Origin of the sequence: Hymenobacter psoromatis, from assembly GCA_001596155.1 — a bacterium.
In the GTDB taxonomy this organism is placed as follows: Bacteria; Bacteroidota; Bacteroidia; order Cytophagales; family Hymenobacteraceae; genus Hymenobacter.
Window position 1 is genome coordinate 807,398 of the sequence record CP014771.1, and the last position, 57,671, is coordinate 865,068.

Sequence of the window (57,671 nt, forward strand, 5' to 3'; positions counted from 1 at the left end):
CAGCGGTGGAAGGAGCTTTTTAGCGTGGGCAGGTAGTCGAATAATACCACCTGACTGGCGGTAAGGTAGAGGTGGAGTCGCACGGCGGGTGAGCTAAGAATACGGGGTAGTAGCCAAGTCTTTTTAGTAAAGCAGTTGGTGCTGCAAGTAAAGGGCTAGAAAGACAAATTCCAGCATTATCTTAAAAAAATACTTTCACACAGCCGCTTTTGCGGGTTTGCGCGGCCACGACGGCCGCCCTTCAGCTACTCTCCAGCTACTCAGGAATCCGAGGAAAAGCAGTTGGTACGTCAGGCAGAGGATGCCCCAACGGGTCCGTTGCGCATCCGGCCTGGCGCTAGGCAAGCCGCGTGCCCCACCGCAACGAGGGCCGGCAAGTAGTTGCCTGAGTAGTGAGCCGTCCCCCTTTAGCCGTTAAGCAAGTAACAAGTAGCAAGCCCGTAGTAGGTTGATAATCAAGTGGAAAATGGCATCTGTACTACCCACTACTTTTGTCTTGCTACTGAGAAGCCGGTTAAGTTAACGGTGTGGTTAATTTAATCGTAACGATTGTAAATTATAATAAATAAATAATAAAATATTATAATAAAATATTAATATTCATGCCGTGAACGTTGCCCGAAGACTACCGCTTCGCCAAGTCAATAAACTTACTATAAAATTTGTCTTGTACGCTGTCGTCCACGACCAAAAAAGCTTCGTGCGAATTGCGAAGTAGCGGCAGTATCAGTTCCCTCAACTGAGTAGAAAAGCAGGTATTATCGCGTAAAACCCGGTTCACCTGGTCATGGCTTACGTCGGGTGGATGAGCCGCTAAATGCGTGCCCGTATAGTTTTTTGGCGTACTACTAAGTAAATAAGCTATGCAGTTGCCTTAGGTTAGCAAGGCAGGTATTTTTCCCTGATTTATTCCTTTTTGCGTAAGTTCTTCTTTAGGTTTTTAGCCGCCCGCACAGGCTGTCACGCCCCTGCCTGAGCGCCGCCAAGAGCGCGGGGCCGCGCGGTCCCGCGCTCTTGGCGGCGCTCAGGCAGGGGTCGCAACTACTTGATTTCCAATACTACCACCGACTTGGGGGGTAGGGCCACCGTCAGCCGGTCGCCGCGCTTGCGGGCACCCGTGAAGGCGGCCAGCGCCACGGTGTTGGGCTTGTCGAAGGTGTTGTAGTCGCTCACCTTAGCCGAGGTCAGGATGCGGCCGGTCACGGTCCGGAAGCTCACGCCGGGCAGCGCCGTTTCCAGGGTCAGCGTCTTGTTAGGGTCGAGGTTGACAAGCGAGATGTGCACCGCCCCGTTCTTATCGCGCGAGGCCGAGGCGTTGAGGGCCGGGATTTTCTCGCCCCCGAAGGTGTAGTCGGGGCTGTTGAACTGCAGGGGCAGGTACTCCGCATCCTGGTGCACCTGGTAGAGGTCAAACACGTGGTAGGTGGGCGTGAGCAGCATCTTTTCCTTGTCGGTGAGCACCAGGGCCTGCAGCACGTTCACGGCCTGGGCCAGGTTGGCGCCGCGCACCCGGTCACAGTGGTTGTTGAAGATGTTGAGGGTAGTGCCGGCTACCAGGGCATCGCGCAGCGAGTTTTGCTGGTACAGAAAGCCGGGGTTGGTGCCGGGCTCCACGTCGGTCCACACGCCCCACTCGTCCACCAGCAGCGCCACCTTTTTCTCCTTGTCATACTTGTCCATAATGGCGCTGTGCTTGGTCACTATCGCGTCCATTTTCAGGCAGTTGCGCAGGGTGCTGAAGTACTGGTCCTCGCCAAAGCCGGTGGCCTTGCCCTTGCTGCCGCTCCAGTTGCCGGTGGGCAGGGTGTAATAATGCAGCGTGAGGCCCCACATGCGGCCCGGCCCGATGTTCTTCATGCACACCTCGGTCCAGTTGGCGTCGTCGCCGTTGGCCCCGCTCACGATGCGCTTGAGCCGGGTGCCGGGGTAGTCGTGGGCGAAGGTGGCGTAGCGCTTATACACGTCCGAGTAGTATTCGGGCGTCATGTTGCCGCCGCAGCCCCAGCTCTCGTTGCCGATGCCCCACCAGCTCACTTTATACGGCGCGGGGTGGCCGTTTTTCTTGCGTTCCAGCACCAGCGGCGTGTCCTCATCCGAGTTGAGGTATTCCATCCAGCCGGCCATTTCCTGCACCGTGCCGCTGCCCACGTTGGCGGCCAGGTAGGGCTCGGTGCCGAGCAGGCCGCACAGCTCCATAAACTCGTGGGTGCCGAAGCTGTTGTCTTCCAACGTATTGCCCCACCACAGGTTCAGCATCTTGGGGCGCTGGGCGGCGGGCCCTACCCCGTCGTGCCAGTGGTAGGTGTCGGCAAAGCAGCCGCCGGGCCAGCGCAGGTTGGGCACGTGAATCTTCCGCAGCGCCTCCACAATATCCATCCGAATTCGCCCCTGCTTGGGCACGTTCAGGCCGGGGTCCACCCAAAAGCCGCCGTAGATGCAGCGCCCCAGGTGCTCGGCAAACTGCCCCTGAATGTCTTTGCTGATAAGCAGCTTAGCGTCGCCGGGCTGCACCGTGAGCTGCACGGTCTGGGCCGGGGCCAGCAGCGGCACCAGGCCGAGCGCGGCGGCAAAGGCGAGTCGGCGCAGGGGGGTAGAGAGTTTTTTTACCAAAGCGAACATGGAAAAATGCTGAGGGAGAGTGAGTGAAAAGGCAGGGGGTAGGGCCAGATAACAGCCAGCGTGTCAGCACTGTAAGAGGGGGATTATGAATTAAAAATTAAAAATGATAAATTAAAAATTCAGGCATTGTCTTTTTAATTTATCATTTTTAATTTTTAATTAAAAAAGCTACTGGGCTACTGTCTGCCAGCGAAAGCAGGTGCCGTTGTCGCGGTTGGGAGTGGTGCCGGGCGCGTCGGCGGCGCACAGGCCGCGGGTGCGGGGCGGGGCCAGCAGGTAGCGGTGGTTGGTGAGGGCCATCAGCATGAGGTCGCCGCGCTGCATATCCTGCCACTGAAAGGTCGTGGCCTCGGCGCTACCCCCCGGCCCGATGCGGACCTCGCCCATGCCGGCCAGCCGCTCCACCGTGACCAGCCCGCCCGCCGACTCGACGCCGCCCGCCGACTCCAGCGCCACGCGCCCGCGCCCCCGGTCCAGCACCCGAAACTGCGCCGCCGGGCCAATCGCCAGCGGGCTGCCCACCGGCACCGGCCGCAGGTAGCCCCGCCAGTTAATGAGCACCGTGCTGTCGGCCGGGCTACTGAGCGTAATCAGCTGGCCCAGCGGAATGGCCGCGCCCTGGCCATTGGCGCGAGGCTCAGCCACCGCAAAGCGGTCAAAATCGGCGTAGCCGCCCGCCCCGCCCCGCGTATTATAGGCAAACAGCGCGTAGCGCACGCCCTGAAACGTGCGCAGCTGAAACACCATCGTCACCGCGTCGCCCACCGGCCGGTAGGTCCGGCCGTCGGTGCTCAGCTCAAACTGCGCCTGCTCGGTATCGAAATTGCAGCGCGCCCGCAGCCATATCTTATTGGCACTCAGGAGCTGGCGCAGGGTGCGGCCGGTGCGCTGGTCCGTCTGCTGCACCTCCAGGCCCTGGGTGGTGCGGGCCACGCCCAGCCAGGCGTAGGGGTAGTTGAGCAGGGCCAGGCCGGCCACGTCGCCGGGCTTCAGCCCGCGCAGGTCCAGCGCGGTGGTGGGGGTCGATTCGGGGCCGATGGCGCGCTGCGTCAGCGAGTTGCGCGCCTGCCAGAAGTCCGTAGCCGGCAGCGTGTGCAGGCGCAGGTAGCCCCGGCGCTCGCGCAACGACCAGCGGGCGTCGTCGGGCAGGTGGTTCCACTGCCAGAGCGGGTTCAGGGCTGGCCCACTAAACTCGTCGCCGCGCCGGAACGGCGCGCCCGGCACCACCGCCGCGCCGGCCGGGCCCACGTCGGGCTTCAGCCAGGTTTGGGGCGAGCGCTTGAGGTTGCCGGGCAGGCCAAAGTAGGGCCAGCCGCCCGTCCAGGTCACGGGCGAGAGGCACAGCAGGCGCCCCACCGAGTTGTGGTCCATCATCGAAAAGCCCCACCACTCGCCGGTAGGCGTTTGCACCAGCCCGCCCTGGTGCAGCGGGTTGGCCCCCGCAAAAGTCCTTGCGGGCGGCACCAGCGGAAACGGTGTTTCCCTGGTGCCGCGCCCCAGCCGGTAGCCCATGCCAATGCCCAGCGTTTCCTCGGCGCTGATGACGGCCACCTCGTAGGGACCGCCCACCTGGTCGGCGCGGGCGCACACCAGGTAGCCCACCGGGTCGTAGTTGGTGTTGGTAATGACGTACTTACCGTTGATTTTATAGAAGTGCGAGCCCTCGCCCACGCCGCTGCCCTTCGCAATCAGCACCCGCTCCGTGCCCGGCCGCATATCGGTCAGGTCGGTGGTCAGCTCCGCGATATGAATCTCATCATAGCCCCAGATAACGTACACCTTGCCATCGTCATCAAAGAGCACCGACAAGTCGTGAAACGACTGCTTGAGCTCGGTGTGCGTCCAGGGTCCGGCCGGGTTGGTGGCGGTATAAAGCTGGGTTTTGCGCCCGTTCACATTGGTGAAAATGTGAAATTTCCCGGTGGCATACCGAAACGACGGCGCCCAAATCCCTTGCCCATACACGCTCTGGCCCTCCTGTAGCCGGTACGCCGGCCCGAAGTCGAGCCGGTCGGCGGCGTAGCCCAGCAACTCCCAGTTCACCAGGTCCTTGGAGTGCAGCACCGGCAGGCCTGGCATGGCGTGCATAGTGGTGCCGGTGAGGTAAAAGTCGTCCCCGACCCGAATCATATCGGGGTCCGAAAACTCGTCGTAAAACAGCGGGTTGGTGAAGGTGCCGTTGCCATTGTCGGCCGTCCAGGTGCGTTCGGCCGCGGCGGGGGGGGTAGGGGCCGCGGCCCGGCGCTGGCTCCGGGCCGGGCCAGGCAACAGGCTGGCCACCAAAAGCGTACCTGCCAGCAACCGGCGGCCCGCGCCCAAAAGAGTAGCTACGTAGGTCATTAAACAAGCTTGAGCCGCGCCGCCTGGCCCGGCCTGGGCCGGAGTGGTGGGGTAGGGTGGGAAAAGACGGGGCTGGCTCCAGCCCGCAGGCATAGTAATGGCGGCGGCACCGCCAAGCGCAAAGCTACTCCGTGTCAGGGAATTTACACAATCGTTTGTGTAAACCAAGTGAAAATTTATTTGACAGAGCAAACAGCGCTCTTTTTGACAGTATCCGTTGCCAACGAACGGTTGCGCTAGTTCAGCCAGGTGCTGAGAGGTCAGGAAACAACCGGCTCTAAACCTGATTTTGAGAAGAGCTTTCCCCCAAACGCAAAAAACCCGGAAAACTGCTTTCCTAGCGGGGGAAGCGGTTTTCCGGGTGCTCCGGTAGATAATACGTGAGCCTCCTGTCGGACTCGAACCAACGACCCTCTGATTACAAGTCAGAAGCTCTACCAACTGAGCTAAGGAGGCTTAATCGTGGGGCAAAAGTAAGCCGCAAAGCGCAATGGGTCAACCCTGGCGGGCAATAAAAAAGGGAAGTGCCGGCCGGCGCGTCCCTTTTTTATTCGGTGCTAAGGGGTTAGCTCCGCAGCTGCTTGAGTTGTTTTTTCAATTTATCGATGCGGGTGCGGGCTTCGCTCATGCGGCCCTGGTATTCCTGGCGCAGCTGGTCGGCATTCTTGGAGCGGGCGAAGAAGTCGAGGTTGGTTTGCAGGGTAGCCACATCGTTTTCCAGCTCCTGAATTTCGCGGCGCAGGCCGGTTTCCTTGCGGGTAAAAGCCTGCTGGGCCTGGGGCCGGGCTTTGAGGCGGGCTATCTCCAATTGGAAAACCAGGTCCTCTTTGTCCGCCGGGGTAATGCCGGCCGTCTGGTCCAGGTACTTACCCATAAGGGTAGTGAACTGCTCCTCGCCCCGGTCCGACGTGCCACCGGCAGTGGTGTCAAGCTCCTGCCAGTCAGCGATAATGGCGCGGAAGTCTTCCAGCGTGCCGGGAGCATCGGGCGAAAGGGCGGCCACCTGCTGGCCAACTTTATCCAAACGGGTAACCTGCTCGGCGCTGGCAGTCGACTGGCGCTCCTCGCGGTCCCCACGGCTAGTGCGGTTTTCCTGCTTGGGGCGCTCAAACACGCTGTCGCAGGCGGCGCGGAAGCGCTTCCAGATTTTGTCAGCCTGCTTTTCGGGCACGCGGCCCACGTCCTTCCACTCCTTCTGCACCCGGATGATGACGCCGCGGGCCTCGTCAAAATCGGCGCTTTGCTGGGCCGCCTCGGCCTGTTCGATGAGCGCGTACTTGGCCTGCAGGTTGGTGTTCTTCTCCGAGTCGAGGCTCTTGAAAAACTCATTCTTGCGGTTGAAGAAAGCCTTGTAGGCGTTCCAGTACTGCTTGTTGAGCTGGTCGGCCTGGGCGCGGGGCACGGGGCCGGCAGCTTCCCACTCCTTCTTTATTTCCTGCAGCTCGTCGGTGCGCGAGCGCCATTCGTTCACGCGCTCGGTGGTAAAGTCGGCGAAGGGTAGCACGCGTTCCAACAGGGCCTGCTTCACGGTCAGGTTTTGCCCCTCCTGGGCCGAGCGCACGTCCACAAACTCCTTGCGGCGCAGGTGCACGGCCTCCGAAGCGGCCAGGAAGCGCTGCCACAGCGGCTCGCGCTGCTCGCCGGGCACGGGCCCGATGTGCTTCCAGTCATCATGCAGCTTTTTCAGTTCATCCAGGGCCTTGTTGATGCCGGGCGCATCCTTGAGGGCTTCGGCGCGGGCCACGAGGGCTTCCTTGGCCTCCTGGTTGCGGCGGCGGTCCAGCTCCTTGAGCTCATAAAAGCGGCCCTGGTTGGCGTAGTAGCGGTCGAGCAGGCCGTGGTAAGAATTCCAGGTTTCCTGGCTGTCGGCCTGGGGCACGGGGCCGGTGGACTTCCAGTCGGCCTGCAATTGCTTGAGCTTCTGTGAGCTGTCCTTGGTTTCGGCGCTTTCCACGAGCTGGCGCAGCTGGCCGAGCAACTCCTGCTTGCGGGCCAGGTTCTGGCCGCGGTTCTGGTCTTCGGTTTTGGCATCGCGGGCGCGGCCTTCGCGAAATTCCTGCAAGGCCTTGTTCAGCTCGGCCTGGCTGGCCGGGGGCTGGAAGCTGAACTCCTGGGGCGCGTTGGCGTCTTCGGCCAGCTTCTGGCGCGAGGCGGCGCGGGCGGCGGCCACGTTGGCCTCGTACTGGCGGCTGAGCTCAAAAATCTGCTGGCGGTTGCGGCGCGCATCGGGCCGGCGCAGCAGCTCAATGAGGTGGGCGGCCTGGCTTTCGAGGTCGAGCTCGGCAAAGTCAGGGGCTGGGGTCTCGGACACGTAGTGGTCGCTTTCCTCCCCGGCACCTTCGTGCTGGTGGTCGAGCTCGGCCTGGTGGGCCGTGGCGGCGGTGTCGGTGGCCGACGTGGGCAGCGTGGCCACCCCGCCGGGCGCCTGCTCCAGGTCGGCGGCCGAAGCCAGCCGGGCCACCGGGGCGGTGTCATCGGGCGTGGCCGAGGGGGTAAGCTCAGCTTCCGCATCGAGAGCGGCGGGCGTCATGGCCTCGCCATAATGCGCCACGGCCCGCGCCTGCGGAGCCGAAAGGTGCTCGGCGGCCACCTCGGCCGGCACGTGCTGGGCCGTTTCGGTGGCAGCGGCGGCCTCGGGCGTTGCCGGGCCGGGGCTGCCGGCGGGGGTAAGCGGTTCCGGAGCAGCAGCGGCTGGTGCCAAGCTGGGCGCATTTTCCAGCGCTTCGGCCAGGCCGGGCTCCGAGAGCAGCGGGTCGGCCTCGGTCTGGGTAGCGCCCCCGCCGGGGGGCACGGCGGCGGTGGGCGGGGTGTCGCTCAGAGCCGGGGCGGCGGCGGTGGGCTCAGTATCGGCCGACTGCTTGGCGCGAATTTCGGCCAGGCGGGCTTCCACGATGTTGAGGCGGTCGTCGGCCGGGGCCGGGGTAGCACCCTGCTGACTGGCGGGCGAGGTGAAGGCGGGGGTAGGGGTTTCTTCGGGCAACATAAAGCGAAGCAAATAACCGGCGGCCAGAGCCAGGTGGGGTTGGGAAAAAGAAGGGGGGTAGGCGGCCGGAACGGAGGTCAGAAAAAATATTAGTTCAGGCGCGGGTCCAGCGGATAATTGGCAAGCGCGCGGTAGCGACCCCCTTTTTCGCGCAGAATCGTGCGCCAGAACGCATCAGACTCCAAAGTAAACACTTTCCCGGCAGAGGCGGACTGCCGAATCCAGGAGCCGCGCTCAATTTCTTCTTCCAGCTGCCCCGCCGACCAGCCCGAATAGCCCACGAACAGCCGCACCGTGGGCCCGGCGTCGGCATCGAGGCCGGCCAGAAACTGGTCAAAATCTCCTCCCCAAAATACGCTCTGGCCCAGGGCGCTGGCGCCGGGCAGCCCGGCCTGCTGGTGCACGAAATGCAGCGTATCGGGCTGCACCGGCCCGCCCGTGAACAGCGGCAGCCGGGCCACGGGGCGGCCCGCGGTGGGGGGCAGGGCCAGCACATCGCCCAGCAGCAGGGGGGTAGGGCGGGTGAGCACCAGCCCAAACGCACCCTCGGCGGGGCTGTGCCGGCACAGCAGCACCACGCTGCGCTCGAAGTTGGGGTCGCCCAAAAAGGGCTGCGAAATAAGGAGCGTACCAGGTTTCATGCCCTAAGCTACGTAGCCCGGCCCGGATGGGTAGGCTACCTTTGGGGAGAAAAATTTTCCTACCCCCCCAGACATGACCGACGCCGAACTCGCCGACCTGCGCCAGAGCTACTCCCAGCGCACGCTGCTCGAAGCCGATGTGCAGCCCCAGGCCGTGGCCCAGTTTCGGCAGTGGCTCGACGAGGCCGTGGCCGCCCGCCTGCCCGAGCCCGCCGCCCTCACCCTGGCCACCGTGGATGCGGCCACCGGCCAGCCCAGCCAGCGCGTGCTGCTGCTCAAGGGCCTGCCCGACGACGCGGGCTTTCTCTTCTTCACCAACTACGACTCGCGCAAGGGCCACGAGCTGGCGGGCCAGCCGCGGGCGGCGCTCAATTTTTTCTGGCCCGGCCTCGAGCGCCAGGTGCGGGTAGAAGGGGTAGTGGAACGAGCCTCGCCCGAGGTTTCCACCGCGTATTTCCAGAGCCGGCCGCGCGGCAGCCAGGTGGGCGCCTGGGCCTCACCCCAGAGCGAAGTCATTGGCAGCCGCGAGCAGCTCGAAGCCCGCGAGCACGAGGTCGAAGCCCGCTTCGAGGGCCAAAACCCGCTGCCCCGGCCCCCGCACTGGGGCGGCTACGTGCTGCGCCCCACGCGCCTCGAGTTTTGGCAGGGCCGCCCCAGCCGCCTGCACGACCGCCTGGTGTACGAGCTCATGGAGGGGGGTAGCGATTGGAAAATCAGCCGCTTAGCGCCGTGAGAAAGTGGTGGAGTGATTTAGTGAGCAAGTAGGATAACTCAATACTAAACGCTGCCACTGCCACTGCTTCTCGCGCTGTGCCCCGGCACCGCTCCCTAATTCACCGATTCACTAACTTATTAAATCACTTATTCACCGAGTGGCTGAGATTCAACCCGTGCGGGGCTGGCGCTACAACCCGGCCCTGAGCGCCGAGATTGACGACGTGGTGTCGCCGCTTTTCGATGTGGTGAGCCCGCGCCAGCGCGAGGCGCTCTACCAGCATCCGCTCAACTCGATTCACCTTTCGGTGCCCCGCGCCGAGGGTGCCCTACCCCCCGCCGCGGCCGCCGCCGCCCGCCTGGCCCGGTGGCAGGCCGCCGGCGTGCTGCGGCAGGATGGTCTGCCGGGTATTTACGTCTATTACCAGTACTTCCGGCTGCCGGGCGAGGCGCTTGAGCGTTGCCGCAAGGGTTTCATGTGCCACATCCGGGCCTATGACTGGGCCGAGGGGGTAGTGCTGCGCCACGAAAACACGCTGCCCGCCGCCGTCAGCGACCGGGCCGAGCTGCTGGCCGCCCTGCAGCTGCAGACTAGCGCTACTCACGGCCTGTACCGCGACGAGGCATTGGAGCTGGAGCGGCTGATGGACGAGGCCATTCAGGACCCGCTTTGCCAGACGGAGGAAGACTACCAGGGCGCGCGCGACGTGCTGGCCGTCATTCAAGATGCCGGGGCCATCCGGCAATTTCAGCGGGTGCTGGCCGCCCGGCAGGTTATTCTGGCCGATGGCCACCACCGCTACGAAGCCTCCGTGGCCTATCGGCAGGCTCGCGCGCGGGCCGCCGGGCCGGGTGGCAGCACCGGCCGCGAGCCCTGGAACTATCACCTGATGTACCTCACCAACGCGGCCAGCGACGACGTGCGCATTCTGCCCACCCACCGGGTGCTGCGCGAGTTGCCCGGCGGCCTCACTGATGCCGAGCTGCTGGCCCGGCTGGCCGTTTATTTCACGGTGCGGCCCCAGGTCGAGGCCCAGGATTTACCCGAGCTGATGGCCGGCAAGCGCTGGGCCTTCGGGCTGTACCTGCCCGGCGGGGCGGCCTACAAGCTGCGCCTGCGCCCCGAGGTGCACGCCCAGCTTGACTGGCCTACGACGCCCGAGGTAAAAGACCTCGACCTGACGGTGCTGCACTATTTCGTGCTCGAAAAGATGCTGGGCATCGTGGGCCCCGAGGCCCAGCGCCGCTGGGCCGGGGTGGCCTACGTGCGCGGCCTGGCCGAGTGCCTGCAGCAGGTGGACCGCGGCGAGGCCCGCGCTGCTTTTCTGACCAACGAAGTCACGATGGCGCAGGTCGAGGCCGTGTGCCACTCGGGGGCCGTGATGCCGGCCAAGTCCACCTTTTTCTACCCCAAGGTGCTGGCCGGCCTGCTCTTCAGCAGCGTGCGCGACGAGCCGCCCACGGTGTTCGACGCCGTTTTCAACCCGTGAGCAAGCAGCCAGCATCAGCGTTCGCCCCGGCGGCTGCGGGAGCCGCCGGGCTGCCGGGTGGCTTGTTTTTCGGCTTGCTGGGGCTGGGCGCTCTGGCCCTGTGCGCGGGCTACGCGGCCCTGGTGCTGCACACCGCCACCTGGGCCGAGGCGCGAGCGCTGGACGCTATTTTTCCCGCCACCGGGTGGCACCTGTCCCCCTTCAGCGCCGCCGGTTTTCAGCATTTGCGGCTAGTCTTAACGTTGCTGGGCCTGGCCCTGGGCACCAGCTGGCTGGGCCTGGCCCTGGGCACGCGGGTGGGCCGGGCCGAGTTGCTGCGCGCCGGGCAGGAAGTACGCGGGGCGCTGGGTGAGCTCGGCCGCGCCCTGGGGGAGTTGCGGGAGCTGCCGCGCCGTGCGCGCTGGCTGGCCGTGGGTGCGTTGCTGGCCCTGCTGGCGGTGCGCACTTACATGAGCACGAGCGGGGCCGCCGGTGACGACATGCTTTCCTACGAGCTGTTCGTGCGGCAGCGGCTGCTGGCGGTCAGTGCTTACTACCCCCTGCCCAACAACCACGTGTTATCCAACACGATAAGCTGGGCGTTTTATCAGCTGCATCCGCGCTTCTGGTGGAGTATGCGGCTGCCGGTGCTGTTGACCAGCTTGGCGGGCACGCTCGTATTGTTTGCGGGGTTGCGTCGCTGGGTGGGGGTAGGCGCGGCGGCCCTGGCGGCCGGGGCCTTTAGCTGGCTCCAGCTCAGCCTGTACTACGCGGCTGCCGGCCGTGGCTACTGGCTAGTCAATCTGCTGGCGGGCCTCGTGTTTTTTTGCGTGCTGAAACTTTGTGAGCCGCCGGGCGGCCAGCGGGCGGCGTGGGTGGGGCTGCTGGGGGCGGCTATTCTGGGCGGCTACACCGTGCCCACGTTTGCCTACGTGTTGGCGGCGGCCCTTTCCTGGCTCGGGGGGCAGGCGCTGTGGCAGCGGGCACCCCGCCGGCTGCTGGCTACGGGGGCCGTGGGCTTGCTGGCCGGGGCCGGGGTAGGGCTGCTCTACGCCCCCCTGCTGCTGGTGTCGGGGCCGGCGCAGCTGCTGGCCAATCCCTACGTGCAGTCCTGGCCGTGGGTCAAATTCTGGCGGGCGCTGCCCGCCTACGTCTGGCTGACCGAAGGCTTTCTGGCGGGCCAACGCAGCGTGGGTGCGGTGCTGACGCTGGTGGTCCTGGGCCTGTTTGGCCGGCTCTGCTACCGGGCGGCCACGGGGCAGCTGCCCCGCGCGCAGGCCCTGCGGGTTTGGCAGGTGGGCTTGCCCGCGCTGTGGTTCGTGCTCGTGCCCTACGCCCTGCTGCTGGTGCAGCGCGTGCAGCCCCCCGAGCGCACGCTGCTCTACAAAGCCTGGTTTTTCTTCATTCTGGTGGCCCTCGTGGCGGAAGACTGGCCGTGGCACCGGCCGGCCCGGCGGTGGCTGGCGGTCGTGGGGGGCGGCTTGTTTCTGCTCTACCAGGCCGGCACCGCCTTGCGGCTGAACTACAAGGCGCGTCACCCGCCTGTCGATAGCCGGGCCGTACCTGCGCCCCACGGCGCGCCCGGCGTCGGCGCGTTGCCCATTCAGCCCCGCCTTATCCCCGGCGGCTCCTCTAACTACCTAGGCGCGCGGGCAGTCAGCCCGGTTTTTCGCTACTTTTCGTCATGTCCTCTCTCCATTTAATTCTGGCTTCCGGCTCGCCCCGCCGCCGCCAATTGCTCACCGAACTAGGCTTAGCCTACGAAATCCGCCTGCGGGAGGTGGACGAAAGCTTTCCGCCCCACTTGCGGCGCGCCGAAGTGGCCGAGTACCTGGCCCGCCACAAGGCCGAAGCCTACCGCCCCGACCTGGCCCCCGACGAGCTGCTGCTCACGGCCGATACCATCGTGTGCCTCGACGAAGACGTGCTCAACAAGCCCGCCGATGCGGCCGAGGCCCGCGCCATGCTGGGCCGCCTGCAGGGTCGCGCTCACCAGGTATATACCGGCGTGTGCCTGCTGCCCGGCGATGGTTGCCCGCCGGTCGTTTTCTCCGACGAAACGACCGTGCATTTCGGCCCGCTCTCGGCCGCCGAAATCAGCTTTTATGTAGCCCAGTACCAGCCCTTCGACAAAGCCGGGGCCTACGGGGCGCAGGACTGGCTGGGACTGGCTGCCATTACCCGGCTGGAGGGCTCGTACTTCAACGTGATGGGCCTGCCCACCCACCGGGTGTGGCCGGCCGTGCGGGCCTTTCTAGAGCCGGAGCCCGCCGCTTAGGGTCATTTTTCGCCTGCTAATTCAGTATGCCCAACCCAACTGACCGGCCGCCGGCTGGCCACGCCGCCGCCTCCCGCCCTGAGTTGTTTCGACCAAACCCTACCCCCCGGTTTTTCCTGCTCCTGGTGCTGGGCCTGGTAGCGGCGTGCGCCGGGTACGCGGCTTTGGTGTTGGGCTCGGCCAGCTGGCCCGACCTGATGGCGTTGCGCGGCTTTGAAAGCATCAACCTGCACCCGCGCGGGCCGGCCACCAACGGCTGGATAGCGAATAATTTTACGGAAGCCGGGTTTCGGCAGCTGCGGCTGGGGCTGGCGGGGCTGGCGCTGGCCACCGGGCTGCCGGCCGCGCTGCTGGCCGCCGCGCCCGCCGGGCACCGCGAGCTGCGCCAGCTCGCGGCCGAGGCGCGCGGCGCGGCACGGGGCCTGGGCAACGGCTGGGGCGGCCTGCGCCGCGGGCAAAAGTGGCTCGCCGGTGCCGGCCTGCTGGCCCTGACGGCCGTGCGCGTGTACTACAGCCATGCCTTGCAGCCGCATGACGACGCGACTTCCTACGAGCTGTTCGTGCGGCATTCCTGGCTGGTGGTCAATGCCGTCTATCCCTACCCCAACAACCACGTGCTAAGCAGCGCGCTGGACTGGTTTTTTTACCAGGTTCACCCCAATTTCTGGTGGAGCATGCGCCTGCCCGTGCTGCTGGTGAGCACGGCCACCACGGTGGGCTGGTTTCTGGCCCTGGTGCGGCGGAGCAGCTTCGTGGTGGCGCTGGTGGCGGTGAGCTGGTTCGGGCTGCATTTTATTGGGATTTATAACGCGGCCCTGGGCCGGGGCTACTGGTTGCAGTCGGGGCTGGGGGGCGTGGGCTTTTTTGCCCTGCTCACGCTCCAGCCCCCGCTCGCCCTGCCGGCCCCCGGCCCGGTGGCGCGCTACCGCCTGGCCTGGCTGGGCCTGGTGGCCAGTGGCATCCTGGGGCTATACACGATTCCGACGCACCTGTTTTTTCTGGCGTCGGCCTACGGGTGGCTGGGCTTGCGCGCGGTGGGGCAGCGCGCCGGGCGGCGCTTGCTGCTGCTGCTGGGAGCCGGCCTGCTGACGGTGGTAGGGGCGGGGCTGCTGTACGCGCCGCTGCTGCTGGTATCGGGTCCGGCGCAGCTGCTGCACAACCAATACGTGCGCACGCTAACCTTTCGGGAGTTTTGGCAAACGCTGCCCGAGGCCGTTCTGCTGCCGCACGTGCTGGTGAGCCTGCCCCCGGTGTTCGCCATTCTGGCCGGCTTTGGCTGGCTCTGGCGGCGGGCCAACGTCGGCCGCCTGCCCGCCCGCCCGGCGCGCGCGGTGCTGGAGCTGGGGCTGCCGGCGCTCTGGTTTATGCTGCTGCCCTACGTAGTGGCGGTGGTGGCGCTGGTGCAGCCCCCCGAGCGCACTTTCTTCTACAAGGTCCAATACTTGTTTATTCTGCTGGGCTTGCTGGTAGAGTGGGCGGTCCGGCAGGTGGCCACTTCGCGGGCGCGGCGGGGGGTAGGGCTGGCGTTTGGCGGGCTCACGGCCCTGTACGTGGGCGGCCAGTGCTGGCAGGTTGAGCGGCAGGAGCATATATTGCGGCAAGGCTTTCACTGGCAGGACGGGGCACCGGTCGTGGCCTGGCTGGCTGGCCAGCCGGCGGGTCCCATCCTGGCCCCCGATTTGGAAAAGCAGTTTCTGGTGCGGTTTTACGCGCACGCCAGCTACCACGACCGGCCCTGGCAAGTTGATAGCCAGCCGCGGCCGGGCGTGCGGTACCGCTACCTGGTGCTGCCGGCCGGGTCGCCCCCCGCACTGGGGGGTAGGGTCGTTTTTCGGACGGTGCTCCTGGAGGTGCTGGCCCTGCCCTAGCCAAACGAAAGGCTACAGTAACCGCTCAACTCTCCTCTCAAAAGGCCGCCTACCCCCGCGCCAGCAGCCCAATGCCCGCCACCACCAGCGCCAGCCCGCCCAGCTGCGCCAGCGAGAGGCTTTCGCGCAGCACCCCCAGGCCCAGCAGCGCCGTCAGCAGCACCGAGCCACCCACAATCACGGGCGTGCCCACCGAGGCCGGCACCCCGCGCCGAAACACCACGAAGGTCAGAATCTCGGCCAAGCCCACGCTCAGGCCGGCCAGCGCCGCCAGCGCCAGCCCCCGGCCCGACGCGGCCAGCGGCTGCCCCAGCAGCTTGAGGCGCAGCAGCCACGCCGCGCCCAACCCGGCCGCCACGAGTTGCAGCACCACCGCGCCCACGGCGGGGGGTAGGGAATCAGCGGCGAGCTTGATAAAGAAGTTGTAGCCCGCCAGGCACAGGGCCGTAAGCAGGGCCAGGGGCAGCCAGTTTAGCATGGGGACAGCAGCGGGGGGTAGGGACCGCGCCGCAAAGATGCCGCCGCTACCTTTGCCCGCAAGCGCGTTGGTAAGTCCCCCAGCCTACGGTAGCCCTTTCAACAGGGAAACCCCGGCTGCGCTAACAGTCGGGGTTTCTGAAGTGGGGGTTTGTCCGAACCCTTTCTTCATCACCAAATGAAACGGGACAACGCGACAAAACTACTTGATGCCATCGGAACGGCGGCATTGGTGGGGTTTGCGGGTGACGTAGCCAAGGCCTTGGCCGCGCTACTTGTCACCTACTTACTCCGGTAGTTGGGTAAGGGGCTGGGCCGTGCGCCCGGCCCCTTATTTTCTTCGTAACTAGTGCAAATATAACGGGGTAGGCCCACTATTGGTTTTGGCCTGCGGTTGCTTTGGTAAATGGAACTACTATTTTTTCTTTTCCTGCTGCTAGTGCCAGGTTTATGGTTGGTCAGACTGGCTCTTGATATTCGGTTTGCCGCAAACCTATGGCAGCATGGAGTGTCGGGGCGGGGTATTGTTATCAGTCAGCGAACAATTGCTACTGGCCAGCCATTAACTGCCATTTACCAGCGAAGAACGGTTGTTGAACTACTGTTTACCACGGCAACTGGGACGCCTGTTAAAGTAGAAAAAGAGCTATCCGGCAACAGGCTAGAGTTTTTTGATGGCGATGAAGTCTACTTATATTATGATGCCAATGAGCCAACCAGTTTCTTACTCATTCAGGAGTTGAATCAAGCTAGAAACTGTAACATCTTCTGGGCCGGACTGGCTGGCTACCTGTTCATCTTGGTAGTGGTAGTGGCTCAACTATTTTAAAGCTACCGTAATTTCTCCTTCAATATCTCCAGCTCCACGGCCGGCGCAATGCGCTCATACAAAATATTATACGCCGCCGTGGTAATGGGCATATTCACCTTGAGCTTGCGGTTCAGCTCGTGGATGCTCTTGACGGCGTAGTAGCCCTCGGCCACCATGTTCATTTCGAGCTGGGCTGATTTCACCGAGTAGCCGCGGCCCACCATGTTGCCGAAAGTGCGGTTGCGGGAGAACTGCGAGTAGGCCGTCACCAGCAAATCGCCGAGGTAGGCCGAGGCCGAGAGGTCGCGCGGCTGGGGCGAGATGGCCTGCAAAAAGCGCCGGATTTCCTGCACCGCGTTGCTCACCAGCACGGCCAGGAAGTTGTCGCCGTAGCCCAGGCCGTGGGCAATGCCGCCGGTGAGGGCAATGATATTTTTCATCACGGCGCAGTACTCGATGCCGTCGAGGTCGGCCGCGGGGTGGGCGCTCACGTAGCGGTTGCGCAGCAGCTGGCAAAAGGCCACGCCCAGGCCGCTCACGTCGGGCGCGCCGATGGTGAGGTAGCTCTGCTTTTCGAGGGCCACTTCCTCGGCGTGGCAGGGGCCGGCAATCACGCCGAGCTGGGCGGCGGGCAGCCGGAAGCGCTCCTGCACGTAGTCCGTAACCAGGATATTCTTGCCCGGAATCATGCCCTTAATGGCCGACACTACCCCCATTTTGTGGCGCAGCGCGTCGCGGCCCAGTTTATCGAGCACCGGCTGCACGAAGGCCGCCGGCACGGCCAGCACCAGCCAGTCGGCCTCCAGCACGGCATCGGTGAGGTCGGTGGTGGGGAAGACCAGGTTGCGGTCGAAGAGCACCGAGGAGAGGTAGCGCGGGTTGTGGCCGGTGCGCAGCAGGTGCTGCACGTCGTCTTTCGAGCGCAGCCACCAGTCCACGCGGGCGCCGTTTTCGGAGAGGATTTTGGTGAGGGCCGTGGCCCAGGAGCCGCCGCCAAGCATGGCAATTTTTTCCATAGGGGAGGGCCGGTTGCAGCGGCCCCATCGGGTGGGGGGAGAGAATTCAGCCCGCAAGCTAGTGGTGCAACGCCGCAGTAGCGCGAACTTTGTCCTTCGCGTTAGCCGGGGAATACTCGCCGGCTGACGCGAGCTACAACGTTCGCGCTACCACCCCATGACCCCAGCTATTGCCGCCACGGCCGCTTTTATCGAAGAAAAATTTCAGGCCGAAGGCTCGGGGCACGACTGGCCGCACATCCGGCGGGTGTGGCAGGTGGCGCGGGCGCTGGCCGCCAGCACGCCCGGCACCGACCTGGAAATAGCCGAGCTGGCCGCCCTGCTGCATGACATCGCCGACTGGAAGTTTCACGGCGGCGACTACGAGGCCGGTCCCCGCGCCGCCCGCGCCTGGCTGCTGAGCCAGCAGGTGCCCGAGGCCACGGTGGCGCGCGTCGAGCAGGTTATCCGCGAGGTAAGCTTCAAGGGTCTGGGTGTGGAAACGCCCGTGAGCAGCCCCGAGGCGGCCGTGGTGCAGGATGCCGACCGGCTCGACGCCATCGGGGCCATCGGGGTGGGCCGGGCCTTTGCTTACGGGGGCCACAAGGGCCGGCCGATGCACGACCCGGCCACGCCGCCCGTGTCGCACGCCGATTTTGAGCAGTACAAACAGAGCACCGCGCCCACCCTCAACCACTTCTACGAGAAGCTCTTGCACCTTAAGGACCGCTTGCACACGCCCGCCGCCCGCGCCCTGGCCGCGGAGCGCCACCGCTTTATGGAGCAATTCGTGGCCCAATTTCTGCGCGAGTGGGAGGGCACTGACTTGCAGCCGCAACCATAGGCCGTTGGGCGTAACCTTTGGTAACTAAAAGCTGTTATATTTGCCAAAGCGAAAGCAGGGGCCAACCCTTCCGGCCTGACCCCTGCCCACTTTACGCCGCTAAGGTGGCCACGGCCGAAAGGGCCGTACCACTGAGCAGCAGCCACACGAGCCACTTTACCAGCTCGGGTGGCATCCGAAGTCTGAGCTTAAGCTCAAATCCCGGCTTCGCGCAGTCCTTTTTCATATCTCCATGAAGTAAAGGGTTACGTCATAACCCCCACACTTCTCGAAGCCCGGTCTGTTCCTAGCAGCCGGGCTTCTCTTTTTAGGGAGGAGCCGAATGGCTGGGGGACTTACCACACGCGAGGCAGCGGCAAAGGTAGCCGCCTTGTGGGGAGGATACCTTGGGAACAGGCTGCTTAGTACCGGGGTAGCGGCTGGGGCTTGCGCTGCCTGCCGCTGGGGAGGGCGTCCGTATCTTTACCCGCTATGAAGCTGCGCCTACCCCTTGCTGCCAGCCGGCCGCTGTTCTTTCTGCTGTTGAGCCTGCTGGCCCTGGCCGGCTGCCGCACCTGCCCCATCGACGCGTGCCACGCGCGCAAAGCCCACTACCACAACGGGGTAAAGTACCGCGCCCGGCCCATCTGGAAGATGCAGTACCCAGCCATCGGGGAGAAGTACCGCAATCAGCACGACGGCGACAACAAACGCAAAGACAGCGACCGCAGCAAGTCGCTGAAATAAGGCGGCGGGCTACTCAGGTCGGAATTTCGCTTTTTAACGGGGGTAGGCCGGCGGCAGGGCTGCTTGTCGGGGGTAGGACGAGTGAGGGCGCTAAGTGCCGCAGAAGCTAGGAAAACCGGCTTTTTCGGCGTAACTTGCGCACGCATTAAAGGGGGTTAAGAGCTGAGAGTTAAGAGTTAAAAATTAACTTCTTCGCCAAGATAACTCTTAACTCTCAACCCTTAACTCTTAATTCCCTACCCGGAATGGCCGAAGGCGAAAAAATAATCCCGATTAACATCGAAGACGAGATGCGCGGGGCTTACATCGACTACTCGATGTCGGTTATCATCTCGCGGGCGCTGCCCGACGTGCGCGACGGCCTCAAGCCCGTGCACCGGCGCGTGCTCTACGGCATGAGCGAGCTGGGCGTCTCGTACACCAAAGGCCACAAGAAATCGGCTCGTATTGTGGGTGAGGTGCTGGGTAAGTACCACCCGCACGGCGACAGCTCGGTGTATGACACGATGGTGCGCATGGCCCAGGACTGGAGTCTGCGCTACCCCCTCGTGGATGGCCAGGGCAACTTTGGCTCGGTCGATGGCGACTCGCCGGCCGCCATGCGCTACACTGAGGCCCGCCTCAAGCGCATCGCCGACGAGCTGCTCGGCGACCTCGATAAGGACACGGTGGACTTTCAGCCCAACTTCGACGACTCGCTAGAGGAGCCGAGCGTGCTGCCGGCCAAGTTTCCGAACCTGCTCGTCAACGGCACCAGCGGCATTGCCGTGGGCATGGCCACCAATATGGCCCCCCACAACATGACGGAGGTCGTGAACGGCATCGTGGCCTACCTGGCCAAGCCGGACATCACCATCCCGGAATTGATGGAGCACATTACGGCTCCCGACTTCCCCACGGGCGGCATTATTTATGGCTACGAGGGCGTGAAGCAGGCCTTCGAAACCGGCCGCGGCCGCATCGTGATGCGGGCCAAGACGCACTTCGAAATCCTGCCCAACGGCAAGGAGCAGATTATCGTGACCGAGATTCCCTACCAGGTGAACAAGGCCTCGATGATTGAGAAGACTGCCGCGCTCATCAACGATAAGAAGATTGAGGGCATCGCCGCCCTGCGCGACGAAAGCGACCGCGACGGCATGCGCGTGGTTTATGAGCTCAAGCGCGACGCCCTGAACACGGTGGTGCTCAACAACCTGTTCAAGTACACCCAGCTGCAAAGCTCGTTCGGCGTCAACAACGTAGCCCTGGTGAAAGGCCGCCCGATGACGCTGAACCTGCGCGACCTTATCCTGCACTTCGTGGAGCACCGCGAGGAAGTTATCGTGCGCCGCACGCGCTACGAGCTGGCCGAAGCCCAGAAGCGGGCCCACATCCTGGAAGGCCTGCTTATCGCCCTCGACCACCTGGACGAGGTGATAAAGCTCATCCGCGAGTCGCGCGACCCCGAGGTAGCCCGCATGAGCCTCATCGAGCGCTTTGCCTTGAGCGAGGTGCAGGCCCGCGCCATTCTCGACATGCGTTTGCAGCGCCTCACCGGTTTGGAGCGCGACAAGCTCGTGGCCGAGTTTGAGGAGCTGATGCGCCTCGTGGACCGGCTCAACGCTATTCTGGCCTCACCCGAAGAGCAGCGCGCGCTTATTAAAACGGAGCTACTGGAGATGCGCGAGCGCTACGGCGATGCCCGCCGCACGAGCATTAACCAGGCGGGCGGCGATTTCTCGATGGAGGACATGATTGCCGACGAGGCGATGGTTATCACCGTGAGCCGCGAGGGCTACATCAAGCGCACCAGCCTCGACGAGTACCGTACCCAGGGCAGGGGGGGGTAGGGGCCCGCGGCGCCGGCTCCAAGCAGGACGACTTCACGGAGCACCTGTTCGTGGCCACCACCCACGAGTACCTGCTCATCTTCACCGAGCAGGGCCGCATGTTCTGGTTGCGGGTCTATGAAGTGCCCGAAACCGCCAAAACCAGCAAGGGTACGCCGCTGCAAAACCTCATCGACAAGCCCAAGGAAGACGCGGTGCGCTCGGTGCTCAACGTGCGTAATCTACGCTCGCCTGATTATCTGGAGAATACTTTTCTCATGTTCTGCACCGAGCAGGGCACGGTGAAAAAAACGCCGCTGGAGGCCTATTCGCGCCCCCGCGCCGCCGGCATCAACGCCATTACCATCAACGAGGGCGACCGCCTGCTCGACGTGCAATTGCTCTCGGGCAATTCCCAAGTCCTGCTGGCCTCGCGTTCGGGCCGGGCCGTTCGCTTCCCCGAAGACAATGCGCGCCCGATGGGCCGCATGGCGGCCGGGGTACGCGGTATTCGTCTGAACGAGGAAGATGCCAGCGATAAGGTCGTGGGGATGGTGTGCATCGCCGATGCGAGCCAGGAGCTGCTGGTAGTGAGTGAAAACGGCTACGGCAAGCGCTCGGCGCTGGAGGAGTACCGGGTTACCAAGCGCGGCGGCAAGGGCGTACGCGCCATGAATCTGACCGACAAAACCGGCAAGCTGGTGAGTATTCAGGCCGTGAACGACGCCGACGACCTGATGATTATCAACCGCTCGGGGCTCACTATTCGTCTGAGTATGAGCGAGCTGCGTACTATCGGCCGCGCCACTCAGGGCGTGCGTCTGTTTAAGGTAGCGGCCAATGACGAAATTTCGTCGGTGGCCAAAGTAGCCGCCGCGGAGGTCGATGAGGTGGAGTTGGACTCGCTTGCCACCGAGGGGGTAGGCTTCGTGGTGACCGATGCCGAGGTGCAGGACGAGCGGGTGCCACTCGATGCCGAGAACTCTGACTCCGACCAGCTGGAAGAGGAAGGAGTCGAAGACCAGGAATAGGCTGCTGGGAGTAGGAGAGGGGCAGTTCGTTGGTCGGGCTGCCCCTTTTTTTATGCCTACTCCGTGGGCCCTACCCCCCTGGTCCAACCCAACCAGCCTCCGCTTCCTATCGTAAAGATGAAAATGGCCGGCTGGCCCCTCTCGTTCATTTGCCGGGCGGACGTAGCTTTGCCCCGTCAACATTTTTCTTCTTTCTCTCCCATTTCCCATGAGCAACTCCTTTCTGAAGCTAGCCGTTGCCGCTGCTCTCACGGCTACCGTTGGCCTGGCCACGCCGGCCCTGGCCCAGAATTCGGCGGTTACCAACGCCATTCTCAGCCAAAAGTCTGGCCAAATGGACAAGGCCCTGACCAGCATCAACGAGGCTATCACCAACGAAAAAACCAAGGACAAAGCAAAAACCTGGTTTACGCGCGGCGAAATCTACAACCAACTGCTGGACCCCAACACCCAGGCGCTGTTTGCCAAATACACCAAGGATATGCAGCCCGGCGAGGCCCTGCAAAAAGCCAGCGAGTCCTATAACAAGGCTCTGCAGCTGGATGGCCCGGCCGGTGAATTCGGCAAGCAGGTGCCCGCGCGCCTCCAGAACCTATATGGTATGGCCTTTAACGCCGGCGTTAAGAGCTACAACGACAAGGATTATGACAAGGCTATTGCCAGCTATAAGCTGGCCTCGCAGCTGAACCCAACCGATACGACGGCCGTGCTGTACGGGGCCTACGCGATGGAAGCCAAGCAAGATTACGCGGGGGCTAAAGCCAATTACAATCAGCTGCTGGGGATGGATGTTTACAAGACCAAGCCCGCCCCGGTGACAGTTTATACCCGCTTGCTGCAGATAGCCCGGCAGGAAAATAATCCGGCCGAAGGGCAGAAAGTCCTGAAGGAAGCCCTGGTAGCGCACCCGAATAACAAGGCATTTCTCATTGAAGACCTCAATGCGGCCATGTCCGGGGGCAACAGTGACGCGGCGTTGGAGAAGATAAACAAAACCATCGCGGCCGACCCCGCCAATGCCAACCTGTACGCGGTGCGCGCTGGTCTCTACGACCAGCAGAAAAAATCTGACCTGGCGCAGGCCGATTATAAGAAAGCAATTGAGCTGGACCCCCAGAACTTCGACTCCCAGTTCAACATGGGTATCTACAACTTCAACCAGGCGGCTAACCTCTATACGAAGGCCAGTAAGATGGACCTGAAAACGTACCAGGCCAAGGGTAAGCCGCTGGAAGCGCAGGGCAAGAAATATTTTGAGGCCTCCGTGCCGTATTTCGAAAAGGCGTTGGAAATTCAGCCCAATGACGCCGGTAGCATCAGTGCCTTGCAAAAGGTGTACTTCCGGCTGGGTCGCAATGCCGATTCGAAGCGCATGGAGGACCGCTTGCAGGCGCTCAAGAAGTAACCGGTTCGAAAAAAGCGGTAGTTAAAAAAAGCTACCCCGCCTCCTGAGGCTGGGGTAGCTTTTTTTAGTTTAGGGGAGAGGGTAGGCGCGGTGAGGATGGCAGGGGGCGAGAATTCGTAATCCAGTTTAACATAATATTAATTATAAGACAAATAAATCCGCTGTATTTGGGTGGGTTGAGAATGTATGTCGCAAATAGCTTCGCTCCGTAGCAAGGGGGTAGGGCGGGCCTAGCACTGCTGGTTACCGCCCTACCCCCACTGGTTTCACGTCAGCCACCAGTCGGAATGCCGGTATGAGGGAGGTTCAGATTTCATTGTTGAGTAGTTGTTATGGAAGACTGGTTGGTTGGCTAGCTGGCCTACTAAGGCTGGCTGGTGGTTAGACTAATATGAAGCTATCCTCGGTGGTTCTATAAGCGGGGTTTATTTTATTGCTGCTCTTTTATTTGCTCTGCACTGGCCAGCTGAAAGATTCACTGTGCTACTTAGCTTTTTTTCGTAACCCTGTTGCTCGGGTAACTACGAAGCTGGTTGAGCTAATTGTTATAGTTCTCTGACAAATTTCGTGGAATGGGCACTTGCGGGTGGAACGCCCTTTGTGCATCAGGGTTCTGAAAAAGGCCGTAAAGCTGGCTTCCATAGCAGCTACGTAGCCTCAGGTCATAGGTGCTGTCCAAGAACCATTGTCACTTCTATGTCTGATGCAATCAATTATAGAAAACAAGCCGATAAATTCTACCAGTCTTTCTATCAGATACTATCGTTTCGGAGTAGAAGCAGTTGTGTGTACTCCTCTCCCTTTGTATTAAGGAGGTATGGAAGGTATTAAAATTACCCTAGTACAAGCGCAGGCGTTAACATTAATAAACCAATAAAGTATAAAAAAGTACAAAAAACAAATATTATTTTGTACTTTTTTATACTTTATTGGTTATATTTATACTTGCCCTACATTTGTACTCATCATTACCCTACCCGTTATGCCTAAGTTAATTGATTACCCTCGCACCAATTACAGTGGTGCCTGGGAAGTAGCCGAAGTGGTCGATGACACGGGGGGCAAATGCGCGCTCGAAACCTGCGCCCGCAAACTGAATCGTAAGGTAAGCGGCTCCTTTAAAGCCATTGTGGGCTCCGCCGTAAAGTTTGGACTACTCACCAGCAAACGGGAAATGCTGACCACCACAACGCTCTTCCGACGCATCAAACACTCTTACGATAAGCAGGAGGAACTACTGTTTCACCGGGAAGCCTTTCTCACGCCGCCCCTGTTTACACAGCTCTGCCGCAAATTTCGCTCCCGCGAACTACCAGTCGCCATGCTCGACGTCTTATTGATACGCGAGTTCGACGTGGAGGAGATAAACGCACAAAGCGTCTCTAAAGCCTTTGTAGATGGCGCACGCATGGTCAATCTGCTCGACGAACACAATGTGGTGGCCGATATCGACCAACTGGCAGCGAAACAGGCTCCCCGACGCGAACTGGCCAGCCCGGCCCCGCCCCCCAACATCTTCCGACAAATTCCTTCTGCCAGAGCTTCCGCCGATACTGCGGCTACAGATGATGACCAAGAACTGACGCTGCCAGAGGAGGTGGAAGCTCAAGTTCCCCTGGCGGCGGCTGAAGCCCCCGCCCGCCTGCAAAGACCCATTCCAACGCCCCGCCCGACGCCAGCGGCCACGACCGATGCCATCGCCAGTCTCTTTGGCTTTAACGGCGCAGACGCCCGCTCTGCGCCCTCACCGGACTCTCCTCACCCAGTCTCTACCCCTACCGGGTCAACGCGACCAGCTGCTACCCCGCCAACACGGGCTGTTCCTGCTGCGCAGGCACCGCTACCCGCTACCATTAGTCCTACTACCAGCCAAATTCTTTTTCGGGTGGAATTAACTGGCCCAGGTATTAATACTCAACTCGATGTGACAGAAATAGAGGACCTCAGCCTGATTCGCGCGCTACTGGATAAAATAGAGCGACAACTTAAGAAATAACCCGCTAATTGTCAGATACTTTAGCTCTTATTTAATAATTATGTTAAATAAGAGCGTAAGAGCAAGAACTGAACTGCAACAACCTTTCTGACCACCAGGCGGCCCAGCCAATTCAGGTTGGCCGGGCCGCTTGATGGTCTTGGCTTTATTAGCCAAGTGGTGCTATTCGGGCAGTGGCCGACGCTGGCCCGCCCCGATAGTCTGGTGGCGCTGGCGCAACACCGCCAGCATCTCATCGAGCGACGAGCCGCTAACCCGCAACAGCACCAGCAAGTGATAGACCAAATCGGCTGCCTCGCCCGCCAGACCGACGCGGTTGCCCGCCATCGCGTCAATAACGGTTTCCACGGCCTCCTCCCCTACTTTTTGCGCAATCCGGGCCAGGCCTTTTTCAAACAGGCGAACGGTGTAAGAGCCCGGTTCCTCCTGCGGAAACTGCTGCCGACGCTCGATGAGGCGGTCCAACTCGGCCAGGAAGCCAACCGGGGGGGTAGGCAACGCGGCATCGGTGCTGGTGCCTACCCCCCCCCTTTCGGTGAGCAACGCCTCAAAGCAGCTGGTGGTACCCCGGTGGCAGGTCGGGCCGTCGGGCCGGGCCAATACTAATACCGTATCCTGGTCGCAGTCGATGTGCAGGCTAACTACCTGCAGGAAGTTGCCGCTGGTTTCGCCCTTGGTCCAGAGGCGCTGCTTGGAACGCGAGAAGAACGTGACCCGGCCCTCAGCCTGGGTGCGCTGCCAGGCTTCGGCATTAAAATAGCCCAGCATGAGCACCTGGCCCGTGGCCGCATCCTGCACGATGGCGGGAACGAGCTGGTCGGGCATTTTATTAAAATCTAACTCCATATTCATTATTCATTTGGAAAGGCAAAGCGGCGGGCAAGAGCCCCCGGTAAGGGAATAAGCGATGAGCCAACGTGACCCCGCTCAGGCAGTAGGCGCGGGTTTGAGTTGCAGCAAGTCCCAGAGGTTACCGTAGAGGTCGGCAAAGACGGCCACTGTGGCGTAGGCTTCCTCGCGGGGCGTTTCCTGAAACTGTACGCCCTGCGCCGTCAGGCGGTGGTAGTCGCGCCAGAAATCGTCGGTTGTTAAAAACAAGAACACCCGGCCGCCGGTCTGGTTGCCCACGTAGCGCAACTGCTCAGGGCCGTCGGCCTGAGCCAGCAGCAGGGCACTACCCCCCACCAAACTGGGCGGCGCCACCAGCACCCAGCGCTTGCCGTCGCCCAGGGGCGTATCGGCCACCAGCTGAAACCCCAGCTGCTGGGTATAAAAGTGAAGGGCCTCGTCGTAGTCGCGCACGACCAGCGTGACATGGGCTAGTTGCTGCATAGGTAAGTAGCTGCTGTGAGAATTCCCTACCCCACCGGGCGCATAGCGACGCCTTCGGTCAGGAGATAATTTTTGAGGCCAGCCACCGAGAGGTCGCCGAAGTGAAAGACGCTGGCCGCCAGCGCAGCATCGGCCCCGCCGGGCAGCAGCACATCGCGAAAGTGCGGAGCCGCCCCGGCTCCGCCCGAGGCAATGACCGGTATCCCTACCCCCGCTGCCACACCGCGCGTCAGGCCCAGGGCGTAGCCGTCGCGGGTGCCGTCGTGGCTCATGCTGGTGAGCAGGATTTCGCCCGCGCCGCGCTCGGCGGCCTCGCGGCACCAGGCCAGGGCCTCGCGGCCGGCGGGGTGGCGGCCGCCGTGGGTAAAGACTTCCCAGGCCTCATCGGCCGCATGGGCGGCGGTTTCGTTGGTCTGGCGGGCATCCACGGCCACAACGATGCACTGGCTGCCGAAGCGGCGGGCCAGTTCATCAATGAGGCCGGGCTCACGCAGCACCGAGGAGTTGAGGCTGACCTTGTCGGCTCCGCTTAATAAGAGCGCCTCCACGTCGGCCACCGCCCCGATGCCTCCGCCTACGGTGAAGGGAATATTGACCTCGCGGGCCACATTGCGCACCAGCTCGATGAGGGTGCGGCGCTTCTCCACGGTGGCCGTGATGTCGAGCAGCACCAGCTCGTCGATGCCCTCCTGAGCGTAGCGCGCGGCCAGGGCTACGGGGTCGCCGGCATCGCGCAGGTTTACGAAGTTGGTGCCTTTCACAGTGCGGCCGTTCTGCACGTCGAGGCAGGCAATGAGGCGTTTGGTCAGCATTATAGATAAATAAGTTGAAAATATTGACGGGGTGCAAGCGGTCCGTAGCGCAGCAGCTACGGGGCGGCAACTACTACGTTATAGACGTCGGCCAACGGCTCCAGGCCGGCTAGCTCCGCCACGTGGGCCAGCGGCCGGGCCACCCCCAGGCGGTTCAGCCACACGGGCCGGATGCCCACGGCCAGTGCCCCGAGTACGTCGGCCTGCCAGTTGTCGCCCACCATCACGGTTTCGGCGGCCGTGGCCCCCAAGCGGCGCAGGGCCACTTCGTAGATGGCGGGGTCTGGCTTAAGCACCCCTACCCCCTCCGAAGTAATCAAGGCATCCACGAGCCCGCGCATGCCCAGGTGGCGCAGCTTTTCTTCCTGCTCGGCCGTGCGGTTGTTGGTTACGATACCAATCTTATGCGTCGGCTTCAGGCGTTGCAGCAGCGCCAGCGCGCCCGCCACGGGCTGCCGCAGCCGCTGGTAGTGCCCGTAGTGCTGCTCGGCTACCTGGGTAACTGCCGCCGCCGACAGGGTAGGCTCATACGGGGCCAGCAGCCGCTGAAAGCGCAGTTGCCGCGCCGCCAGGTAAGGGAGCTGGCCCGTCATTACCAACGGATGCAACTCTTCCAACAACTCACTGTAGCGCTGGTAAAGCTCCTCCAAAGGTACCTGCTGCAAGGCCGGCCGGCTAGCCGCCGTGGCGGCCAGGGCCGCCCGCGCCGTGGCCATGTGGTCGAAGAGCGTGTCGTCGAGGTCGAAGAGAATGGTGGTGACGGGGATAGCTGGGGACATAGACTTTAAGATGGTATAAACAAGCTTAATTTATCAAGCTACTCCCTTATTCCGTTGCATGATTACTTGCCGAGCCTGCTTTAGTTCCTGGTTGGAAATATCATAGTTTATATCCCTGCCCAACCTGCTTTTAAATTTAGTTCTGGCTATCTCAAATACGTGGTTTTGGACTCCTGCATCTTCGTGACCTACCTGTAATAGTTTTAAGAAATCTTGTTTAAGTTCAGTGTACTCCCGAATAGACTCGTAGTAATAGAATAGATTAGCATCCCATGTTCTAACAATAGAGAGAATTGAAAACAGTAACACGGCGATTAACACGATAAAGAGCACGAGTGATAAACCCGGTAGTCTTCGCAGATTATTTACCTCCGGCATATAGAGTATAGCAGTGATAATTGGCACTGCTAAACCACCAAATCGCAATAAATCAAGTTCAATTTTTAAGGGTCTTGCTCGTCTGCGAAACACTTCAATATAAATGTCCGCATCGCTCATGAAATCCTCGCAAAGTTTTTTGATAGCGTCTATGTTAGTGGACATAATTAAGGTATTTTTTTTATTGAACTCGTAATGCGACTTTCAACTCACTTTCGTTTATCTTACCCTCATAAATGGCCTTGCCGATGATGACCCCGTCCATGCCCAGCACTCGCATCGCGGCCACATCGGCCACGGTCGTGACGCCGCCACTGGCCACGAACCGCGCCGCCGGAAACTGCTGCCGCAGGGCGGCGTAGGTAGCGGTGGCGGGACCTTGCAGCTGACCGTCGCGGCTCACATCGGTGCAGATGAAAGTGGTGGCCCCAGCCACCAGGTAGGCCCCGATGAAGTCGGGCAGGCGCTGGGTGCTCTGCTCGGTCCAGGCGCTCACGGCAATGAAGTCACCCTTGAAATCGGCCCCGATAATGATGCGCTGCGCCCCGAACCGGGCCAGCCACTCCCCCACCAGCACCGGCTCGCGGGCCGCTATGCTGCCGGCCGTGAGCTGCGCCGCTCCGGCCGCAAACGCCGCCTCGGCCGCTGCCGTGGTCTGAATGCCCCCACCGAAGTCAATGTGCAGCTTCGTGTGGCGGGCAATGCGCTCTAGCACCGGCAGCTGGCGCGGCTCGCGGGCGCGAGCCCCGTCGAGGTCAACCAGGTGCAGGTGGGTAGCGCCCAGCTGCTCGAAGTATTGAGCCTGCGCCAGCGGGTCGGCGGCGTAGGTGGTCTGGCGGGCAAAGTCGCCGCCCGTCAGGCGCACGCACGAACCGTTAATGAGGTCGATAGCGGGTATTATATTCATTTGGGTAATATGCAAATTTTAGTCTTATTAAGCGCAATTTAACCATTTGTTAAAGTAGCTAGGTAAGGCCAGCGGCTAGAAAGTTCTTCAAAATCTGCTCGCCCACCGGGCCGCTCTTCTCCACGTGAAACTGTACGCCGTAGAAGTTACGGTAGCGCACGGCGGCGCTGAACGGCACCCCGGCCGGGTAACTGGCCTGGGCAATAGTATAGTCGCCCACCGGCGCATAGTAGCTATGCACGAAGTACACGTAGTCGGCGGCCGTGGGAGCTACTTCAGCCCGGACGGCTCCTACCCCTCCCAAATTCTCAAACAGCGGCGTTTGTAAGTCGTGGAGGTCATTCCAGCCCATATGAGGCACTTTGTGCGCGGCATCGGGCGGCGTGAAGCGCACTACCTCAAAGGGCAGCATCCCCAGTAATTCGGTGCCCCCGGCCGGGCCTTCCTGGCTGTGGCAGCCCAGCAGCTGCATGCCGAGGCAGATACCCAGGAACGGTTGCGTGAGCGTAGGCAGTACCTTGTCAAGGCCAGCGGCGCGTAGCGCCCGCATGGCCGAACTGGCCTCGCCCTCACCTGGAAACAGCACCCGGTCGGCCTGGCGAATTACGTTGGGGTCGGAGGTCAGCGTAGCGTTCATACCTAGGCGCTCCAGCGCAAACAGCACGGACTGCACGTTGCCACCCTGGTAATCGATAACAGCAATATTCATGTTAAAACATTTGGTTAAGCGGGAACTCTATTCAATTTTACCCAAATGATAATATAGCTTACAGAATGCCTTTCGTGCTGGGTATCACATGCTGCCCGGCCGGGTCGCGCACCAGGGCCATCTTAATGGACTTAGCTACGGCCTTGAAAATCGCCTCGATTTTGTGGTGCTCGTTGTCGCCCTCACACTTAATGTTAAGGTTGCAGCGAGCCGCGTCGGAGAAGCTTTTGAAGAAATGGTAAAACAGCTCGGTGGGCACGTCCCCCACCCGCTCACGCCGGAAGTCAGCCGCCCACACCAGCCAGGGCCGGCCCGAAAAGTCGATGGCGGCCTGGGCCAGCGCATCATCCATAGGCAGCAAAAAGCCGTAGCGGTTCACGCCGCGCTTGTCGCCGATGGCCTCGTCGTAGGCCGCCCCAATGGCGATGGCCGTGTCTTCCACGGTATGGTGTTCGTCGATGTGCAGGTCGCCGTGGGTACGCACGTAGAGGTCGCAGCCGCTGTGCTTACCCAATTGGTCAAGCATGTGGTCGTAGAAACCCAGGCCCGTTTTGCAATCGGTGTGGCCGGTGCCGTCGAGGTTGAGAATAACTTCGATGCGCGTTTCGTTGGTGTTGCGCATGAGGTGGGCCCGGCGCGGCGGGCGGCGCAGGTGCTCGTACACGGCGGCCCAGTCGGTGGTGCTGAGCGCGGCGCGCTCGTCGGCCTCGGCGTGGAACAGGATGGCGCGGCAGCCCAGGTTCTCGGCCAGCTGCACATCGGTGCTACGGTCGCCAATAACGTAGGAGTGCGCCAGGTCGTAGCCGTTGGCCGGGTCGAGGTAGCGGGTGAGCAGCGCCGTGCCGGGCTTGCGCGTCGGGGCCGGGTCGTGGGCAAAGCTGCGGTCGATGAGAATCTCGCTGAACTCGACCCCCTCCCCTTTCAGGATGTCCAGCATCTTTTGCTGGTAGGGCCAGAAGGTATCCTCGGGGTAACTCTCGGTGCCGAGGCCATCCTGATTGGTAACTAGTACTAATTCGTACTCGCCGTCGCGGGCCAGTTGAGCCAGGGCCATGATGGCCCCCGGCACGAAGTCGAACTTATGCCAGGCATCAATCTGGTAGTCGGTCGGCGGCTCGATGAGGATGGTACCGTCGCGGTCAATAAACAAAACTTTCATCGCAGATTCAAACGGATTAAACGGATTTCGCAGATACGCTGCTGCGCAACTGACTAGACAATAATGCAGAAAATGACTAATTGCATTTGCCCTAGCAGATTACGCAGCTGTGAATTCCCTCAGCGCCGCCAGCAGCTTTTCATTTTCCTCGGGCGAGCCCACCGTGAGGCGAAGCGTACCGGCGCAGCCGGGCTGGGTGGTGCGGTTGCGTACTACGATGCCGCGACTCAGCAGGTACTCGTACACGGCGGTGGCATCGGGGTGGAAGCGCACCAGCAGGAAGTTGGCATCGGAGGGGAAGACCTCGGCCACGAGGGGCAACGCGGGCAGGCGCCCGGCCAGCCAGTCGCGGCCGGTGAGCAGCTGCTGGCGCAAGCTCTCGAAGTGCGGGGCCGCCGCCAGGGCGGCCAGCGCGTGCTGCTGGGTGGCCTCCGAGATATTATAAGGGGGCTTGATTTTGTTGAGGTAGCTGATTATTTCGGGCGAGGCGAAGGCCATGCCCAGGCGCAGGCCGGCCAGGCCCCAGGCCTTGGAAAAGGTTTGGAGCACCACCAAGTTGGGGAATTCAGCCAGGCGCGTCGTCCAGCTCGGGGCGGCGGCGAAGTCGGCGTAAGCCTCATCCACCACCACCAGACCGGCGAAACCGCGCAGAATTTCCTCGATAGCCTCGGCGTGGAGCAGGTTGCCGGTGGGGTTATTGGGCGAGCACAGGAACACCAGCTTGGCCGGGGAGGCCAGCACGCCGGCCACGATTTCGGGCGAGAGCTGAAAATTAGCCGTGAGCGGCCGGCGCTCGATGCGCACGTCGTTGAGGTTGGCGGCTACCTCGTACATGCCGTAGGTTGGGGGTAGCAGCAGGATGCTGTCCGCGCCGCCCGGCGTGCAGGTGAGGCGCACCAGCAGGTCAATGGCCTCGTCGGAGCCATTGCCCAGAAAAATCTGCGCCGGCCCTACCCCCTTCAATTTCGCCAATTCGGCCTTAACGGCGCGCTGTTGCGGGTCGGGGTAGCGGTTGAAGCGCGCGGGGCCGGCGCTGCCGAGGCTGTTCTCGTTGGCATCCAGCATCACCTGGGCCGCGCCCTGAAACTCGTCGCGGGCCGACGAGTACGGCTTCATGGCCCGGATATTGGGGCGAATAAGGGATTCTAAGGTCATCGCAGATTCAAACGGATTTAACGGATTTCGCAGATACGCTCGCTACGCGGGGCGGGCTAGTTGGTGGCCGTTAGGTGCTCCCGGCGCAGGGCCACGGCGTGGGCGTGGGCGTGCAGGCCCTCAGCCTGGGCCATTGGCTCTACTACCGGGGCCAGGGCGAGGAGGCCGGCGGGGGCAAGCTGCTGGAAGGTGATTTTCTTGTAAAACGAATCGAGCGACACGCCGCTGTAGGCGCGGGCGTAGCCGCCCGTCGGCAGCGTATGGTTGGTGCCGGAAGCGTAGTCGCCCACCGCCTCGGGCGTGAGGTGGCCCATAAAGACCGAGCCCGCGTTGTAGATATCGGCGGCCAGCGTTTCGGGCGCGGCTACGGCCAGAATAAGGTGCTCGGGGGCATACTGATTGCTGAACTCCAGCATAGTGGACATATCCGGCAGCAGCAGGCCCCGGCTCTCGGTGAGGGCCTGGCGGGCAATTTCGGCGCGGGGCAGCCGCGGCAGCTGGCGCTCTAATTCCGTCACGACCTCGTTTAGGAGCGCTTCCGAATCGGTGAGCAGCACCACCTGCGAGTCGGGGCCGTGCTCGGCCTGCGAGAGCAGGTCGGCCGCCACGAAAGCGGGGTTGGCGCTGGCATCGGCAATAACCAATACCTCCGAGGGACCGGCGGGCATATCAATCGCTACCCCCCGCTGGGCGGCCAGCTGCTTGGCAGCCGTGACGTAGCGATTGCCAGGACCGAAAATCTTGTCCACGGCCGGCACCGAGGCGGTGCCCAGCGTAAGCGCGGCCACAGCCTGCGCCCCACCGGCTTTGATAATAGTCGTCAGACCTAGCTCCTGAGCAGCGAAGAGAATGGCCGGCGCAATGCGACCATCGCCCCGGCCGGGCGGCGTGCAGAGCACAATCTCGCGGCAGCCCGCCAGCTTAGCCGGGATGCCCAGCATTAATAAGGTGGAGAACAGCGGGGCCGAGCCGCCGGGCACGTACAAGCCCACCCGCGGCACGGCCACGCTGCGACGCCAGCAGCGCACGCCGGGCATGGTTTCGACCTCCGCCTCCACGGCCGGCGGCTGCTGGGCGGCGTGGAATGTGGTGATGTTCTTAATGGCCTGCCGGATGGCCGCTTGCAACCCGGCGGGCACCTGGGCCGCCCCGGCGGCCAGCTCCTCGGCGCTCACGCGCAGGTTGGCCAGCGCGGGCACGCCGTCGAGCTGGGCGGCGTAGTCGCGCAGGGCGTCGTCACCGCGCCGGGCCACGTCGTCGAAAATTTCGCCGGCGCGGGCCAGGATGGCGTCATTGCTACCTGCCAGCGGGCGCTGCTGGAGCGCCGACCACTGGGCACGGGCGGGATTGTGGAAAATCTGCATGGCAAAATTCGTTTGTCATCCTGAGCTTGTCGAAGCATCTCTACCGCGTAAGTAAACCCATCGATTGAGGTTAGTTATGCGGTAGAGATGCTTCGACAAGCGGACGCCAGATGAGCATGACGTTCTTTTTTAAGTACCTACCCTACCCGCTTCTCAATCGCCAGCACCAGAATGCCTTCGGCCCCGATGGCCTGCAGCTCGCCGGCGATGTGCCAGAACTTGTCTTCCTCCACTACCGACTGCACCGATACCCAGCCTTCTTCGGCCAGGGGCGTCACGGTGGGCGACTTGATGCCGGGCAGCAGGGCCTTCACCGCGTCGAGGGCGGCCACGGGGGCATTAAGCACGATGTACTTCGAGCGCTGGGCGCGGCGCACGGCCTGCATCCGAAAGCGCAGCTGGTCGAGCAGCTCCTGCTTTTCGGGGTTCAGGTTGGGGGCGGCGATGAGCACGGCCTCGGAGCGGAAGATGGTCTCGACTTCGCGCAGGCCGTTGCCGAGCAAGGTCGAGCCGCTGCTCACGATGTCGCAGATGGCCTCGGCCAGTCCAATGCTGGGCGCGATTTCCACCGAGCCGCTGATGGTGTGCAGGTGGGCCTGCACGCCCTGGCCGGCCAGGTAGTCGCCGAGCAGCTTGGGGTAGGACGTGGCAATGCTCTTGCCCTGCAGGTCGGCCACCGAGTTGTAGTCGGCCCCGCGGGGCACGGCCAAGCTCAGGCGGCACTTGCTGAAGCCCAGGGCTTCGACTTCGAGGGCGGCGCAGCCGGCTTCCACCAGCACGTTCTGGCCCACGATGCCCAGGTCGGCCACGCCGTCCTGCACGTAGCCGGGAATGTCGTCGTCGCGCAGATAGAGGATTTCCAGCGGAAAATTGCTGGCCTCCACCTTGAGCTTATAAGAGGACGAGACGAAGCTGATGCCGCACTCGCGGATGAGCTGAAGGGAGTCCTCCGACAAGCGGCCGGACTTTTGAATGGCTAAACGAAGCATGAGAAGAAGAGCGCCGACGACCCGACAGGGGCCGAACGGCCAAACTGGACAAAGCCCCGGTGGCGCCTGGCCAGCCGGAAACTCCTCCGTAAATACCCAAACGAAGAAAAAGTTATTCCCGGCCCAAAGGCGGGGCGGCGGTGGAGACGCGAGCGGCTGGCACCGTAGGCTACAGGGTAGCGGCCAGCCCGGTTGCCCGGTCTCCTACAGATGGTGATGATGCTGCTGGAGCGCGGCCCGCTCCACCAGGGAAGCTAGCCGGGCGGCAGGCGCGGACGCAAAAAGGCGGGCGGTAAGGGGCATCGTGGCCCAAAGATAGGGCGGCGGCCCGTAAGTTGGACAGGCAGCCGGCCCAGAGTAACCATTAGAACAGGCCGGCACTGAGGTTTTGCTACCCCCCCAAATGCACCCAGGCCCAGTGCAGCAGGGCCACGCTGCCCCAGGCCACCAGCCCCGACACGGCCACGAAACCCAGCAGCAGCAGCGCTACCAGCCCCTTGCCGCTGCCCGCGTGCCGGCCCTCGGCGTAGTGGCGGCGCAGCAGGGCCACGTTGCGCTCGTTGCTTTTGAAAGTAAAGTCGAACACGTTGCCCAGGATGGGAATGGCGCCGACGATAGTATCAATCAGAATGTTGAGGGCCATGCGCACCACCACGGCCCCGCTGGCCCCGTGGCGCAGCATGGTCAGCAGCAAGGCAATCGACACCACGGTGCCGGACAGGTCGCCCACGATGGGCACCAGGTTCAGCAGCGGGTCGAGGCCGAAGCGAAAGCGGGTGCCGGGCAGCCGAAACTGGCTGTCCATGAGCCGGGCCACGTGCGCGACCCAGCGCAGGCGCTCATCGGCATCGAAGGTGGCGGGCGCGGGGGAGGCGGTGAGCTGGGGCATCGGTGAGGGGGTAGGCGGCGGGTAGTGTACGCTTACGGGGTGTGGCGGGGGGGTAGGAAGTATCGAAAGTTACTGCTATTGCGTTTTCAGCGAAGGCGCGCAATTGATGCTCAGTCTCTTGACCTTTGCCTTTGGTCGACACGCGAGCGTAAATGACTACTCATAGTGCATTATGAATCTCTTCCCATCTGTCTCAATCTAGCCTCAGCAAAGAAAGTCGCCATATTCTTTCCAAACTGTTTCCAGTGAGTTAACTTAAACAGAGTAATCTCAGGCGTTTCAACATCAAAATTATAACCTACACTCTTACTGGGTGGTAAGCCTCTCAAGTAGAAAATAAATATAAAGTCGTTTGCTATAAGGAGTATTTTTCCATCCTCTAAGTCAAGTGGTGTTATAAAATTGGCCTTGCTGTTAACCAATTCTAAACAGGTAATAATATTATAAGAAAAAGCGCTTTGAATAGGATTTGAAATGCAATTCTCTAGTGTACCTCGTATATTATCAGTTAAAAAGGTGTTAAGCTCTATTCTCAATCGTTCTTCAACTCTGATTTCTAATTTGAACGTTTTGAACCCAGCCTCTGAAGAAATTGATGCTCTCCACAGAAGAGACTAAACGACTATGGACTGTAAGTCCATAGGTTTGATGGCGAATGAAATTCGGCGGTTTCGGCTAAAGCCGGTTGAACAAATTGCTCCCTACTAAATAACGAAACAAGCTGCGCTCATAGCGAAGAGGTGAGTAGCAACTAAAGTCTTGCCCTGAAGGGCATAGCTTTAACTAGCGTACTTGAAAAGTAAATGAATAACCGCATGATACCCTGATTTACTTTTAGCGCTTGCATAACATCCATCTCTGCTGGAATAAGTAATCCGCGATAAGTGATAGGGAAGTCCTGTTGAAATGCGGGGTCTTTATACTTGTTGAAAAATTCATTAGCAACGTATCTTTCTATTCTTGAAAGCCTGTCCTCACAACCAGAGCAGAATAGATAATCTTCTTTCGCGGAGTCCTGTGTTACTTTTGAACGTCGCGTTGTATGAGTACCCATCAAATGTCCACGGCGCGGGGTGCCAAACATTGAATTTGTCATTAGCTTCGGTATTATATGTGAGGCAGTCTTATCTGCTAGATTGACGCCACACAAAAGACACAAATCAGTCGGACATCGTAAGGACATAGTATCAATTTTAAATATCCTGATAAAAATAAGGGTCTAGGCATTCAAAAAATGTTTAGGACATTGCAGTAACCATAAAAACGGCTCCAAAACCCGCGTTTTGGGGCCGTTTTCTACATCGTTTTTTGGACGTTTTTAAATCAATAATTATATCTTACCCTAGGCTAAAAAAGCACGTCAAGGTCAAAATAATGTCAGAAGAATTAACTAACACCTACTACTTACTCGACACCTCCAACCCCCAATTCCGCCCCTTCTCCACGGCGGGCACGCCCTTCTCCAGCCACACGGGGGCCGGCGCACCTTTGAGGTAGTGGTCGAAGAATTGCAGCTCGCGGATGGAGATGTCCTTGCGGTTTTCGCGCTTCACCAGGTTGTGGGCCTCGCCGTTGTATTGCAACAGCCACACGGGCTTGCCCAGGCGGCGCAGGTCCGTAAACATCTCGATGCCCTGGTACCACGGCACGGCCCCGTCGGCGTCGTTCGACATGATGACGACCGGCGTTTTTACCTGGGGTAGGGAGAACAGGGGCGAGTTGCGGATATAGACCTCCGGCTTTTCCCAGAGCGTGCCGCCGATGCGGCTCTGGGTGCGCTCGTACTGAAACTGCCGGCTCATGCCCGATTCCCAGCGGATGCCACCGTAGGCGGAGGTCATGTTGACGACCGGCGCGCCCGCCCAGGCGGCGGCGTACATATTGGTCTGGGTGATGAGATAGGCCACCTGGTAGCCGCCCCAGCTTTGACCTTGCAAGCCAATATGCGCGCCATCGACCCAGCGGTTTTTCTTCAAATCCTCCACGCCTGAGTTCACGTACTCGACCGCCGACGGTCCGGGCTCGCCGATGGTGTAGCTGATGTCGGGCGTGAACACCAGGTAGCCGTTGCTGGCAAACAGCACGATGTCGAGCCGCGAGGGGGTCGGCGCGGGCGCGGTGTATTTATAAAGGCCCTCCGACAGCTTTTCGTAGAAATAGACCACCATCGGGTACTTTTTGGCGGAGTCGAAGTCTTCGGGCTTGTAGAGCACGCCGGTGGCGGCGTGGCCCTGGGGCGTGGTCCAGTGCGTGAGCTCGGCCGTGAACCAGTTGTAGTCTTTTTGCTGCGGATTGATGGCGCTCAGTTGGGTTTCGTGCCGCAAGTCGCGGCTGGCGTAGAGGTCGGCCGGGTGGCTCACGTTGGCTTTGGTGTAGATGAATACCGGGGCGTTTTTGGCCTCCAGCAGCGGCGAATAGCCGAAGGGCGCCAGCACGGCGCGCTGCGGGGCCTCGGCGCTGGCCACGCGCTTGTGGTAGTAGCCGTTCTGCTTGGTGGTTTCGTCCTGGGTCAGCAGCCACAGCTCGTCTTTGGGTTCCAGAAACTCCTTTTTATCAATGGGATTATGGTAGCGGAAAATCAGCTTATTGGCGCGCCCTACCCCCTTGGTAAAGTTCGAAGCCAGGCCAGTTTTGGGGTCGATTTTCCAGATGTCGTAGCGGTCGTAGAGCAGCACGGCGGCATCGTCGCGGGTCCAGGCGGCCAGGCCGTAGGGCTCGGGGTCGGTGGGCGAGTCGTTTTCCTCATCGGCCAGCGCCACGCCGGTTTTCGCGGTCAGGTTCACGGTTTGGCGGGTGGCGACGGAGAACGAAAACCAGTTTTTGGCCGCGTAGTCGTACCACACCACGTAGTTGCCCAGCGGCGAGAGCTGAAACCGGCTTTTGGCCGCCCGCGGGTTCACGGCCACGCGCTGGCCGGTGCGGGTCGAAACCAGGTAGGCCTGCTTGCGGGTGTTGCCCTCCCACTGCATCGAAATGCGCTTGGCCGTATCGGTCACGGCCAGCACGTATTCGGCGTTGTTTTTGGCCGCCACCAGCGCGTCGCGCAGGTACTCATCTTCGAGCTGAAAAAACTTGTTTTCCTGCTTCGGGTAAATGACGGCCAGGTAGTTGCGCTGCAAATCCTTCTTGAGGTTTTTCAGCTGCATGGGCTGCAAATAATCGTCCTTGTAGTTCCAGATGTCGAGCTTGGCGTGCTCAAAATCCACCAGCGTCGTGTCCTGCGGAATGGGGTCGGGCGCGGTGCCGAAAAATAGCTTTTCGCCGTTATCGCTAAAAACCACCTTGCCGAAACCGCTCGGCGACCAGCCTTTGGCCAGCGCGCCCGCGCCGGGTGCCAGCAGCACGCGGGCGCTGTCGGGGCCAGCAATAAGGGCGGCGTAGTAGAGGCTGAACGGCTTCACCAAGGCTTTTTCGGGGTGTTTTTCGGCGGTGAACGCCAGCTGCCTACCCCCCTCGTCAAAGGCCAGGTTCTTGTACACGCCCTTGCCCGCGCTGAGCCGGCGCGGATTGCCGCCCGCCAGGTCGTACACGAACAAGCCCGATTTGACCGTCTTGCTGCCCTTGGGGCCCGCCACCGCAAACGCCACCCGGTTGCCGGGCTTGCTCACCTGGTAGTCCGTGACCGCCTCAAACGTGCGCACCGCGCCCGTAAGCAGGTTCACCACCGTGAGCTGGGCACCGGCCTGGTCTGTTTGCAGCAGCCGGTCGGTGATTTTTTTCACCGTATCGACGGGCGCTTTTTTGAGCGAGTCCTTGGCGGCGGGCCGCGCCGCCAGGAAGGCCAGCACCGCCCCGTTCTCGGCCACCTGAAACGACTTCACGTTGGCGTACTTGGTGAGCTTACCCGTTCCAAAGGCGAAGATACCCAGCGAATCCTTGGGCATCTGGTCGGGCTTTTTCTTCTTGATGCGGGCCTGGCGCACGTCCTGGTAGCGCGGCTTAATGGAGAAAACCGCGAACTTGGAATCGGCCGTGAACACCGCCGAGTCGCCGCGGCTCACCTGCTTCAGGGTTTGGTTGGCCACCGTTTTCAGGTACAGCGTGCCGTCGCCCTGCTGGGGCTTCACCTGGAAGAGCACGTACTTACCGTTGTGGCTTATCCGCTGATTCGCAACGCTTTGCCACTGGTCATACACCGAGTGGTCGAGGGGCTTTTTGGGCGCTTGCTGGCCGAGCGCGGGCCAGCTGGCCAGGCCAGCCAACAGGAGGAGATATTTGGACATGCGGACGAGTGATGAGCTTTTCAAAAACCTAAAGAACTACCTGGGGCCAAAGGCGCACGCGGGCCGCCGTTGGCTGCGTGGCGCGCTTCAGCCAAAAGTAGGGGGGTAGGGCCGGTTTAGCTATACGCGGCGCGCGGGTTGGCCGGCTTGCTGCCGCCAGCAGGTGTAAGCCGGGAGGTTTGGGCAGAACTTTGCGAATCCCTACCCCCCCTACCGGCGCTCGCCCTGGCAGCAACGACGGGCGGGGGCAAGCCCCGCACCCTACGAGAAGAGGACAACAAACCACTGTTAATCAGCCACTGGCTCATTCCATAATGCCCCATTCGCGCACTTTTATTCCGGCCCCCGTGCCCTCGGTTTTGCTGGCAATTGTGAGTGTGCAGGGCGGGGCGGCCATTGCCAAAGGCTTGTTTCCGGTGCTGGGGGCGGCGGGCACGGTGGGGCTGCGCATTGGTATTTCGGCCGCGCTGCTGCTGTTGGCGGTGCGGCCCCGGCTGGGGCAGCTGCGGGCGGCGCAGTGGCGGGCCGTGGTGCCCTACGGCCTGGCCCTGGGTACCATGAATTTTTTGTTCTATTGCGCGCTGGCCCGCATTCCGCTGGGGCTGGCCGTCACGCTGGAGTTTGTGGGGCCGCTGGCCGTGGCGCTGGCCGGCTCGCGGCGCTGGGCCGACGTGGTGTGGGTGCTGCTGGCCGGCGCGGGCATTGCCTTGCTGGCCCCGTGGGGGGGTAGCAACCTGGATATGCTGGGGATGCTGTTCGCGCTGCTGGCGGGCGGGGCGTGGGCGATGTACATCGTGCTGGGCGGCCGGGTGGCGGCGGTGCTGCCCGGCCCGCGGGGCGTGGCCGTGGGCCTGCTGTTTGCCTCGCTGGCGGTGCTGCCATTGAGCGTGGCGGCGGGTGGCTGGGCGCATCTCACGCCGCGCCTGCTGGCGGCCGGCACTGCGCTGGCGGTGCTGTCGAGCGCCCTACCCTTCACCCTGGAGATGAACGCCCTGCGGCACTTGCCCAGCCGCACGTTCAGCATTTTGATGAGCCTGGAGCCGGCCGCGGCGGCGGTGTGCGGCCTGGTGTTTCTGCACGAGCGCCTCACGCTGGCCCAGTGGCTGGCCGTGGCCCTGGTGATGGCCGCCAGCGCCGGCGCTACGCGCACGGCCCGCCCGGCCCCCGCGCCCGCCGTGGGCGGCGAGTAATGCTTTAGTGATTATCCCTACCCCCCAGCCGGGCAGCCAGGTCCTCGATATCGGCGCGGTGGGCCAGGGCGGCCAGCCACTCGGCCGGAATGCCGGCCTCGCCGTAGGCCAGGCCCGCCAGGCCGCCGACTACCGCGCCGGTCGTGTCGGTGTCCTGGCCCAGGTTCACGGCGGCCAGCACGGTGGCGGCGTAAGTATCGTGCCGCAGCAGGCACCACAGGGCCGCTTCCAGGGTATGCACGACGTAGCCGGTGGACTGAATTTCGGCCTCGTCCAAACCAGGCAGACTGCCATCAAGGAACGCCACGTAGCGGGGCCATTCCATAAAAGCCGGGCCTTTGGCCTGCGTTTGTAGCCAATGGTTGGCCAGTTCTCTGGCCTGCGCATACGCCTCGGCTGGTGCCTGGCCGAGAAGCAGCCCGCGCGCCACCAGCAAGTATAAGAAACAGCCCAGCGTGGAGCGCGGGTGGCCGTGCGTGACGCTGGCCACGGCTTCGGTGAGGGCCCAGGCGGCGGGCAGGTCTGGCGTTTCAGCCCGCCACGTGGCGTGAAAAACGAGGGGTAGGATGCGCATCAGCGCGCCGTTGCCGTTGTCCGGCTCCGCGCGGGGGCCGGCTTTGGTAGGCGCTACACCGGCCCGCAGCCGCTGAATGGCCGTGCGCGTGGCCCCGCCGACGTCGAAGGTTTCGGCGGTGGCCGTCCAGTAGGCGTGGTCGAGCCAGTTGATGGCGCGCCGGCTAAAGTCGGCTAGGTCCGGTAATTCGGTCAGCCCACCGGGCCGGGCCAGCGTTTCGGCCAGGCAAAAAGTGAGCGACGAGTCATCGGACCAGGTGCCGGGCGGCTGGTGGTGCGTGCCGTAGCCGCGCATCCCGGTCACGGGGTCGCGGTGGCGGGCTTCGCGGTCCATAAACTCAACGGGGACGCCCAGAGCGTCGCCCACGGCCAGGCCCAGCAGGGCGGCGCGGATAGCAGCAATTTTCATAGCCTGAACGACCGGTAGTGGGCCAGGCTGTAAGGTAAACAGTTACTCACCGTCCGTGGTAATAATAGAACTGATTTACGCGGCACTATTTATGTCCTCATCGACGTTTTTACCGTAGTTGAGCTAGGGATGTGCAACTTGCCGCCCCCTGCCGCTTACATTTGGCCTTCTTCCTAATTATCTTCTGAATGTTCTCCCCCCGCCTAAAAATTGGCTCCTATGCCGGCCTGGTGGCCGCCGTATTTGGGCTGGCGTCTTATCGCTTCTATGAGCACAGCGGCCCTGGGGCAGTGCCCGGCAAAGAGCAGGTGCTCGTCGGCACCATCGTGCAGGGTCTTTCGCAGGCGCACTACCAGCCCGAGCGCATCGACGACGCCTTTAGCAAGCGCGTGTTTGACCTGGCGCTCAAGCGTTTGGATTACCGCAAGAAGTTTCTGCTGCAAGCCGATATCGCGCAGCTGACGAAATACCAGACCGATATCGATGACGAAACCAAGCGCGGCACGCACGAATTTCTGGACCTGAGCACCAAGCTCATGGCCGAGCGCACCAAGCAGATGCAGGCGTTGGCGCACGAGATTCTGGCCCAGCCGTTTACGTTCGATAAAGACGAGACGATTCAGACCGATTTTGAGAAGACGACCTTTCCTGCCAACGCCGCCGACCAGCGCGAGCAGTGGCGCAAGCTGCTCAAGTACGAAACCCTGGTGCGGGTGGCTGAGATGATGGACGAGCAGGACAAGCGCCACGACCGCTCCCGCGTAGCCAGTATTTCGAAGGAGCCCGTGACCGCCGAGCCCGACCGCAGCCCCGCCCAAATGGAAGTGGAAGCCCGCAAGCGCGTGCTGAAATATTACGATGAGCAGTTTGCGGACCAGCCCGACCCTAGCGAGGTGCTGACCAACTATGCCAATGTCATTGCCAATACCTACGACCCACATACTGAGTATTTCGCGCCGAAAGACAAGGCCGAGTTCGATGCCCAGCTTACCGGGCAGTTTGAGGGAATCGGGGCTTCGCTACAAGAAAAAGATGGCCTTATTTATATTGCCGACATTATTCCGGGCTCCGCTTCGTTTCGGCAGGGCGAGCTCAAAAAGGGCGACGCCATCTTGCGGGTAGCCCAGGGTGCGGCTGAGCCGGTAAGTGTGGAGGGCTGGCACACGGCCAAAGCGGTGCCGCTCATCAAGGGTAAGAAAGGCTCGGAAGTGCGCCTGACGGTACGTAAAGCCGATGGCTCGACCAAGATTATTGCCATCATCCGCGATGTGGTGGTGATAGAAGATACGTATGCGCATTCAGTCATTATCAATGACCCGAGCGGCGTGAAAATCGGCTACCTGCGCCTACCCGCCTTCTATGCCGACTTCAACGACAACGGCGGCCGCTCCTCGGCTCAGGACGTGAAGAAAGAGTTGGCCAAGCTCACGGCCGAAGGCGTGAAGGGCGTGGTATTCGACCTGCGCACCAACGGCGGCGGTTCGCTCAACGATGCCGTGGAAATGGCCGGCCTGTTTATGCCCAGCGGCCCGATGGTGCAGGTGCATGATAACCGCGGCGTAACCCAGGTCCTTAACGACAAGGACCCGCGCGTGCAGTACAGCGGCCCGCTCGTGGTGCTGGTGAACAAGTACAGCGCCTCGGCCTCCGAGATTCTGGCCGCCGCCATTCAGGACTACAAGCGCGGCATCATCATGGGCTCGGCCAGCACCTACGGCAAGGGCACGGTGCAGCGCATCATTGACCTCGATGAGACGCTGCCCACGGAGCTGGCTTCGCTCAAGCCGTTTGGCTCGCTCAAGTTCACGATGCAGAAGTTTTACCGCGTCACCGGGGGTTCGACTCAGTTCAAGGGGGTAGCCTCCGATATCGTGCTGCCCGATGTGCTTTCGTACCTCGACCAGGGCGAGAAAGAGTCGGACTACCCGCTGAAGTGGGACGAAATCAAGCCCGCCGGCTACCGCCCCTGGGACGACCAGCCCAACTACGCCAAGCTGGAAGCCAACAGCAAGGCCCGCGTGGCGGCCAGCCCGGCCTTCCAGCAAATGACGGAGCTGGTGCAGAGCCTGCGCAAGCGCAAAGACGAGACCGTGGTTTCGCTCAAGCTCGACAAGTTCCGCACGCTGCAACACCAGCTCAAGGCGGAGTCGGACAAGTATGAAGCCATCCAGAAGACGGCTACCCCCCTCGCGCTGGCTCCCCTGGCGGCCGACCGCACGGCCCTCGGCGGCGATTCGATAAAGGTGAACCGCTCCATGCGCTTCACCCGCGGCCTCAACAAGGACATCACCCTTGGCGAAGCCGTAGCCGTTATCAAAGACGAACAATAATCGCGGATTGAGCGGATGGCGCTGATTTATTTGGCGCTGGTGTAGTGCAATCGGGTTCTATTTTGAAGCTCCTGAGCCGTTGGCTCAGGAGCTTTTTTTGTCGTCAGCTTCTGCGTCTTCTGCGAAAACCTCTGCGTCTTCTGCGGGCTAAAAACACCTGCGCAGAGCCACTAATAAATTTAGTAAATCATCTAAAAAATAATTAGCAAACCGAAACTAAAATTCCTGGTAAAAGCGTTAACCTGGTATGACAATGACAACCGAAGCCCGCATCATTCCGCTCATTCCGGCCGAGACGTATCCGGCTCCGGTAATGGCCATTTCGCCCGCCGAGGCGGCGCTTACTCCCGAGGAGCAGGAGCAACAGCGCCTGGCCGACGAAACCTGGCGCCGCTCCATTCCGGCCCAGGTGTTTCTTAACTATTTCTCGGCCCTTAGCTCCCACATTCAGGAGGGCGAAAGCCCGTTGGGTGGGCTGGCGCACACGCCTTATTTCCGCCAGCACCAGGCTGAGCTGACCGAGGCCGACGCGGCCGCGCTCACCAAGCTGTTGCATACCTGCTGGAGCACTGAGTACGCCTTGCGCGCCACCGCCGAGCTGGGCGATGAGAGCTTCCTGCGCAACGCCCTGCACTGGACTTTCCCGCAGGCTTACCACACCATTCAGGTGGGCTTGCAGGCCTTCCTTTATACCACGGGCGTGCGCACCAACAATGCGCAGGTGGTGCGCCGCGAGGTGGGCCGGCTGGTGGTGAAAAACGCCTACCCCCGCCCAGTATCGTTTTACGCCGCCGGGGCCTACGGCGACTTTAGCATTCACCGCCTGCCGCTGGCGGGCTATAAGGCCGGCCTGCACATTGCTTCGCAGGAGATTGACGCGCAGGCCCAGATTGGCCAGTTTTTGCGCACCACCCGCAAGCAGAAAGCCATTACCACGCGCCAGCAGGTGCAGGCCAATTCGAACACGGCCATCCGCAGCCAAAAAACCGGCAAGCCCCTTGATAAGTGGACCGGCGCGCACTGGCAGCAAATTACCTGGCGCCTGGGCTACACCACCATCTTCGACCTGCTGGGCCGCCTGCGCATCTCGCAGACCAGCCGCGAGATTGAGCGCTACGTGGAGGCCGACATTGATTTCCGCCTGTTCCACAGTTCGTTGCTGAGCATCGTGAGCTACCTCAACGGCGTGCACGAAGCTTATGTAGCCAAGGCGCTGGGCTTGGCCCGCTACGAGCAGCTGGTGCGCGAGCTGCCGGCCCACTTGCAGCATGGCTTCGTGCAGGAGCGCCTGCGCACCCGCGTGCAGCCCGCCATCCTGAGCACCGAGCCCGAACCGGAGCTGAAAATGGCCGCCTAAATCACGGATTACGCGGATTTTAGCGGATTTCACGGATTTTGTGGACGATTCAGCCGCCCCGGTTCGGGGCGGCTTTTTTGGGCCGTACTTTTGCGGCCTGTTTTTGGGCTCATGCCCGCCTCCACCCAGTGGCCAAACGGAGTAGCATTGCACGAGCAGCGCCAGCTGAATCGTCCACAGAATCCGTGAAATCCGCTAAAATCCGCGTAATCCGTGATTCTGAGCGAACAAGAAATTCTGCGCCGTCATAAGCTCGATGAGCTGCGCGCCCTGGGCATTGAGCCCTACCCTTCCGAATTGTTTGATGTCAATTTTTCGGCCCAGGAAATCCAGGATAACTACTACCCCGAGCTGAATAACTTTCAGGAAGTAGTGCTGGCCGGCCGCCTTATGTCGGTGCGCGTGATGGGCAAGGCATCATTTGCGGAGCTGATGGACTCGTCGGGCCGCATTCAGCTCTACGTGAACCGCGATGAGATTTGCCCCGGCGAAGACAAGACGCTGTATAACACGGTGTTCAAGAAACTACTTGACCTAGGCGACTTTATCGGCGTGAAGGGCTACGTGTTTAAGACACAGGTGGGCGAAACGTCCATTCACGTGAAGGAATTGATGCTGCTGGCCAAGGCCTTGCGTCCCCTACCCGTAGTGAAAACCCGCAAGGACGAGGCGACCGGCGAGGAAATCACTTACGACGCCTTCACCGACCCCGAGCAGCGCTACCGCCAGCGCTACGTGGATATGGTGGTGAACCCGCAGGTGCGCGACACCTTCATCAAGCGCACGCAGCTGGTGCAGGCCATGCGCAACTACCTGAACGACAAAGGTTATCTCGAAGTAGAAACCCCGATTTTGCAGCCGCTCTACGGCGGCGCGGCGGCCCGGCCCTTCACCACGCACCACAACACGCTGGACATGACGCTCTACCTGCGCATTGCCAACGAGCTGTACCTCAAGCGTCTCATCGTGGGCGGCTTCGACGGCGTGTATGAGTTCTCGAAGGACTTCCGCAATGAGGGCATGTCGCGCTTCCACAACCCCGAGTTTACCCAGATGGAACTGTACGTAGCCTACAAAGACTACAACTGGATGATGGACCTGGTGGAGGAAATGGTGGAACGCGTGGCCCTGGCCCTGCACGGCAAAACCGAAGTGCAAGTGGGCGAAAACATCATCAATTTCCAGCGCCCCTGGCAGCGCTACACCATGTTTGAGGCTATCGAGAAATTCACGGGCGTAGCCATTGGGGAGATGGACGAGGCGGCGTTGCGCGAAACCGCCGCCAGGCTCAAAGTGGGCCTCGACCCGAGCATGGGCAAGTCGAAAATCATTGACGAGCTATTCGGCGAACACGTGGAGCCCAAGCTCATTCAGCCCACGTTTATTACCGACTACCCCGTCGAAATGTCGCCGCTCGCCAAGAAGCACCGCGACCACCCCGGCCTGGTCGAGCGCTTCGAGGCCATCTGCAACGGCAAGGAAATCTGCAACGCCTTCTCCGAGCTCAACGACCCCATCGACCAGCGCCAGCGCTTTGAAGACCAGCTGGAGCTGGGCAAGCGCGGCGACACCGAGGCGATGGTGCTGGACGAAGACTTTCTGCGCGCCCTCGAATACGGCATGCCGCCTACGGCCGGCCTGGGCATCGGCATCGACCGCCTGAGCATGATTATGACCAACTCGCACTCCATCCAGGATGTGCTCTTCTTCCCGCAGATGCGGCCCGAAGCAGGGGGGTAGGCCCGGCGGCAACCCAACGAACGGCTACGAAAAAGGCCCGCTACCAAAGAATGGCAGCGGGCCTTTTTTACAAAAGCTACAATCGAAAACTACGTTGGCAGCCAGAAAAGTGTGATGGAAGAGGATTCCGCCGCCGCGCATTCCCGAAAAAAATTGCGCGCCCTACCCCCTGCCAAACCTTCGGCCTTAGTCCAGGTCGGCGCTATAGTCCTCATCGCCAGCCACCGAGCGGCCGTTGCCCGCGCCGGCGGGGGTAGCGAGGTCGCCGGGCTCGGCGTTGCTCATGGCAGTGAGCAGCGCATCGGCGGCGTGCAGGTCGGGGTTGGCGCTGGCAGCCGCCGGCGGCTCTTGCAGCTTGCTTAGGGCAGTCTGAGCTTGCTTGCCCAGGTCGGCCCACCACTTGCGGGCCGATTCGCGCAGGTCGTGGCGGGCGTCTTCGCCCGTTTCGGGGGCCAGTAGCAGGCCGGCCACAATGCCGGCGGTGGCGCCCGCCAGCAGCGAGACGATAACTTTTCCGTTGTCAGTAGGCATGGGTAAACTGAAATTTAACAGGGAGTGTGAGATAAAAACCCTGTTGCAGCAAACGGGAAAGTAACCCTGACGGTTAGCCCTGGTGCTAAAAAAGCCCCACGCCAGCGGCGTGAGGCTTTTTTACTATCAAAAAGAACCAAGTAGTTTACTTAGTGGCGTCTTTTGCGGCGTCAGCCCCTTTGTTGGCGGCTTCCTTTGCGGCATCAGCCCCTTTGTTAGCGGCGTCTTTCACAGCGTCAGTGCCTTTGTTGGCGGCGTCCTTTGCCTTGTCAGCCAGGTCGTTGCCTTTGCCCGACAAATCGTTAATCATTTTCGTGATTTCCGCTTTGCCTTTGCCAAGCTTGTCCTGCAGCTTGCCTACCAGTTCGTCGCCTTTGCCTTCGGCAAAAGTCAGGTCCTCATCCGTGAGCTGCGCGTATTGCTGCTTCAGCTTGCCCTTGATATCGTCCCAGTTGCCTTTGATATTAAGGCTGCCACCGGCCCCCAGCACGCCCATATCTTCGAGCTTGTCGCTTAGGCCTTTGAACTTGGTTTCGAGGTCGGCACTGTATTTATCGAACTGGTCGCCCAGCTGATTGCTGTAGCCTTTAGCGGCGCCTTTCCAGTTTTCGAGGGTAGCCGTGCCCTTATCGGGGGCCAGCAAAATGCCGGCAATAATGCCAGCTCCAGCACCAGCGAGGGCGGCAATCAGAATTTTGCCTGAGTTGTTATCTTCTTCGCGATACGACATGAGAAGGAAAAGAAAAATGTGGTAAGGTGGATTGGTCGGAGAGGGCAAAGCGTGTGCCACTGCCCCAGCGTTTGGGTTCTATACGGGTGACGGAGCGCCGGGTTCGGGCGCACCGTCATTTTCTTGTCCCAGCTGGCTGGCTCATTCAGTGTCAAGGCCTTACCTTACCAGCCTTCTCAGGAGTTTTCAGCTATGCCTTTACCCATACGCTACAGCAGCATTTGCCTGCTACCCTTGGCCAGCCGCCTGTTGCCGGGTGCCTGCTGCGCGCGGGTAGCTGCGGGTGCCCAGCCTTAATTTCGCGGCGTCATTTCTCCCTTGTTCTCATGGCTTCCGAAAAAAAATATTTCCGCAACGCCCAGCCGTTCCGCGTTCCCACCACCGATGGCAAGCTCATTGAAGAGCATATAGGCCTGGCCAGCACCCACACGGCCCAGTATAGCGTGGCCCACATGGTGGCCCCGCCGCAGTGGAGCGAGCCGCACCAGCGCCCCGAGTTTGACGAAATAACGATTGTGGTGCGGGGCCGCAAGCGCTTCGAGATAGAGGACGACGTAGTGGAGCTGCAGGCAGGCGAGTCGCTGCTGATTCGGGCGGGGGCCCGCGTGCGCTATTCCAATCCGTTTGAGGCGGAGTGCGAATACTGGTCGGTGTGCGTGCCCGCGTTTAGCCCGGACACCGTGAACCGGGAAGAATAAACTGGCGACTTTTGGTTATAGCTTTATAAAAACCCAAGACAATTTTCCGTCGTTTTTCCAATAAAAGGTTCCAGAACAGCGCATTATTTATTTTCAGTAGCCTCTCAAACCAGGAGATTACGCTGGGCCGTATGTGCACAACGCCCTACCCCCCAGCTAATGAAAGTGCTACAGCCAGAAGACGAAAGCGAGCTGATAACCCGGTTATACGCCCGCGATGAGACGGCAATGGCTCATTTCTACCAGCATTATAAGCGGGCGCTCTACCACACCATCTGGCGGATTGTTCGGCAAGACGAGGTGGCGGAGGATTTACTGCAGGAGTGCATGGTAAAATTCTGGGTGGCCTTCCCCACCTACGATACCCGCAAGGGCCGGCTTTTCACGTGGGCTCTGCAAATTGGCCGCAACCTGGCCCTCGACTTTCTGCGCGAGCAGCGCCGCAAAACGCAGCTCACCTCGCCGCTTACCGAGGAGGTTACCAGCAACCGGGCGGCCCCCGTTAGCTTTTATCCCGAACACATTGGGGTGCGCGACTGGCTGAACCTGCTGAGCAGCAGCGACCGCCGGCTGCTGGAGCTGCTCTACCTCGAAGGCTATTCGCAGTCGGAGGCGGCGCAGGAGCTGGCCATCCCGCTGGGCACGGTTAAGACGCGGGCGGGCCGCATTATCCGCAATCTCACGCGCGTGGTTAACTAAGCTTCTCGCAACGGAGCGGCGTTGGGCTTGCCGGATAGTTTTTGGGCATAAAAAAAGGCCGCGCCACCCGGCACGACCCTTTCCAAACCCGGACGCAGCGAGAATTCCCACCCAGCGCTGGTCCGTGGCTCCAACCCAGGGGCTAGTGCCGGAACAAAAGTTCGCGGTACTTCACCAGGGGCCAGTCCTCATCGGCCACCAGCAGCTCAAGCTTGTCGGCCGCGCGGCGAATCACCGCGAATTTTTCCTTTACCTCGTCGCAGTACGCGATGGCGCGCGTGCGGGCATCCTCAATCTTGTTGGCTACTTTGCGGGCTTCCACCATCGCGTCCACCGTCGTTTTGATGGTCGATACGTAGCGCGAGATGGATTTAATCATCTCCACCGTCACTTCGCTGTTTTCGTCGTCGAGGCCCAGCTCACGCAGGCCGCGCACGTTCTGCACCAGCTTGTTTTGATAGGTGAGCGCCGTGGGAATAACGTGGTTGATGGCGAGGTCGCCGAGCACGCGGCTCTCAATCTGGATTTTTTTGGTGTAGTCTTCCAGCAAAATCTCGTGGCGGGCGTGCAGCTCTACTTCCGAAAGAATGCCGTGACGGGCAAACAGCTCGGCGGCATCATTGCGCACCATCGCATCAAGGGCCAGCGGCGTAGTGGGCACGTTGGCCAGGCCGCGGCGGGCGGCTTCGTCCTTCCACTCGTCGGAGTAGCCATTGCCTTCGAAGCGAATGTCCTTGGAAGAAATCACGTAGCTACGCAGCACATCCACGATAGCCACTTCCTTCTTTTTGCCCTGCGCAATCAGCTCATCCACTTCCTGCTTGAAATCAATAAGTTGGTCGGCCACAATAGCGTTGAGCGTAGTCATGGCCGACGAACAGTTGGCCGACGACCCTACGGCGCGCAGCTCAAATTTGTTGCCGGTGAAGGCAAACGGCGACGTGCGGTTGCGGTCCGTATTGTCGAGCAGAATAGCCGGAATCTTATCAATACCCAGCTTGAGGTAGATATTATCCCCTTTGTCAAGCGGCAGCTTGGCGGTGCGCTCTAATTCGTCGAGCACGCCGTCGAGCATCGAGCCCAGGAATACCGACATGATGGCGGGCGGCGCTTCGTTGGCCCCGAGGCGGTGGTCGTTGCTGGCCGAGGCGATGCTGGCGCGCAGCAAGTCGCCGTAGCGGTGCACGGCTTTCACCGTAGTAATAAAGAAGGCCAGGAACTGGAGATTTTCTTTCGGCCGGCGGCCGGGGGCCAGCAGGTTCACGCCAGTGTCGGTGCTCATCGCCCAGTTGTTGTGCTTGCCCGAGCCGTTGACGCCGGCGTAGGGCTTCTCGTGCAGCAGCACTTTAAAGTTGTGCTTCAGGGCCACGCGGTCCATCACGTCCATCAACAGCTGGTTGTGGTCGATGGCCAGGTTGGCGTCTTCAAACGTGGGGGCGCACTCGTATTGGTTGGGCGCTACCTCGTTGTGGCGGGTGCGCAGCGGAATACCCAGGGCGTTGGCTTCTTCCTCGAAGTCGAACATGAAGGCGTGCACGCGCGGCGGAATCGAGCCAAAGTAGTGGTCTTCCAGCTGCTGACCCTTGGCCGAGGCGTGGCCAAACAGGGTGCGGCCGGTCATCACCAAGTCGGGGCGGGCGTCGTAGAGCGCTTTGTCAACCAGGAAGTATTCCTGCTCGATGCCGAGCGTGGTATTCACGCGCTGCACGTCTTTGTCGAAGTACTGGCACACATCAAGAGCGGCTTTTTCCAGCACGGCCAACGACTTGAGCAGCGGCGCTTTATAGTCGAGCGCCTCGCCGGTGTAGGCCACGAAAATGGTGGGGATGCAGAGCGTTTTGGCCCCTACCGTTTCGATGATGAAGGCGGGCGAAGTGGGGTCCCAGGCGGTGTAGCCGCGGGCCTCGAAGGTGTTGCGAATGCCGCCGTTGGGAAACGACGAGGCATCGGGCTCCTGTTGCACCAGCGCCGAGCCCTTGAAGTTCTCAATCGGCCGGCCGTCGGAGTTGAGGTCGAAGAAGGAGTCGTGCTTTTCGGCGGTAGCGCCGGTGAGGGGCTGAAACCAGTGCGTGTAGTGGGTAGCACCCTTGGCCATCGCCCACGTTTTCATGGCGGCGGCCACGGCATCGGCCACCGAGCGCTCGATGGGCGTGCCATGCTTAACGGCCGATTGCAGCTTCTTGAAATACTCGCCGGGCATGTTGGCCCGCATGGCCTCCTGGTTGAACACGTTTTGCCCAAACGAGTCGGACCGGCGGGCGGCCAAAGGCTTTACCGTCAGCGCCTGGCGCTGGTCAACGAGTTCGAGGGCTTTGAAGCGAAGAATGGCCATACTGGCAGGGTAAAATAATAGGAGAAGTGGCTTAGGATGGGCAAAGGTAAGAAAAAAAACGCTTTTTTGGATAGACACCTCGCGAACAGGACGGCACTAAAGCTAAAAACGTATTTTTATTCTCGCTACCCCCCAACTTTTACCATGTCTTTTCTGAAATCATGTTATTTTTAGAGAATATTACTGAATTTTCTTGAGTCAGCCCGAAAAGAGTCTTCTCAGCCAGCGGAAGAGGATATTCCGGAAAACTACGAACAAGCACATAATACAATGATAATCAGCGTTTAATTCTCTTCATCACCTATTGGCGGCGACTCGAATAGTTTGCCTGCGCCAGGAGCGGCTGACGCCCCCTACCCCGGCAAGCCGATACCTTTGGGGCTATGCTACATAATTTGGTTAGCCGCATTCGCCAGTTTCGCCGCCAGCGGGGGCAGCGGCAGCAACGCGCCAACCTGGACCACACCGACGCGGCGGCGCTAGCCACCCAGGCCGCGCCCGACCCCACGCGCCTGCTGCTGGTGCGCAACGACTCTATCGGCGACTACCTGCTCTACCGGCCCTGGCTGCGCCGCCTCAGCGAAGTGGCGCGGGGCCGCGGCCAGCGCATCACGCTGCTGGCCAATGCGCTGTGGGCCCCGCTGGCCCGCGCCTGGGACGCCGACCTGGTGGAGGCAGTGGTGGCGGTGGATTTTGGCCGCTTCATTACCGACCTGGCCTACCGGGCCGAGGTGCTGCGCGGTGTGGGCATGGTAGGTTTTGGCGAGGTGGTGTACCCGCTGCACGTGCGCGAAGCGGCCGTCGAAAACTTCATCCGCTTTATGCGGGCACCGGTGCGGGTGGCCAGCCAGGGCGAGCACCGCACCGGGCCGTGGTTTGAGGTGCTTGACGCGGGCTACACGCGGCGGCTGCCTACCACGCGCGCGGTGCTGTTTGAGTACGACCGCAACCGCGAGTTCTTCGAAAACTGGCGGGCGGGCGGGGGGCTTTCTTCCCTAGAATTATCCGCCGCCGAGCCCCCTACCCCCCTGCGCCTGCCCGATGCCGTGCTGGCCGCCGGCGCGGCCGAGGCCGCCACCAATGGCCCCTACGTGGTGCTGTTTCCGGGGGCCAGCGCCCGGCAGAAGCGCTGGCCGGCCGGCCACTTCGCGCAGTTGGCCGGCGCGCTGCACCAGCGCTATGGTAGCTACTACCGGCTGGTGCTGGCCGGCAGCCCCACCGATGCCGCCGATGCCACGCGTATTAGTAAGGCGGCCGGCCCGGCCGTACCGCTCGATAATCGCTGTGGGCAAACCAACCTGCCCGGCCTGGCCGCGCTGGTGGCCGGTGCCCACCTGCTGATTAGCAACGATACCGTGGCCGCCCACCTCGCCGCGCAGGCCGGCACGCCCTGCCTGGTGCTGCTGATGGGCGAGAATTACGGCAAGTTTTTCCCCTACCCCCCCCATTTACTGCAAGCGCCCTGCCGCTGCCTGTTTCCGCCCAGCCAGGAGGCCCGCTTCGCGCGAGGCGACTTTACGCCGCCAGCCACTGACCCCGATATGGGCCAGATTGCCCCGACGCGGGTGATGTTCGCAGTTGGTGAAATGATGAGGTGGTGAGATGGTGAGTGGTGAGAGAACGTCATCTCACCTCCATCGTACCTTTGCGAGCTTATGACTCCCCAAACCGTTGCCTTTTATACGCTGGGCTGCAAGCTCAACTTTTCTGAATCGTCGGCCCTGGGCCGGCAGTTTGAGGAGCGCGGCGTGCGCCGCGTCGAGTTTGAGCAGGGCGCCGATGTGTACGTCGTGAATACCTGCTCCGTCACTGACCACGCCGACCGCAAGTGCCGGCGGGTGGTGCAGCAGGCGCTCAAGCACAATCCCAAGGCCTTTGTGGCCATCGTGGGCTGCTATGCGCAGCTCAAGCCGCAGGAAATTGCCAGCATTCCGGGCGTGGGCGCGGTGCTGGGCGCGGCCGAGAAGTTTCGGCTGGCCGAGATTCTGACCGAGCTGGAACTCCCTACCCCCGGCGCGGCGGCCGGGCCGGGCCGAGTGTTCGCCTCGCCTATTAGCGAGGCGCACGAGTTTCATCCGGCGCAGTCGCTGGGCGAGCGTACGCGCACGTTTTTGAAGGTGCAGGATGGCTGCGACTATTCGTGCTCGTTCTGCACCATTCCGCTGGCGCGGGGCGCGAGCCGCTCGGGCAGCGTGGCCTCGGTGGTGGCGCGGGTGGAGGCATTGGCCGCGCAGGGCGTGCGGGAAATCGTGCTCACGGGCGTTAATCTCGGCGATTTTGGCGTGCAAGGCCCCGAGCGCGAGCGGCGCGAAAACTTCACCCAGCTGGTAGAAGCCCTGGACCAGGTAGCGGGCATTCGGCGCTACCGCATCAGCTCGTGCGAGCCCAATTTGCTCACCGACGAGATTATTCAGACTGTGGCGGCCTCGCGGCGCTTCATGCCGCACTTTCACTTGCCGCTGCAAAGCGGTTCCGATAAGATTCTGGGCCTGATGCGCCGCCGCTACCGCCGCGCCCTCTACGCCGAGCGCGTGGCCCGCATCAAGGAGCTGATGCCGCACGCCGGCATTGGGGTGGATGTGATTGTGGGCTTTCCGGGCGAAACGGAGGCCGACTTTCTGGAAACCTACCAGTTTCTCAACGAGCTGCCCGTCAGCTACCTGCACGTGTTTCCGTATTCGGAGCGGGCCAATACGCTGGCTCCTACCCTGCCCGGCCGGGTGCCCGAGCGCGTGCGCTCCGAGCGCACCACCCAGCTGCGCAGCCTGTCAGAAAAGAAGAAGCGCGCCTTCTACGAGCAGCACGTGGGCCTCGAAACCGAAGTGCTTTTCGAAGACGACGTGACCGCTGGCCGGGTCGAAGGCTACACGCCCAACTACATCCGCGTGGCCGCTAAGTACGACCCGCTGCTGGTGGGCGAAATCCGGCCACTACGCCTCACCCAGGTAAACGCGCTGGGCCTGATGGAAGCGGAGGAAACCGGAATCACGGATTACGCGGATTTTAACCGGATTTCACGGATTTTGTAGACGACCTTATCGGTCCTTACTTAAACTGGTCGAATTGAAAAGGGACGCTTGGGTAGGCGGCCCTTTTTACGTCCACAAAATCCGTGAAATCCGCTAAAATCCGCGTAATCCGTGATTTAGATGGCCCGTTGCAGCACGGCTACCAGCTGTTGCATCAGGGCCTGCTGCTCCAGCAGGTGCTGGTTGCGCTGCTCGGCCAGGGCCAGCTGGTGCTGGAGGTATTGAGTTTGCAGCGCGGCCGTGAGGTAGGCGGGGTCGGGTGAGGGAGGTAGGGCCACATGCGGCGCGGGCGGCGTGGCAGCCAGCGAGGGGGGTAGGGCTGCGGGCAGCGTGGCGGCCGGCGGGGGGGGTAGGGCCGCAACCGGGGCAGAGAAGCTGGGCACCGGCGGAGCGGTGGCCGACACCCCGGCCGGCTCGGGGGCGTGGACGGCTTGCGCAGCTGCCAAAGCCACCGTGGCAGCCACATCGGCGGGCTGCAACAGTGAAGCGGGGCCAGCAACATGGCGGCGCGGCGGGCGTGCTAGCTCGGCCAGGTCGATGGGTTCAAAAGCGGACGCCGACGGGGCGGCGGGGGCTTCCTGAGCGGGCAGGGCAGGCGCATCGGAATCGAGTAGCATGGTGCCTTCGCCCATCAGTAGCCAGTCTTTCGACACATTTGGATAAGTCTCGAATACCTTGCACAGCAGGTCGTAACCGGGCTTATTGCGCTCATCAACCAAGTGCTGAATAACCGTAGCCGTCTTGTCCAGCGACTGCGCAAAGGCGTTTTTACTCAGTCCAAGGTGCTGAATAAGTTGGGTAAAGCGTTGGCCAATGGAAGCAGGGGTAGGCATTTGCACAAATGAAAAGTTGCACAAATGTAAAAGCTCCGACTGACTTACGTCAACCGGAGCTTTTACAGCGTTCACTACATCAATCCGCGAAATCCACCCAATCAGCGAAAATCCGCGATTTATTCGTAGCGCAAACTGTCAATCGGGTCCAAGGCTGCCGCCTTGCCGGCTGGGTACGAGCCCGCTAGCAGGCCCACCGTAATACAAATGGTGAGCCCTACCCCCACCCACAGCCACGGCACCAGAAACGACTTGCTGCCCGCCAGCACGGCCACTGCGTTGCCGGCCCCAATGCCCAGCAGGATGCCGAACGTGCCGCCCAGCACGCAAATGACAATGGCCTCCAGCAAAAATTGCAGCCTTATTTGCCGGGCGGTAGCACCCAGCGCCTTGCGAATCCCGATTTCGCGGGTGCGCTCCGTCACCGACACCAGCATGATATTCATGAGGGCGATGCTGGCCCCGAGCAGCGCCAAAAAGGCGATGGAGCCGCCCGCCAGGCGCATCTTGCCGCTGAGCGAATCGAGGGTGCCGCTGAGCGAGTCGGGGCTTTCGAGGTCGAAGGAATCTTCCTGGCCCAGGCGGTCGTGGCGCACGGCGCGCATCACGCCGGTGGCCTGGCTTTGCAGAAAACCCAGCCCGGCAGCGTTAGCAGTGGCCGTTTTCACGTCGTAGGTGAGCGCACCCTGGCGGGGCAGCTGGTTGCCGGTTTCGAGGGGCACCAGCAGCAGGCGGTCGGCGCCGGAGCCGCCCATCGTGCTGCCGCTTTTTTCGAGCAGGCCCACCACCCGGAAGCGCTGGCCCAACGCATATATATACTGGCCCACGGGGTTAAGCTGCGGGAAGAGCTTGTCTTTCATCTCACTCCCGATAATGGCCACGTGGGCCCCGGTATTGAGCTCAGCGGGCGAAAAAGTGCGGCCCTGAGTTAGCGTGTAGCTCTGGATGTGCAGGTAGTTTTCATCACCGGCCACCACCTGCATGTTGGGGTTGGTTTTCTGGCCGTTGGCCTTGATTTCGGCACTGCCGCTGATGGAGGCCGACACGCCTACCACGGCGGCCGGCTCGCGGCGGGCCAGCTCTTTCTTGTATAAAGTGGCCTGCAAGTAGCTGAGCGCCGGGTACTGCTTGCCCTGCACGCCGCCCCGCCGGAAGCGGTTGCCATAACCTTTGGCCTTGATTTCGAAGGCATTAGCGCCCAGGCTGGCGAAGGTGTCGCCGAGCGAGCTGCGCATGGCGTCGATGGCCGTGAGGATGCCCACCAGGGCCATCAGCCCAATGCTCACGATGAGGGCCGTGAGAATGGTGCGCAGCAAGTTGCCACTGATGGAGCGCAGGGCCTCGCGAATATTTTCCAGGTAACTCATAAAAATCGCGGATTGACGCGGATGGGGCGGATTTCGCCGATTCGGACGGCGTGAGGGGGGTAGGGCGGCCAGCCGGTCCCGAATGTGGCGGCCGGCCCGTACCTTGAACTACGGTTGCAGCCGGCCCGTTGGGTAGGCAGCTCTTAGTC

44 protein-coding genes, 1 tRNA gene and 2 pseudogenes (1 of these 47 cut by a window edge) are annotated in these 57,671 nt (G+C 61.7%); 19 read left to right on the forward strand and 28 right to left on the reverse strand.

Annotated elements, in window-relative coordinates:
* The 6 genes from A0257_03490 to A0257_03515 all read right to left on the reverse strand — a co-directional run.
* A protein-coding gene (locus A0257_03490; GenBank protein ID AMR26249.1) for a hypothetical protein crosses the window boundary here: on the reverse strand, positions 1 to 83 show its 5' portion. The gene continues 586 nt to the left of window position 1, outside the view; only the first 83 of its 669 coding nucleotides appear in the window; it begins with the start codon at positions 81 to 83; its stop codon lies beyond the left edge, outside the window.
* Between the two features lie 958 nt (positions 84 to 1,041).
* Positions 1,042 to 2,619, reverse strand: a complete 1,578-nt coding sequence (locus tag A0257_03495) for an alpha-N-arabinofuranosidase (protein ID AMR26250.1) — start codon at positions 2,617 to 2,619, stop codon at positions 1,042 to 1,044.
* A gap of 168 nt (positions 2,620 to 2,787) precedes the next feature.
* Positions 2,788 to 4,890: a glycoside hydrolase gene (locus A0257_03500; protein AMR29611.1), complete on the reverse strand. Its 2,103-nt coding sequence runs from the start codon at positions 4,888 to 4,890 to the stop codon at positions 2,788 to 2,790.
* Between the two features lie 452 nt (positions 4,891 to 5,342).
* A tRNA-Thr gene (locus A0257_03505) sits at positions 5,343 to 5,415 on the reverse strand.
* A 109-nt stretch (positions 5,416 to 5,524) separates the two neighbouring features.
* Complete coding sequence (locus A0257_03510; protein AMR26251.1) at positions 5,525 to 7,942, reverse strand: hypothetical protein; 2,418 nt, start codon at positions 7,940 to 7,942, stop codon at positions 5,525 to 5,527.
* Between the two features lie 89 nt (positions 7,943 to 8,031).
* On the reverse strand, positions 8,032 to 8,583 hold the full coding sequence (locus tag A0257_03515; protein ID AMR26252.1) for a hypothetical protein: 552 nt from the start codon (positions 8,581 to 8,583) through the stop codon (positions 8,032 to 8,034).
* A 73-nt stretch (positions 8,584 to 8,656) separates the two neighbouring features.
* Between A0257_03515 and A0257_03520 the strand changes: the two genes are divergently transcribed.
* The 5 genes from A0257_03520 (at position 8,657) to A0257_03540 (ending at position 14,912) form a co-directional block, all read left to right on the forward strand.
* A complete protein-coding gene (locus A0257_03520; GenBank protein ID AMR26253.1) occupies positions 8,657 to 9,316 on the forward strand; it encodes a pyridoxamine 5'-phosphate oxidase in 660 nt (219 codons plus the stop codon).
* Positions 9,317 to 9,455: 139 nt separating this feature from the next.
* Entirely contained in the window at positions 9,456 to 10,787 is a 1,332-nt protein-coding gene (locus A0257_03525) for a hypothetical protein (GenBank protein AMR26254.1), read from the forward strand.
* A complete protein-coding gene (locus A0257_03530) occupies positions 10,784 to 12,469 on the forward strand; it encodes a hypothetical protein (protein AMR26255.1) in 1,686 nt (561 codons plus the stop codon). Before A0257_03525 ends, A0257_03530 begins: the two co-directional genes overlap by 4 nt.
* Positions 12,451 to 13,044, forward strand: a complete 594-nt coding sequence (locus A0257_03535) for a septum formation inhibitor Maf (protein ID AMR26256.1) — start codon at positions 12,451 to 12,453, stop codon at positions 13,042 to 13,044. Before A0257_03530 ends, A0257_03535 begins: the two co-directional genes overlap by 19 nt.
* Positions 13,045 to 13,070: 26 nt before the next feature.
* Positions 13,071 to 14,912 carry a hypothetical protein gene (locus tag A0257_03540; protein ID AMR26257.1) on the forward strand — a complete coding sequence of 614 codons (1,842 nt, stop codon included), beginning with the start codon at positions 13,071 to 13,073 and terminating at the stop codon, positions 14,910 to 14,912.
* Positions 14,913 to 14,961: 49 nt separating this feature from the next.
* Here A0257_03540 and A0257_03545 read toward each other — a convergent pair whose 3' ends face one another.
* On the reverse strand, positions 14,962 to 15,390 hold the full coding sequence (locus A0257_03545; protein ID AMR26258.1) for a hypothetical protein: 429 nt from the start codon (positions 15,388 to 15,390) through the stop codon (positions 14,962 to 14,964).
* A gap of 405 nt (positions 15,391 to 15,795) precedes the next feature.
* Between A0257_03545 and A0257_03550 the strand changes: the two genes are divergently transcribed.
* Complete coding sequence (locus tag A0257_03550) at positions 15,796 to 16,218, forward strand: hypothetical protein (protein AMR26259.1); 423 nt, start codon at positions 15,796 to 15,798, stop codon at positions 16,216 to 16,218.
* A gap of 2 nt (positions 16,219 to 16,220) precedes the next feature.
* On the opposite strand, the gene A0257_03555 is transcribed toward A0257_03550, so the two are convergent.
* Positions 16,221 to 17,216, reverse strand: coding sequence for a glycerol-3-phosphate dehydrogenase (locus A0257_03555; GenBank protein ID AMR26260.1), 996 nt, complete (start codon positions 17,214 to 17,216; stop codon positions 16,221 to 16,223).
* Between the two features lie 157 nt (positions 17,217 to 17,373).
* On the opposite strand from A0257_03555, the gene A0257_03560 reads away from it, so the two are divergent.
* From A0257_03560 to A0257_03580, 5 genes and pseudogenes are all read left to right on the forward strand, one after another.
* Complete coding sequence (locus tag A0257_03560) at positions 17,374 to 18,039, forward strand: phosphohydrolase (protein AMR26261.1); 666 nt, start codon at positions 17,374 to 17,376, stop codon at positions 18,037 to 18,039.
* 471 nt (positions 18,040 to 18,510) lie between these two features.
* Positions 18,511 to 18,765, forward strand: coding sequence for a hypothetical protein (locus A0257_03565; protein ID AMR26262.1), 255 nt, complete (start codon positions 18,511 to 18,513; stop codon positions 18,763 to 18,765).
* 245 nt (positions 18,766 to 19,010) lie between these two features.
* A pseudogene (locus A0257_03570) lies at positions 19,011 to 21,607 on the forward strand (DNA gyrase subunit A).
* A gap of 208 nt (positions 21,608 to 21,815) precedes the next feature.
* Complete coding sequence (locus A0257_03575) at positions 21,816 to 23,012, forward strand: hypothetical protein (protein ID AMR26263.1); 1,197 nt, start codon at positions 21,816 to 21,818, stop codon at positions 23,010 to 23,012.
* A gap of 982 nt (positions 23,013 to 23,994) precedes the next feature.
* Positions 23,995 to 25,008, forward strand: a complete 1,014-nt coding sequence (locus A0257_03580; protein AMR26264.1) for a hypothetical protein — start codon at positions 23,995 to 23,997, stop codon at positions 25,006 to 25,008.
* 162 nt (positions 25,009 to 25,170) lie between these two features.
* Here A0257_03580 and A0257_03585 read toward each other — a convergent pair whose 3' ends face one another.
* From A0257_03585 to A0257_03650, 14 genes are all read right to left on the reverse strand, one after another.
* Positions 25,171 to 25,860: a bifunctional phosphoribosyl-AMP cyclohydrolase/phosphoribosyl-ATP diphosphatase gene (locus A0257_03585; GenBank protein AMR26265.1), complete on the reverse strand. Its 690-nt coding sequence runs from the start codon at positions 25,858 to 25,860 to the stop codon at positions 25,171 to 25,173.
* A 75-nt stretch (positions 25,861 to 25,935) separates the two neighbouring features.
* Entirely contained in the window at positions 25,936 to 26,340 is a 405-nt protein-coding gene (locus tag A0257_03590; protein ID AMR26266.1) for a hypothetical protein, read from the reverse strand.
* Positions 26,341 to 26,366: 26 nt separating this feature from the next.
* Positions 26,367 to 27,152, reverse strand: a complete 786-nt coding sequence (locus A0257_03595) for an imidazole glycerol phosphate synthase cyclase subunit (protein ID AMR26267.1) — start codon at positions 27,150 to 27,152, stop codon at positions 26,367 to 26,369.
* Between the two features lie 56 nt (positions 27,153 to 27,208).
* Positions 27,209 to 27,931 (reverse strand): hypothetical protein, encoded by a 723-nt coding sequence (locus tag A0257_03600; GenBank protein AMR26268.1) that lies wholly within the window; start codon positions 27,929 to 27,931, stop codon positions 27,209 to 27,211.
* Positions 27,932 to 27,964: 33 nt separating this feature from the next.
* On the reverse strand, positions 27,965 to 28,474 hold the full coding sequence (locus tag A0257_03605; GenBank protein ID AMR26269.1) for a hypothetical protein: 510 nt from the start codon (positions 28,472 to 28,474) through the stop codon (positions 27,965 to 27,967).
* Between the two features lie 16 nt (positions 28,475 to 28,490).
* Positions 28,491 to 29,216 carry a 1-(5-phosphoribosyl)-5-[(5-phosphoribosylamino)methylideneamino]imidazole-4-carboxamide isomerase gene (locus tag A0257_03610; GenBank protein ID AMR26270.1) on the reverse strand — a complete coding sequence of 242 codons (726 nt, stop codon included), beginning with the start codon at positions 29,214 to 29,216 and terminating at the stop codon, positions 28,491 to 28,493.
* 58 nt (positions 29,217 to 29,274) lie between these two features.
* Complete coding sequence (hisH, locus tag A0257_03615) at positions 29,275 to 29,925, reverse strand: imidazole glycerol phosphate synthase, glutamine amidotransferase subunit (protein ID AMR26271.1); 651 nt, start codon at positions 29,923 to 29,925, stop codon at positions 29,275 to 29,277.
* A 58-nt stretch (positions 29,926 to 29,983) separates the two neighbouring features.
* Positions 29,984 to 31,084, reverse strand: a complete 1,101-nt coding sequence (locus tag A0257_03620; GenBank protein AMR26272.1) for a bifunctional imidazole glycerol-phosphate dehydratase/histidinol phosphatase — start codon at positions 31,082 to 31,084, stop codon at positions 29,984 to 29,986.
* A gap of 99 nt (positions 31,085 to 31,183) precedes the next feature.
* Positions 31,184 to 32,239, reverse strand: a complete 1,056-nt coding sequence (locus A0257_03625; GenBank protein ID AMR26273.1) for a histidinol-phosphate transaminase — start codon at positions 32,237 to 32,239, stop codon at positions 31,184 to 31,186.
* Between the two features lie 56 nt (positions 32,240 to 32,295).
* Positions 32,296 to 33,603 (reverse strand): histidinol dehydrogenase, encoded by a 1,308-nt coding sequence (locus A0257_03630; GenBank protein AMR26274.1) that lies wholly within the window; start codon positions 33,601 to 33,603, stop codon positions 32,296 to 32,298.
* 137 nt (positions 33,604 to 33,740) lie between these two features.
* Positions 33,741 to 34,592, reverse strand: a complete 852-nt coding sequence (locus A0257_03635) for an ATP phosphoribosyltransferase (GenBank protein ID AMR26275.1) — start codon at positions 34,590 to 34,592, stop codon at positions 33,741 to 33,743.
* A gap of 391 nt (positions 34,593 to 34,983) precedes the next feature.
* Positions 34,984 to 35,481, reverse strand: a complete 498-nt coding sequence (locus A0257_03640) for a hypothetical protein (protein AMR26276.1) — start codon at positions 35,479 to 35,481, stop codon at positions 34,984 to 34,986.
* A 170-nt stretch (positions 35,482 to 35,651) separates the two neighbouring features.
* On the reverse strand, positions 35,652 to 35,903 hold the full coding sequence (locus tag A0257_03645) for a hypothetical protein (protein ID AMR26277.1): 252 nt from the start codon (positions 35,901 to 35,903) through the stop codon (positions 35,652 to 35,654).
* A 978-nt stretch (positions 35,904 to 36,881) separates the two neighbouring features.
* Positions 36,882 to 39,704, reverse strand: a complete 2,823-nt coding sequence (locus A0257_03650; protein ID AMR26278.1) for a peptidase S9 — start codon at positions 39,702 to 39,704, stop codon at positions 36,882 to 36,884.
* A gap of 314 nt (positions 39,705 to 40,018) precedes the next feature.
* Between A0257_03650 and A0257_03655 the strand changes: the two genes are divergently transcribed.
* Positions 40,019 to 40,894 (forward strand): transporter, encoded by an 876-nt coding sequence (locus A0257_03655; protein ID AMR26279.1) that lies wholly within the window; start codon positions 40,019 to 40,021, stop codon positions 40,892 to 40,894.
* Positions 40,895 to 40,898: 4 nt separating this feature from the next.
* Here A0257_03655 and A0257_03660 read toward each other — a convergent pair whose 3' ends face one another.
* The gene (locus A0257_03660) at positions 40,899 to 41,849 is read right to left on the reverse strand and encodes a hypothetical protein (protein ID AMR29612.1); all 951 of its coding nucleotides are present in this window, start codon (positions 41,847 to 41,849) and stop codon (positions 40,899 to 40,901) included.
* A gap of 215 nt (positions 41,850 to 42,064) precedes the next feature.
* On the opposite strand from A0257_03660, the gene A0257_03665 reads away from it, so the two are divergent.
* The 3 genes from A0257_03665 (at position 42,065) to A0257_03675 (ending at position 47,303) form a co-directional block, all read left to right on the forward strand.
* A complete protein-coding gene (locus A0257_03665; protein ID AMR26280.1) occupies positions 42,065 to 44,206 on the forward strand; it encodes a tail-specific protease in 2,142 nt (713 codons plus the stop codon).
* A gap of 313 nt (positions 44,207 to 44,519) precedes the next feature.
* Positions 44,520 to 45,563: a hypothetical protein gene (locus A0257_03670; GenBank protein ID AMR29613.1), complete on the forward strand. Its 1,044-nt coding sequence runs from the start codon at positions 44,520 to 44,522 to the stop codon at positions 45,561 to 45,563.
* A gap of 213 nt (positions 45,564 to 45,776) precedes the next feature.
* Positions 45,777 to 47,303: a lysine--tRNA ligase gene (locus A0257_03675; GenBank protein ID AMR26281.1), complete on the forward strand. Its 1,527-nt coding sequence runs from the start codon at positions 45,777 to 45,779 to the stop codon at positions 47,301 to 47,303.
* A gap of 186 nt (positions 47,304 to 47,489) precedes the next feature.
* On the opposite strand, the gene A0257_03680 is transcribed toward A0257_03675, so the two are convergent.
* Together A0257_03680 and A0257_03685 are read right to left on the reverse strand one after the other, a co-directional pair.
* Positions 47,490 to 47,834, reverse strand: a complete 345-nt coding sequence (locus tag A0257_03680; GenBank protein ID AMR26282.1) for a hypothetical protein — start codon at positions 47,832 to 47,834, stop codon at positions 47,490 to 47,492.
* Positions 47,835 to 48,129: 295 nt separating this feature from the next.
* Positions 48,130 to 48,330, reverse strand: a pseudogene (locus tag A0257_03685) (hypothetical protein).
* A 560-nt stretch (positions 48,331 to 48,890) separates the two neighbouring features.
* Between A0257_03685 and A0257_03690 the strand changes: the two are divergent.
* Positions 48,891 to 49,262, forward strand: coding sequence for a cupin (locus A0257_03690; GenBank protein ID AMR26283.1), 372 nt, complete (start codon positions 48,891 to 48,893; stop codon positions 49,260 to 49,262).
* A 159-nt stretch (positions 49,263 to 49,421) separates the two neighbouring features.
* A complete protein-coding gene (locus A0257_03695; GenBank protein ID AMR26284.1) occupies positions 49,422 to 49,961 on the forward strand; it encodes a hypothetical protein in 540 nt (179 codons plus the stop codon).
* Positions 49,962 to 50,103: 142 nt separating this feature from the next.
* Here A0257_03695 and A0257_03700 read toward each other — a convergent pair whose 3' ends face one another.
* Positions 50,104 to 52,293, reverse strand: a complete 2,190-nt coding sequence (locus A0257_03700; GenBank protein ID AMR26285.1) for a glutamine synthetase — start codon at positions 52,291 to 52,293, stop codon at positions 50,104 to 50,106.
* 383 nt (positions 52,294 to 52,676) lie between these two features.
* Between A0257_03700 and A0257_03705 the strand changes: the two genes are divergently transcribed.
* On the forward strand, positions 52,677 to 53,894 hold the full coding sequence (locus A0257_03705) for a hypothetical protein (GenBank protein ID AMR26286.1): 1,218 nt from the start codon (positions 52,677 to 52,679) through the stop codon (positions 53,892 to 53,894).
* Between the two features lie 54 nt (positions 53,895 to 53,948).
* Complete coding sequence (locus A0257_03710; GenBank protein AMR26287.1) at positions 53,949 to 55,322, forward strand: tRNA (N(6)-L-threonylcarbamoyladenosine(37)-C(2))-methylthiotransferase MtaB; 1,374 nt, start codon at positions 53,949 to 53,951, stop codon at positions 55,320 to 55,322.
* A gap of 116 nt (positions 55,323 to 55,438) precedes the next feature.
* On the opposite strand, the gene A0257_03715 is transcribed toward A0257_03710, so the two are convergent.
* Together A0257_03715 and A0257_03720 are read right to left on the reverse strand one after the other, a co-directional pair.
* Positions 55,439 to 56,155 carry a hypothetical protein gene (locus tag A0257_03715; protein ID AMR26288.1) on the reverse strand — a complete coding sequence of 239 codons (717 nt, stop codon included), beginning with the start codon at positions 56,153 to 56,155 and terminating at the stop codon, positions 55,439 to 55,441.
* 119 nt (positions 56,156 to 56,274) lie between these two features.
* A complete protein-coding gene (locus tag A0257_03720; protein AMR26289.1) occupies positions 56,275 to 57,522 on the reverse strand; it encodes an ABC transporter in 1,248 nt (415 codons plus the stop codon).
* Positions 57,523 to 57,671: the final 149 nt, after the last annotated feature.

Bases quoted from the DNA above. Each gene is read 5' to 3' on its own strand.
- A0257_03495 (AMR26250.1), bottom strand. From the start codon at position 2,619: ATGTTCGCTTTGGTAAAAAAACTCTCTACCCCCCTGCGCCGACTCGCC.
- A0257_03510 (AMR26251.1), bottom strand. From the start codon at position 7,942: ATGTTGCCCGAAGAAACCCCTACCCCCGCCTTCACCTCGCCCGCCAGT.
- A0257_03515 (AMR26252.1), bottom strand. From the start codon at position 8,583: ATGAAACCTGGTACGCTCCTTATTTCGCAGCCCTTTTTGGGCGACCCC.
- A0257_03520 (AMR26253.1), top strand. From the start codon at position 8,657: ATGACCGACGCCGAACTCGCCGACCTGCGCCAGAGCTACTCCCAGCGC.
- A0257_03535 (AMR26256.1), top strand. From the start codon at position 12,451: ATGTCCTCTCTCCATTTAATTCTGGCTTCCGGCTCGCCCCGCCGCCGC.
- A0257_03540 (AMR26257.1), top strand. From the start codon at position 13,071: ATGCCCAACCCAACTGACCGGCCGCCGGCTGGCCACGCCGCCGCCTCC.
- A0257_03545 (AMR26258.1), bottom strand. From the start codon at position 15,390: ATGCTAAACTGGCTGCCCCTGGCCCTGCTTACGGCCCTGTGCCTGGCG.
- A0257_03550 (AMR26259.1), top strand. From the start codon at position 15,796: ATGGAACTACTATTTTTTCTTTTCCTGCTGCTAGTGCCAGGTTTATGG.
- A0257_03555 (AMR26260.1), bottom strand. From the start codon at position 17,216: ATGGAAAAAATTGCCATGCTTGGCGGCGGCTCCTGGGCCACGGCCCTC.
- A0257_03560 (AMR26261.1), top strand. From the start codon at position 17,374: ATGACCCCAGCTATTGCCGCCACGGCCGCTTTTATCGAAGAAAAATTT.
- A0257_03565 (AMR26262.1), top strand. From the start codon at position 18,511: ATGAAGCTGCGCCTACCCCTTGCTGCCAGCCGGCCGCTGTTCTTTCTG.
- A0257_03575 (AMR26263.1), top strand. From the start codon at position 21,816: ATGAGCAACTCCTTTCTGAAGCTAGCCGTTGCCGCTGCTCTCACGGCT.
- A0257_03580 (AMR26264.1), top strand. From the start codon at position 23,995: ATGCCTAAGTTAATTGATTACCCTCGCACCAATTACAGTGGTGCCTGG.
- A0257_03585 (AMR26265.1), bottom strand. From the start codon at position 25,860: ATGAATATGGAGTTAGATTTTAATAAAATGCCCGACCAGCTCGTTCCC.
- A0257_03590 (AMR26266.1), bottom strand. From the start codon at position 26,340: ATGCAGCAACTAGCCCATGTCACGCTGGTCGTGCGCGACTACGACGAG.
- A0257_03595 (AMR26267.1), bottom strand. From the start codon at position 27,152: ATGCTGACCAAACGCCTCATTGCCTGCCTCGACGTGCAGAACGGCCGC.
- A0257_03600 (AMR26268.1), bottom strand. From the start codon at position 27,931: ATGTCCCCAGCTATCCCCGTCACCACCATTCTCTTCGACCTCGACGAC.
- A0257_03605 (AMR26269.1), bottom strand. From the start codon at position 28,474: ATGTCCACTAACATAGACGCTATCAAAAAACTTTGCGAGGATTTCATG.
- A0257_03610 (AMR26270.1), bottom strand. From the start codon at position 29,216: ATGAATATAATACCCGCTATCGACCTCATTAACGGTTCGTGCGTGCGC.
- hisH (AMR26271.1), bottom strand. From the start codon at position 29,925: ATGAATATTGCTGTTATCGATTACCAGGGTGGCAACGTGCAGTCCGTG.
- A0257_03620 (AMR26272.1), bottom strand. From the start codon at position 31,084: ATGAAAGTTTTGTTTATTGACCGCGACGGTACCATCCTCATCGAGCCG.
- A0257_03625 (AMR26273.1), bottom strand. From the start codon at position 32,239: ATGACCTTAGAATCCCTTATTCGCCCCAATATCCGGGCCATGAAGCCG.
- A0257_03630 (AMR26274.1), bottom strand. From the start codon at position 33,603: ATGCAGATTTTCCACAATCCCGCCCGTGCCCAGTGGTCGGCGCTCCAG.
- A0257_03635 (AMR26275.1), bottom strand. From the start codon at position 34,592: ATGCTTCGTTTAGCCATTCAAAAGTCCGGCCGCTTGTCGGAGGACTCC.
- A0257_03640 (AMR26276.1), bottom strand. From the start codon at position 35,481: ATGCCCCAGCTCACCGCCTCCCCCGCGCCCGCCACCTTCGATGCCGAT.
- A0257_03650 (AMR26278.1), bottom strand. From the start codon at position 39,704: ATGTCCAAATATCTCCTCCTGTTGGCTGGCCTGGCCAGCTGGCCCGCG.
- A0257_03655 (AMR26279.1), top strand. From the start codon at position 40,019: ATGCCCCATTCGCGCACTTTTATTCCGGCCCCCGTGCCCTCGGTTTTG.
- A0257_03665 (AMR26280.1), top strand. From the start codon at position 42,065: ATGTTCTCCCCCCGCCTAAAAATTGGCTCCTATGCCGGCCTGGTGGCC.
- A0257_03670 (AMR29613.1), top strand. From the start codon at position 44,520: ATGGCCATTTCGCCCGCCGAGGCGGCGCTTACTCCCGAGGAGCAGGAG.
- A0257_03680 (AMR26282.1), bottom strand. From the start codon at position 47,834: ATGCCTACTGACAACGGAAAAGTTATCGTCTCGCTGCTGGCGGGCGCC.
- A0257_03690 (AMR26283.1), top strand. From the start codon at position 48,891: ATGGCTTCCGAAAAAAAATATTTCCGCAACGCCCAGCCGTTCCGCGTT.
- A0257_03695 (AMR26284.1), top strand. From the start codon at position 49,422: ATGAAAGTGCTACAGCCAGAAGACGAAAGCGAGCTGATAACCCGGTTA.
- A0257_03700 (AMR26285.1), bottom strand. From the start codon at position 52,293: ATGGCCATTCTTCGCTTCAAAGCCCTCGAACTCGTTGACCAGCGCCAG.
- A0257_03705 (AMR26286.1), top strand. From the start codon at position 52,677: ATGCTACATAATTTGGTTAGCCGCATTCGCCAGTTTCGCCGCCAGCGG.
- A0257_03710 (AMR26287.1), top strand. From the start codon at position 53,949: ATGACTCCCCAAACCGTTGCCTTTTATACGCTGGGCTGCAAGCTCAAC.
- A0257_03715 (AMR26288.1), bottom strand. From the start codon at position 56,155: ATGCCTACCCCTGCTTCCATTGGCCAACGCTTTACCCAACTTATTCAG.
- A0257_03720 (AMR26289.1), bottom strand. From the start codon at position 57,522: ATGAGTTACCTGGAAAATATTCGCGAGGCCCTGCGCTCCATCAGTGGC.